General features: G+C 59.5%; 57 protein-coding genes and 3 riboswitches (1 of these 60 running past the window's edge). Of the genes, 28 read left to right on the top strand and 29 right to left on the bottom strand.

The annotated features are described in order from the left end of the window. On the bottom strand, window positions 1-156 hold the beginning of the coding sequence (locus tag VL130_RS18165) for an A/G-specific adenine glycosylase (protein ID WP_325365188.1). 897 nt of this gene lie to the left of the window's left edge; the window shows 156 of its 1,053 coding nt (coding positions 1-156); it begins with the start codon at window positions 154-156; its stop codon lies beyond the left edge, outside the window. Between VL130_RS18165 and VL130_RS18160 the strand changes: the two genes are divergently transcribed. The 10 genes from VL130_RS18160 to VL130_RS18115 all read left to right on the top strand — a co-directional run bounded on the left by VL130_RS18160 (window position 155) and on the right by VL130_RS18115 (window position 9,458). Beyond that, window positions 155-706 (top strand): DUF721 domain-containing protein, encoded by a 552-nt coding sequence (locus VL130_RS18160; RefSeq protein ID WP_325365186.1) that lies wholly within the window; start codon window positions 155-157, stop codon window positions 704-706. The genes VL130_RS18165 and VL130_RS18160 overlap by 2 nt on opposite strands. Window positions 707-821: 115 nt before the next feature. Further along, window positions 822-1,469, top strand: a complete 648-nt coding sequence (locus VL130_RS18155) for a thioredoxin domain-containing protein (protein WP_325365184.1) — start codon at window positions 822-824, stop codon at window positions 1,467-1,469. Between the two features lie 27 nt (window positions 1,470-1,496). Further along, window positions 1,497-2,129 (top strand): DsbA family protein, encoded by a 633-nt coding sequence (locus VL130_RS18150; RefSeq protein WP_325365182.1) that lies wholly within the window; start codon window positions 1,497-1,499, stop codon window positions 2,127-2,129. A 3-nt stretch (window positions 2,130-2,132) separates the two neighbouring features. Beyond that, window positions 2,133-2,783: a DsbA family protein gene (locus tag VL130_RS18145; RefSeq protein ID WP_325365180.1), complete on the top strand. Its 651-nt coding sequence runs from the start codon at window positions 2,133-2,135 to the stop codon at window positions 2,781-2,783. A gap of 113 nt (window positions 2,784-2,896) precedes the next feature. Next, the gene (smc, locus tag VL130_RS18140; RefSeq protein ID WP_325365178.1) at window positions 2,897-6,370 is read left to right on the top strand and encodes a chromosome segregation protein SMC; all 3,474 of its coding nucleotides are present in this window, start codon (window positions 2,897-2,899) and stop codon (window positions 6,368-6,370) included. A gap of 433 nt (window positions 6,371-6,803) precedes the next feature. Continuing rightward, window positions 6,804-7,100 carry an AtpZ/AtpI family protein gene (locus VL130_RS18135; protein WP_325365176.1) on the top strand — a complete coding sequence of 99 codons (297 nt, stop codon included), beginning with the start codon at window positions 6,804-6,806 and terminating at the stop codon, window positions 7,098-7,100. A gap of 60 nt (window positions 7,101-7,160) precedes the next feature. Continuing rightward, a complete protein-coding gene (locus tag VL130_RS18130) occupies window positions 7,161-7,922 on the top strand; it encodes a F0F1 ATP synthase subunit A (protein ID WP_325365652.1) in 762 nt (253 codons plus the stop codon). Window positions 7,923-7,971: 49 nt separating this feature from the next. Next, window positions 7,972-8,229: a F0F1 ATP synthase subunit C gene (locus VL130_RS18125; protein WP_090644350.1), complete on the top strand. Its 258-nt coding sequence runs from the start codon at window positions 7,972-7,974 to the stop codon at window positions 8,227-8,229. A gap of 61 nt (window positions 8,230-8,290) precedes the next feature. After that, window positions 8,291-8,962: a hypothetical protein gene (locus VL130_RS18120; RefSeq protein WP_325365172.1), complete on the top strand. Its 672-nt coding sequence runs from the start codon at window positions 8,291-8,293 to the stop codon at window positions 8,960-8,962. 4 nt (window positions 8,963-8,966) lie between these two features. After that, window positions 8,967-9,458, top strand: a complete 492-nt coding sequence (locus VL130_RS18115) for an ATP F0F1 synthase subunit B (RefSeq protein WP_325365170.1) — start codon at window positions 8,967-8,969, stop codon at window positions 9,456-9,458. Window positions 9,459-9,510: 52 nt separating this feature from the next. Here VL130_RS18115 and VL130_RS18110 read toward each other — a convergent pair whose 3' ends face one another. The 9 genes from VL130_RS18110 to gcvT all read right to left on the bottom strand — a co-directional run bounded on the left by VL130_RS18110 (window position 9,511) and on the right by gcvT (window position 17,223). Further along, a complete protein-coding gene (locus VL130_RS18110) occupies window positions 9,511-10,473 on the bottom strand; it encodes a cation diffusion facilitator family transporter (RefSeq protein WP_325365168.1) in 963 nt (320 codons plus the stop codon). 64 nt (window positions 10,474-10,537) lie between these two features. Next, the gene (locus tag VL130_RS18105; protein ID WP_325365166.1) at window positions 10,538-10,912 is read right to left on the bottom strand and encodes a hypothetical protein; all 375 of its coding nucleotides are present in this window, start codon (window positions 10,910-10,912) and stop codon (window positions 10,538-10,540) included. 118 nt (window positions 10,913-11,030) lie between these two features. Next, window positions 11,031-11,390 (bottom strand): hypothetical protein, encoded by a 360-nt coding sequence (locus tag VL130_RS18100; protein ID WP_325365164.1) that lies wholly within the window; start codon window positions 11,388-11,390, stop codon window positions 11,031-11,033. 254 nt (window positions 11,391-11,644) lie between these two features. Continuing rightward, window positions 11,645-12,028, bottom strand: coding sequence for a hypothetical protein (locus tag VL130_RS18095; RefSeq protein WP_325365161.1), 384 nt, complete (start codon window positions 12,026-12,028; stop codon window positions 11,645-11,647). Between the two features lie 146 nt (window positions 12,029-12,174). Next, window positions 12,175-12,567 carry a hypothetical protein gene (locus tag VL130_RS18090; RefSeq protein ID WP_325365159.1) on the bottom strand — a complete coding sequence of 131 codons (393 nt, stop codon included), beginning with the start codon at window positions 12,565-12,567 and terminating at the stop codon, window positions 12,175-12,177. Window positions 12,568-12,670: 103 nt separating this feature from the next. Continuing rightward, entirely contained in the window at window positions 12,671-14,209 is a 1,539-nt protein-coding gene (gene gcvPB, locus VL130_RS18085; protein WP_325365157.1) for an aminomethyl-transferring glycine dehydrogenase subunit GcvPB, read from the bottom strand. After that, the gene (gcvPA, locus tag VL130_RS18080) at window positions 14,206-15,546 is read right to left on the bottom strand and encodes an aminomethyl-transferring glycine dehydrogenase subunit GcvPA (protein ID WP_325365155.1); all 1,341 of its coding nucleotides are present in this window, start codon (window positions 15,544-15,546) and stop codon (window positions 14,206-14,208) included. The genes gcvPB and gcvPA overlap by 4 nt, the downstream gene beginning before the upstream one ends. A 170-nt stretch (window positions 15,547-15,716) precedes the next feature. Then, the gene (gcvH, locus tag VL130_RS18075; RefSeq protein WP_325365153.1) at window positions 15,717-16,082 is read right to left on the bottom strand and encodes a glycine cleavage system protein GcvH; all 366 of its coding nucleotides are present in this window, start codon (window positions 16,080-16,082) and stop codon (window positions 15,717-15,719) included. Between the two features lie 4 nt (window positions 16,083-16,086). Next, entirely contained in the window at window positions 16,087-17,223 is a 1,137-nt protein-coding gene (gene gcvT, locus VL130_RS18070) for a glycine cleavage system aminomethyltransferase GcvT (protein WP_325365151.1), read from the bottom strand. Window positions 17,224-17,262: 39 nt separating this feature from the next. Beyond that, window positions 17,263-17,357, bottom strand: a riboswitch (glycine riboswitch). Continuing rightward, window positions 17,358-17,449: riboswitch (glycine riboswitch) on the bottom strand. A 198-nt stretch (window positions 17,450-17,647) separates the two neighbouring features. Here gcvT and VL130_RS18065 point away from each other — a divergent pair. Then, entirely contained in the window at window positions 17,648-17,809 is a 162-nt protein-coding gene (locus VL130_RS18065) for a hypothetical protein (protein WP_325365149.1), read from the top strand. Here VL130_RS18065 and VL130_RS18060 read toward each other — a convergent pair. The 4 genes from VL130_RS18060 to VL130_RS18045 all read right to left on the bottom strand — a co-directional run bounded on the left by VL130_RS18060 (window position 17,806) and on the right by VL130_RS18045 (window position 21,764). Further along, a complete protein-coding gene (locus tag VL130_RS18060) occupies window positions 17,806-18,240 on the bottom strand; it encodes a hypothetical protein (protein ID WP_325365147.1) in 435 nt (144 codons plus the stop codon). The genes VL130_RS18065 and VL130_RS18060 overlap by 4 nt on opposite strands. Next, window positions 18,233-18,964 carry an NYN domain-containing protein gene (locus VL130_RS18055; RefSeq protein ID WP_325365145.1) on the bottom strand — a complete coding sequence of 244 codons (732 nt, stop codon included), beginning with the start codon at window positions 18,962-18,964 and terminating at the stop codon, window positions 18,233-18,235. The genes VL130_RS18060 and VL130_RS18055 overlap by 8 nt, the downstream gene beginning before the upstream one ends. A gap of 252 nt (window positions 18,965-19,216) precedes the next feature. Continuing rightward, window positions 19,217-21,010, bottom strand: a complete 1,794-nt coding sequence (argS, locus tag VL130_RS18050) for an arginine--tRNA ligase (RefSeq protein WP_325365143.1) — start codon at window positions 21,008-21,010, stop codon at window positions 19,217-19,219. 64 nt (window positions 21,011-21,074) lie between these two features. Next, window positions 21,075-21,764, bottom strand: coding sequence for a Tat pathway signal sequence domain protein (locus VL130_RS18045; RefSeq protein WP_325365141.1), 690 nt, complete (start codon window positions 21,762-21,764; stop codon window positions 21,075-21,077). A gap of 289 nt (window positions 21,765-22,053) precedes the next feature. Here VL130_RS18045 and ispH point away from each other — a divergent pair, with 289 nt between their 5' ends. The 3 genes from ispH (at window position 22,054) to VL130_RS18030 (ending at window position 24,479) form a co-directional block, all read left to right on the top strand. Beyond that, complete coding sequence (ispH, locus tag VL130_RS18040) at window positions 22,054-23,019, top strand: 4-hydroxy-3-methylbut-2-enyl diphosphate reductase (RefSeq protein ID WP_325365139.1); 966 nt, start codon at window positions 22,054-22,056, stop codon at window positions 23,017-23,019. Between the two features lie 72 nt (window positions 23,020-23,091). Continuing rightward, entirely contained in the window at window positions 23,092-23,544 is a 453-nt protein-coding gene (rnhA, locus tag VL130_RS18035) for a ribonuclease HI (protein ID WP_325365137.1), read from the top strand. Window positions 23,545-23,654: 110 nt separating this feature from the next. After that, window positions 23,655-24,479, top strand: coding sequence for a flagellin (locus VL130_RS18030; RefSeq protein WP_325365135.1), 825 nt, complete (start codon window positions 23,655-23,657; stop codon window positions 24,477-24,479). On the opposite strand, the gene VL130_RS18025 is transcribed toward VL130_RS18030, so the two are convergent. Next, window positions 24,476-24,778: a zf-TFIIB domain-containing protein gene (locus VL130_RS18025; RefSeq protein WP_325365133.1), complete on the bottom strand. Its 303-nt coding sequence runs from the start codon at window positions 24,776-24,778 to the stop codon at window positions 24,476-24,478. The genes VL130_RS18030 and VL130_RS18025 overlap by 4 nt on opposite strands. Before the next feature lie 68 nt (window positions 24,779-24,846). Beyond that, window positions 24,847-25,374, bottom strand: a complete 528-nt coding sequence (locus VL130_RS18020; RefSeq protein ID WP_325365131.1) for a gamma carbonic anhydrase family protein — start codon at window positions 25,372-25,374, stop codon at window positions 24,847-24,849. A 352-nt stretch (window positions 25,375-25,726) separates the two neighbouring features. On the opposite strand from VL130_RS18020, the gene VL130_RS18015 reads away from it, so the two are divergent. Beyond that, on the top strand, window positions 25,727-26,506 hold the full coding sequence (locus tag VL130_RS18015; RefSeq protein ID WP_325365129.1) for a PhoH family protein: 780 nt from the start codon (window positions 25,727-25,729) through the stop codon (window positions 26,504-26,506). A gap of 120 nt (window positions 26,507-26,626) precedes the next feature. Here VL130_RS18015 and VL130_RS18010 read toward each other — a convergent pair whose 3' ends face one another. The 4 genes from VL130_RS18010 to VL130_RS17995 form a co-directional block, all read right to left on the bottom strand. Continuing rightward, window positions 26,627-29,659 carry a TonB-dependent receptor plug domain-containing protein gene (locus tag VL130_RS18010; RefSeq protein WP_325365127.1) on the bottom strand — a complete coding sequence of 1,011 codons (3,033 nt, stop codon included), beginning with the start codon at window positions 29,657-29,659 and terminating at the stop codon, window positions 26,627-26,629. A 204-nt stretch (window positions 29,660-29,863) separates the two neighbouring features. After that, complete coding sequence (locus VL130_RS18005; RefSeq protein ID WP_325365125.1) at window positions 29,864-31,897, bottom strand: alpha/beta hydrolase family protein; 2,034 nt, start codon at window positions 31,895-31,897, stop codon at window positions 29,864-29,866. Window positions 31,898-32,018: 121 nt separating this feature from the next. Then, window positions 32,019-33,650 carry an alpha-amylase family glycosyl hydrolase gene (locus tag VL130_RS18000; RefSeq protein WP_325365123.1) on the bottom strand — a complete coding sequence of 544 codons (1,632 nt, stop codon included), beginning with the start codon at window positions 33,648-33,650 and terminating at the stop codon, window positions 32,019-32,021. A 194-nt stretch (window positions 33,651-33,844) separates the two neighbouring features. Beyond that, entirely contained in the window at window positions 33,845-34,216 is a 372-nt protein-coding gene (locus VL130_RS17995) for a hypothetical protein (protein ID WP_325365121.1), read from the bottom strand. Window positions 34,217-34,415: 199 nt separating this feature from the next. On the opposite strand from VL130_RS17995, the gene VL130_RS17990 reads away from it, so the two are divergent. Next, window positions 34,416-34,880 carry a hemerythrin domain-containing protein gene (locus VL130_RS17990; RefSeq protein ID WP_325365119.1) on the top strand — a complete coding sequence of 155 codons (465 nt, stop codon included), beginning with the start codon at window positions 34,416-34,418 and terminating at the stop codon, window positions 34,878-34,880. Here VL130_RS17990 and VL130_RS17985 read toward each other — a convergent pair whose 3' ends face one another. Next, a complete protein-coding gene (locus VL130_RS17985) occupies window positions 34,881-36,059 on the bottom strand; it encodes a TCR/Tet family MFS transporter (protein WP_325365117.1) in 1,179 nt (392 codons plus the stop codon). Between the two features lie 65 nt (window positions 36,060-36,124). Here VL130_RS17985 and VL130_RS17980 point away from each other — a divergent pair, with 65 nt between their 5' ends. Next, on the top strand, window positions 36,125-36,568 hold the full coding sequence (locus VL130_RS17980) for a VOC family protein (protein WP_325365115.1): 444 nt from the start codon (window positions 36,125-36,127) through the stop codon (window positions 36,566-36,568). Here VL130_RS17980 and cytX read toward each other — a convergent pair. After that, complete coding sequence (cytX, locus tag VL130_RS17975; RefSeq protein ID WP_325365113.1) at window positions 36,519-37,826, bottom strand: putative hydroxymethylpyrimidine transporter CytX; 1,308 nt, start codon at window positions 37,824-37,826, stop codon at window positions 36,519-36,521. The genes VL130_RS17980 and cytX overlap by 50 nt on opposite strands. Window positions 37,827-37,928: 102 nt before the next feature. Between cytX and VL130_RS17970 the strand changes: the two genes are divergently transcribed. After that, window positions 37,929-38,351 (top strand): hypothetical protein, encoded by a 423-nt coding sequence (locus VL130_RS17970; RefSeq protein ID WP_325365111.1) that lies wholly within the window; start codon window positions 37,929-37,931, stop codon window positions 38,349-38,351. A 38-nt stretch (window positions 38,352-38,389) separates the two neighbouring features. Here the strand turns inward: VL130_RS17970 and VL130_RS17965 are convergent, their stop codons facing one another. After that, window positions 38,390-39,223, bottom strand: coding sequence for a TIGR00266 family protein (locus tag VL130_RS17965; protein ID WP_325365109.1), 834 nt, complete (start codon window positions 39,221-39,223; stop codon window positions 38,390-38,392). Between the two features lie 212 nt (window positions 39,224-39,435). Between VL130_RS17965 and VL130_RS17960 the strand changes: the two genes are divergently transcribed. From VL130_RS17960 to VL130_RS17950, 3 genes are all read left to right on the top strand, one after another. Further along, window positions 39,436-41,142 carry a hypothetical protein gene (locus tag VL130_RS17960; RefSeq protein ID WP_325365107.1) on the top strand — a complete coding sequence of 569 codons (1,707 nt, stop codon included), beginning with the start codon at window positions 39,436-39,438 and terminating at the stop codon, window positions 41,140-41,142. Window positions 41,143-41,190: 48 nt separating this feature from the next. After that, window positions 41,191-41,290, top strand: a riboswitch (TPP riboswitch). 67 nt (window positions 41,291-41,357) lie between these two features. Then, a complete protein-coding gene (gene thiC / locus VL130_RS17955) occupies window positions 41,358-43,199 on the top strand; it encodes a phosphomethylpyrimidine synthase ThiC (RefSeq protein ID WP_325365106.1) in 1,842 nt (613 codons plus the stop codon). Between the two features lie 111 nt (window positions 43,200-43,310). Next, window positions 43,311-43,985, top strand: coding sequence for a hypothetical protein (locus tag VL130_RS17950; RefSeq protein WP_325365104.1), 675 nt, complete (start codon window positions 43,311-43,313; stop codon window positions 43,983-43,985). Between the two features lie 64 nt (window positions 43,986-44,049). Here VL130_RS17950 and VL130_RS17945 read toward each other — a convergent pair whose 3' ends face one another. Together VL130_RS17945 and VL130_RS17940 are read right to left on the bottom strand one after the other, a co-directional pair. Beyond that, window positions 44,050-44,520, bottom strand: coding sequence for a hypothetical protein (locus tag VL130_RS17945; RefSeq protein WP_325365102.1), 471 nt, complete (start codon window positions 44,518-44,520; stop codon window positions 44,050-44,052). 133 nt (window positions 44,521-44,653) lie between these two features. Beyond that, window positions 44,654-44,860 (bottom strand): hypothetical protein, encoded by a 207-nt coding sequence (locus VL130_RS17940; RefSeq protein WP_325365100.1) that lies wholly within the window; start codon window positions 44,858-44,860, stop codon window positions 44,654-44,656. Between the two features lie 173 nt (window positions 44,861-45,033). On the opposite strand from VL130_RS17940, the gene VL130_RS17935 reads away from it, so the two are divergent. The 3 genes from VL130_RS17935 (at window position 45,034) to VL130_RS17925 (ending at window position 47,841) form a co-directional block, all read left to right on the top strand. After that, window positions 45,034-45,516, top strand: a complete 483-nt coding sequence (locus VL130_RS17935; protein ID WP_325365098.1) for a polyhydroxyalkanoate granule-associated phasin — start codon at window positions 45,034-45,036, stop codon at window positions 45,514-45,516. A gap of 95 nt (window positions 45,517-45,611) precedes the next feature. Continuing rightward, window positions 45,612-46,871, top strand: coding sequence for a DUF3422 domain-containing protein (locus VL130_RS17930; protein WP_325365096.1), 1,260 nt, complete (start codon window positions 45,612-45,614; stop codon window positions 46,869-46,871). A gap of 73 nt (window positions 46,872-46,944) precedes the next feature. After that, on the top strand, window positions 46,945-47,841 hold the full coding sequence (locus tag VL130_RS17925; protein WP_325365094.1) for a TIGR01459 family HAD-type hydrolase: 897 nt from the start codon (window positions 46,945-46,947) through the stop codon (window positions 47,839-47,841). On the opposite strand, the gene VL130_RS17920 is transcribed toward VL130_RS17925, so the two are convergent. The 3 genes from VL130_RS17920 to VL130_RS17910 all read right to left on the bottom strand — a co-directional run bounded on the left by VL130_RS17920 (window position 47,838) and on the right by VL130_RS17910 (window position 49,828). Then, on the bottom strand, window positions 47,838-48,296 hold the full coding sequence (locus VL130_RS17920; RefSeq protein WP_325365092.1) for a GNAT family N-acetyltransferase: 459 nt from the start codon (window positions 48,294-48,296) through the stop codon (window positions 47,838-47,840). The genes VL130_RS17925 and VL130_RS17920 overlap by 4 nt on opposite strands. A gap of 125 nt (window positions 48,297-48,421) precedes the next feature. Further along, complete coding sequence (locus VL130_RS17915; protein ID WP_325365090.1) at window positions 48,422-49,390, bottom strand: protein phosphatase CheZ; 969 nt, start codon at window positions 49,388-49,390, stop codon at window positions 48,422-48,424. 57 nt (window positions 49,391-49,447) lie between these two features. Beyond that, the gene (locus VL130_RS17910; protein WP_349255491.1) at window positions 49,448-49,828 is read right to left on the bottom strand and encodes a response regulator; all 381 of its coding nucleotides are present in this window, start codon (window positions 49,826-49,828) and stop codon (window positions 49,448-49,450) included. Window positions 49,829-50,092: 264 nt separating this feature from the next. Between VL130_RS17910 and VL130_RS17905 the strand changes: the two genes are divergently transcribed. Next, window positions 50,093-50,518 carry a MaoC family dehydratase gene (locus VL130_RS17905; RefSeq protein ID WP_325365086.1) on the top strand — a complete coding sequence of 142 codons (426 nt, stop codon included), beginning with the start codon at window positions 50,093-50,095 and terminating at the stop codon, window positions 50,516-50,518. Window positions 50,519-50,522: 4 nt separating this feature from the next. Further along, window positions 50,523-51,500 (top strand): riboflavin biosynthesis protein RibF, encoded by a 978-nt coding sequence (gene ribF, locus VL130_RS17900; protein ID WP_325365084.1) that lies wholly within the window; start codon window positions 50,523-50,525, stop codon window positions 51,498-51,500. 106 nt (window positions 51,501-51,606) lie between these two features. Here ribF and VL130_RS17895 read toward each other — a convergent pair whose 3' ends face one another. Next, window positions 51,607-52,182, bottom strand: coding sequence for a lipid-binding SYLF domain-containing protein (locus tag VL130_RS17895; protein WP_325365082.1), 576 nt, complete (start codon window positions 52,180-52,182; stop codon window positions 51,607-51,609). Window positions 52,183-52,408: 226 nt separating this feature from the next. On the opposite strand from VL130_RS17895, the gene VL130_RS17890 reads away from it, so the two are divergent. Both VL130_RS17890 and VL130_RS17885 read left to right on the top strand, forming a co-directional pair. Continuing rightward, window positions 52,409-54,526 (top strand): right-handed parallel beta-helix repeat-containing protein, encoded by a 2,118-nt coding sequence (locus VL130_RS17890; protein ID WP_325365080.1) that lies wholly within the window; start codon window positions 52,409-52,411, stop codon window positions 54,524-54,526. Next, window positions 54,523-56,043, top strand: a complete 1,521-nt coding sequence (locus tag VL130_RS17885) for a rhamnogalacturonidase (RefSeq protein WP_325365078.1) — start codon at window positions 54,523-54,525, stop codon at window positions 56,041-56,043. Before VL130_RS17890 ends, VL130_RS17885 begins: the two co-directional genes overlap by 4 nt. Window positions 56,044-56,086 lie beyond the last annotated feature (43 nt).

Below are 56,086 nucleotides of genomic sequence, written 5' to 3'. Positions count from 1 at the left end.
CGTCTGCTGGAGCATGACTTCGGACAGCCAGACGCGGTAAGGATCACGTGCGCCCTCTCGCCAAGGCAGCTTGCGGCCATGCGCATCGTACCAGGCCAGCAAACCGGCTCTTAAGGACGCGACAACGGCCTCGCTTTTAAGTATAATCCCGTTCATGAAACGCCCGTTGCCATCCCTGGAAGACTCACTCCGCATCCTGCGCACCACGCACACCAAGCGCATGCCCAAGGCGCCGCCGCCCGTCACGCGGCAGGTTCAGCCCTTGTTGAAAAGCCTGCAAGCGCGGTTTGAGCAGATGGATGATGGCTCTGGCAAGCTGAAAAACCGCTGGACCGAGATTGCCGGGGAAAGCCTGGCCAAGCTGTGCGAACCCATCCGCATCATCAAGGGCCGCGTTCATGGCTCAGGCGCGCTCGAAATCCGCGTCATGGGCGCCTATGCCCCGCTGGTCCAGCACCAGTCGGCCACCCTGATCGACCGGATCAATCTGTTTCTTGGCGCGAAAACCATCGACAAGCTGCGCCTCATCCAGGGGCCGCTGACCCAGAAGCCTAAAAAGCCCCAATACGCCCGCCCCAAACCGCTTTCGGCGCAGGAAGAACTGGCGCTCCAGCAGTCACTCAGCGATGTCGAAGACGAGACGCTGAAAAAGTCGCTGTTGCTGCTTGGCCGTTCAGTCCTCAAGCGAGAAAATATGAAGTCTTGAGTGCAATAATCGGCAAAACACAAATGCCATATTTACAGCGCAATCGAACGCTTTAAAAAGGCAAAGACTTTCAAAGGGACGAGTCACCCTTTCCAGACCATTTTCGGGGCTAAACATGCAAAATCCTGTCGGCAAAACCCTTCGTGTGATCGGCGCTACTGCCGCCATGAGCCTGGCCCTGCTGGCCGTTGGTTGCAGCAAGACCAGTTCGACCGGCACGGTCGCCGCTGATGAAATGTCGATGGGCCAGACCACCGCCCCGGTCACTGTCATCGAATACGCATCGGTCGCCTGTCCGATCTGCGGCCACGTCAATGAAACCGTCATGCCGGCATTCAAGGCCAAATACGTCGATACCGGCAAGGTGCGTTACGTTTATCGCCCGATGATGACCGGCAATCCGGCCGTCGCCGCCGCCGGTCACCTGCTGGCCGAATGCGCTGGCAAGGATAAGTATTTCAAGGTTATCGATCAGGTCATGCGCTCCCAGCAAGCGATGGGCGGCGAAGAAACCGGTTACGCCAATGCCCGCCCGGTGCTGTTCAGCATCGGCCAGTCGCTCGGCATGTCGGAAGAAGCCTTTAATAAGTGCATCACGGATGAAAAAGGCCTGACCCGCCTGAACGACCTGAACCAGACATACATGACCAGGGATGGCGTTAACGGCACCCCGACCTTCCTGATCAACGGCAAGAAGCTCGACCGCATTCCGTTGAATATCGGCGATTTCGACACAGCCCTGAAACCCCATCTCGGCAAGTAAGCCGCGCCCTTTTCTGAAAGACTTTCCATGATCAGCCTGCGGAAATCTATCGTCGTGTTTGGCGCCCTCATCGGCGCCGGTCTCCTGCTTGCCGGTTGCGGCAAGTCGATCAAGCCGGTCGAAGGCGATATGAGCCTGGGGGCCGGTGAAAACGCCAAGGTCACGCTCATCGAGTACGCCTCGGTCACCTGCGCCCACTGCGCCGAGTTCAACAAGGACGTCATGCCCGAATTGATGGCGAAATACATCACGCCCGGCAAGATCCGTTATGTCTATCGTGAATTCCTGACCGAACCGCGCGATGTCTCGGCCGCCGGCGCCCTGCTGGCGCGCTGTTCCGGCAAGGAAAACTACTTCAAGGTCATCGACGAAATCATGAAGGCGCAAGGCGAGATGTTCGGCGACGGCACCACCACCAATGCCCTGCCGGTGCTCAAGCGCATCGGCGCTTCGGTCGGCATCGACGATAAGGCGTTCAACACCTGCGTCAGCGATGAAAAAGGCCTGACGCGCATTCAGGATAATGTCGATAAGTACCTGAAAGAAGACGACATCACCGGCACGCCGACCTTCTTCATCAATGGCAAGCGGTTCGAGCGTAAGACCGGCACGATCGCCGACTTCGACGAAGCCTTCGCCCCTCTGCTGGCGGGTAAGTAAAACATGATCCGGCGTATTGCGGCTGCTTTCCTGGCCTTGTCTTTCCTCAGTGCGCCGGTCATGGCCCAGGCGGCGGTAAAAATACCGGCGCTGGTCGTGCCGTCCGATCCCGGCCTGCTGCCCGATATGACGCTCGGCAACCCGAACGCGCCGGTCACGGTGGTCGAATATGCCTCGGCCGCCTGTCCGCACTGCGCCGCGTGGAAGACCGAAAACTGGGCCAATTTCCAGTCGAAATACATCGCCAGCGGCAAGGTGCGTTACGTCTTCCGTGAAGTCCTCACCAGTCCGCAGCAGTACGCCCTGTCGGCCTTCCTGATCGGCCGCTGTGCCGTGGCCCACAGCAAGAACCCAACGGATTCCACGCCTTATTTTACCGTCGTCAACGCCTTCTTCGCCGGTCAGGCGGGCTATTTTCAGAGCCAGCAGATCGGCACCGTCATGGCCGATGTCACCGCCAAAACCGGCATGACCACCCCCGCCATGCAGGCCTGCGTGTCCGATGAAACCGGCTTTAGCGCCTTCATGAAGACCATGCGCGCCCATATGGAAAAGGATGGCGTCACCAGCACCCCGACCTTCCTGGTGAACGGCAAGCGCGTCGATGGCCATGAAATGGCTGCTCTCGATGCGGCGATCGCGTCGGCGAAGTAAGCTCATCCACAGGAATTAACCCTTTTCGAAGCAAAGTTTCTTGACGCCCGCCGTTCTGCTATGAAGGTGGAGGAATCATTGTTGCGCGCCAAAAAGGCGAATTGGGTCCATCCTTGCAGTTTCAGAAGATCAAGCTTTCGGGATTCAAGTCCTTCGTCGATGCGACCGAGTTTCGCATCGATCCGGGCCTGACCGGCATTGTCGGGCCGAACGGCTGCGGCAAGTCGAACCTGCTGGAAGCCCTGCGCTGGGTCATGGGCGCCACCTCCGCCAAGGCCATGCGCGGCGCCGGCATGGATGATGTCATCTTCGCCGGTTCGGACAAGCGCCCGTCGCGCAACTGGGCCGAAGTCACGCTCACTATCGACAATTCCGACCGACTGGCGCCGCAGCCCTTTACCGACCAGCCGATCCTCGATGTCGCCCGCCGCATCGACCGCGGTGCCGGCTCATCCTACAAGATCAACGGCAAGGAGGTCCGCGCCCGCGATGTGCAGCTTCTGTTCGCGGACGCCAGTACCGGCGCTAACTCACCGGCGCTCGTTCGGCAGGGTCAGATTTCCGAACTGATCGCCGCCAAGCCGCAGAACCGCCGCCGCGTACTCGAAGAAGCCGGCGGCGTGTCCGGCCTGCATACCCGCCGCCATGAAGCCGAACTGCGGCTTTCCGCGGCCGAATCAAACCTGTCGCGCCTCGACGATATCGCCCGCGAACTGGACTCAGCCCTCTCCCGCCTCAAGCGCGAAGCCCGTCAGGCCGACAAGTACAAGAAGATTTCCGCCGAAATCCGCGCCCTGCAAAAAGCCATCCTGCATGCCAAGTGGCTGGAGGTGCGCGCCCTGCTCGAAGGCGCCGTCACCGACATGCAGGGCCAGAGCCAGCGTGTCGAGACCACCACCCGCGCCGCCGCCGTGGCGCAAACCGTGGCCTTGAAAGCCGCCGAAAGCATCGCCCCCCTGCGTGAGGAAGAGGCCGTCGCCGCCACGGTCAATCACCGGCTCAATGTCGAAAAAGAACGCCTCGACCTGGAAGAAAAGCAGACGCTAAGCGAGATCGAACGCATGAAGGGCGATATCGCGCGCCTGCGCAGTGATTTCCAGCGCGAAGTCGATCTGTCGGCCGATGGCTCGATGCAGGTCGAGCGCCTGCAATCGGGTCTGGCGCGTGTGCAGGAAGAAATCGCCGCCGCCCCGTCGCGTGAACCGGAACTTAAACGCGCCGTCGAGACCGCCGAGGCCGAACGCGTCAAGGCCGATCAGGCGATCGAAGCCATCGCCGCCGAACAGGCCGCCCAGGTCGAGCGCCAGCGGCTGGAGGCCTCACGGCTAGGCGAAGCGAAATCACGTTTTGATCGCCTGAGCCAGCAATTGCAAACCGCGCAGAATGACCGCAAGGCCTTGGGCGCCTTCGATTACAGCGCGCTCGATGGGTTGAAGGCGCAGGCGACCACCGCCCAGACCGATCTGGAAGCCGCTCGTAAAGTGGCCGAGGAACTGGAAACCGCCCGTCCGGCGCTGGCCAATGCCGAGGCCCAGAGTCGCAAGGCCATGCGCGAGATCGAGGACCAGTTGGGCCGCCTGACCGCCGAAGCGCGTGGCCTGTCGCAGATCCTGACGACGGTGCGCAAGGATGGCGCGCCGGTATTGGATGCCGTTCGTCCGGACAAGGGCTATGAACTTGCCCTCGCGGCTGCCTTGGGCGACGACCTCAACCTCAGCCTGTCGAAAAAGGATGTCCAGACCGCCCTGGCCTTCTGGAGCGAGGACTTCGAGAGCAAGGCCAAAAGTATCGACATAGCCGCGCTCGGTGTCGCGCCTCTGAGCGCTTCGGTGAAAGCGCCGGCTGCGTTGTCCCTGCGCCTCTCCACCATCGGCGTGGTGTCGCGTGAAGATGGCGACCGGCTGCAAAGCCAGCTCCCCATCGGGGCGCGCCTGGTCTCCAGAGAAGGCGACCTGTGGCGCTGGGACGGCCTGATCGTCCGCGCCAAGGCGCCGAAGCCGGCCGCCGTCCGATTGGCCCAGCGCACCCGCCACGATGAGCTGGAAACCGAGATCGACGGCCTGAAGCCGAAACTGGAAGAGGCTCGCAAGGCGCAGGCGGCCACAGCCGAGGCCCAGCGCGGCCACGAAGACAATCTGCGCAACGCCCGTAACCGCCTGCCCGATCTGGAACGCACCCTGCGCAATCGCCAGAACGATCTCGAAGGCCGCCTGCGCGCCCAGACGCAATATGAGGCGCGGCTGGAAGCGCTGGAAGCCACCCTCGCCCGCCTGACCACCGAACACGCCGAGGCGAAAACGGCTTATGATGCCGTATTCGCCAGTCAGTCCGGCGCGCTCGATAATGAGGCCATGCGCGCGCGCCTGAATGACGCCCGCGCGCTTGCCGATACCCACCGCCAGGCCGTCATGCGCGCCCGTGCCGAGCTCGATCAGGACGCCCGCGACCGTCAGGCCAGAGAAGGCCGTGAACGCACCCTGACCCGCGAACTGACCGAATGGGCTAGGCGCACACAAGACTCCGGCGCGCGCCTGCTCAAGCTGGAAAAGGATCAGGCGGCGGCGCAGGCCGCGCTCGAAGCCGCGCAATCCGCGCCCCGTGAATTCGAGAGCAAGCGCATCACCCTGGTCGATTCGCTGCAAACAGCCGAAAAGCGCCTGAATGAAGCCCGCGAAAAGCTCAACACCGCCGAATCCGAGCGCCGCGACGCCGATATCAATGTCCGGATGCTCGAACAGGAAGCCTCCGCCGCCCGCGAAGAACGCGCCGGCGCCACCGCCCGCCTCGAAGCCATCCAGGGCAAGGCGGCCGAGATCGAGGCCGTCATCCTCGACCAAACCCAGGGCACGCCCGACGAACTGGGCAAGCGCCTCAAGGAAGAGGCCATCGCCACGCCGGCCGACGCCTCAGGCGCCGAATCGTTGCTGTCGGGCCTGGAGCGGGAACGCGACCAGTTGGGCGCGGTCAACCTGCGTGCCGAGGAGGAGGCCACTGAATACGAAGGCCGGCTCGACACTCTTTCCAAGGAACGCGCCGACCTGACCACCGCCATCGCCAAGCTGCGCGACGGCATTGACGAACTGAATGCCGAAGGCCGCGAACGCCTGCTGGCCGCCTTCGAGATCATCAACGAGCACTTCAAGACCCTGTTCGTCACCCTGTTCGATGGCGGCTCGGCCGAGCTGCGTCTGGTCGAATCGGATGATCCACTCGAAGCCGGCCTCGAAATCTATGCCTGTCCGCCGGGCAAGCGCCTCTCGACCATGAGCCTGATGTCCGGCGGCGAGCAGGCCCTGACCGCTACCGCCCTGATTTTCGGCGTCTTCCTCGCCAATCCGGCGCCGGTCTGCGTGCTCGATGAAGTCGACGCCCCGCTCGATGACGCCAATGTCGACCGCTATTGCCGCCTGCTGGCCGAGATGCGCGAACGCACCAAGACGCGCTTTATCGCCATCACCCACAATCCGGTCACCATGTCGCGCATGAACCGCCTCTTCGGCGTCACCATGTCCGAGCGCGGCGTCTCGCAACTGGTGAGCGTCGATCTGTCGCAGGCGGAAGCCTTGGTCGCTGAACACGTCGCTTGATATTGAAACGCTTACGGCGGGGCGACCTAAGGCTTCCTCATCTTTCTTGAGGGAAGAGACGCGCAAACGTGCGCGGCGGCCATTTTTACTTTTGAACGGATTGTCGCCCTTGCCAAATTTCATGAAGAAATTTGGAAGTGGTGGCTTTGAATGTGAGCTTATTCAGCGATAACGGCAGCTTAGTATTGCAAAGTTCGTCCCCCGCGTTCTTCCCTGCGCCTTTTGCAACGCGGTATAGACCGCCTGCACAGCCTGTCTTGCCCATTATAAACTTTACTAAATTTACGCCTGACAGCGCTGTTTCTTATTTATTTTCAAACAACTCCACTTTGTGCCGCGCAATTGCTTGACCTTTGGGTGTCTCTTGAGTAGGTTCCGCGCCGTTCTTAGCCGGAATAACGATCCCTGTTATTCCGCCTGCCAGGTGCCAAACGTGACAGATGAACCACCCGATAAGTCCTCGGATCAAGACGAACTCAACGATCTTGATAAGCGGCTGAAAGCGATCGAAGCGCGCAAGCGCAAGACGCACGATGTCAGCGGCGAGGTCGGCGCTAATCAGGGCTACCAGGCCCTGGGAGAGCTGCTTGGGGGGATTCTCGGTGGTTTGGGACTCGGCTGGCTCAGCGATGAGTATCTTCACACCAGACCCTTTGGTGTGATAATCGGCGCTGTTCTGGGCATGATTGTGGCGGTCTATGCGATCGCCCGGTCGAGCCGGAATAAATAGGCTAAGTGTTTTGAATTCGCCCGCAAGGGCATGAAATTGTCTAAAGAGGTTTTGGGGCTTATGGCCGATCCGTTACACCAGTTTAAGATTGAGAAGATCGTCGAATTCCCCGCGTTCAATATCGGTGGCGTGCCGGTGGATCTGTCGATCACCAATTCCGTAATGGCCATGATCATCGCCGTCGGTCTTACCTGTCTGTTCTTCCTGGCAACCACGGCCCGCGCCAGCATCATCCCCGGCCGCGGCCAGGTGATGGCCGAAGGCATTTTCGGCCTGATCGACGACATGACCGATTCGATCATCGGCCACGATGGCAAGCAGTTCCTGCCCTATGTCCTGTCACTGTTCCTCTTCATCCTGAGCTGCAACCTGCTCGGCATGTTCACCTATTTCACCGCCACCTCGCAGATCGCCGTCACCCTGACGCTCGCCGCCATGACCATCCTGCTGGTGCTGACCGTCGGCTTCATCCGCAATGGCTTCGGTTTCTTCAAGATGTTCGTGCCGTCCGGCGTGCCCTGGCCGATCCTGATCGTGCTGGTGCCGATCGAAGTCCTGGCCTTCATCATGCGTCCCGTCACCCTGACGCTGCGGTTGTTCGGCAATATGCTCGGCGGCCACATCGTCATGAAGGTCTTCGCCGGCTTCGTCGTTACCGGCCTGACCCTGGGCGGCCTCGGCGCCGCCATCGGCATTCTGTCGATGGGCACCATCGTCGCCCTGACAACCCTTGAATTCCTGGTCGCCTACCTGCAAGCCTTCGTGTTCGCGGTTCTGACCTGCGTTTATCTCAGTGATGTGGTCAATATCGGCCACCACTAGGTTCTTCTTTCAATCTGTTCCTTATCCAAAACTCGGAGTTAAAAACCCCATGGACGTTCAATCCGCAACCCTCATCGCCGGCGGCCTCAAGTACATCGGCGCTGGCCTGGCGACCCTCGGCATGATCGGCGCCGGTATCGGCCTCGGTATCCTGTTCGGCAACTACTATGTCGGCGCCCTGCGCAATCCTTCGGCTGCCAAGACGCAACAGACCAACCTCTTCATCGGCATGGCGCTGACCGAAGCGCTCGGCATCTTCGCCTTCGTTATCGCGCTGCTGATCCTCTTCAACGCGCCCAGCCTGTAATTGAACGCTTGCTTCTGGCGCGGGATCTTCCGTGCCGGTCACAAGTTTTCAGGAATAAAATATGACAACCGCTCCCTCACCAGAGGCCCCTTTATCTGCTGACGACGCCTCCGGCGCTTCGTTCTCGGCAACGCCGAGCGTAACCACGGTTGCGACTCTGGTGCCGGGTCAGGCCGTTGCCGAAACGCATGAGCTTCACGCCGCGACGACCGAAACGGTCGGCACGGAAGAACATCATGACGCCAAGGAAGGCGGCTTGCCGCAGTTGAATACCGACCATTGGGCCGGCCAGATGATCTGGCTCGTGGTCATCTTCCTTGTCTTCCTGCTGCTGATGTCGAAGCTCTTCGTGCCGCGCCTGCGCAAGGTCATCGACACACGCGGCGCCACCATCGCCGAAGATCTGGCCAATGCCCGCGCCAATCGCGACGAGGCCGAGGCCCAGGCGAAGCAGGCCGCCGCTGAAACCGCCGAAGCCCACGCCGCCGCCCGCAAGCTGGCAGCCGAAGCCCTGGCGCGTTCCAATGCCGAAGTCGCCGCAGCTACTGCCGTGGAAGATGAAAAGCTCGGCAAGCGTCTTGGTGAAGCCGAAACGCGTATCCGCGGTCAACGCGACGAGGCCATGCGCCATGTCAGTGAGATCGCTTCGGAAACGGCGTCGCTTCTGGTCGAAAAGCTGACCGGCAAGGCGGCTACCGCCGCCGCGCTCAAATCAGCGCTCGGAAAGGTTTAGGATCATGGAAATGCTTACCGAAGCCGAATTCTGGGTCCGCGCCGCCCTGGTCATCTTCTTCCTCATCCTGTTCGTCGCCAAGGTGCCCGGCAAGATGTGGACCTCGCTGGGTGATACCGGCAAGGCCGTCCGCGCCGAGCTTGATGAGGCCGTCCGCATCCGTCAGGAAGCGACCGACCTGCTCAACAGCATCAAGGCTCAGCGACTGGCCTCCGAAGCCAAGGCCCGTGAACTGATCGCCTTCGCCGAGGAAGAAGCCGTCCGCATGGCCGCCGATGCCCGCGTCAAGCTGGAAGAGACCATCAAGCGTCGTGAGGCCCTGGCCGAACGCAAGATCGCCCAGGCCGAAGCCAACGCTACGGCCGATGTCAAGTCAGCCGCTGCCGATCTGGCCGCGCAACTGGCCGAGCAGGTTCTGCGCGATCAGGTGGCAAAAGCCAAGACCGACACGCAGATCGACAAGGCCATCGGCCAGCTCGAAGGCCGCTTCAACTAAGGTTTGCAGGGACAAGTCCCTGCGCCCGATACATTAGGGAAGAGGCCCAGGACTACGGTTCCGGGCCTTTTTCTATGCGATCGATGGCGGCCTGGTAGACCTGCGGCGTCTGCGGCTTGACGAACAGCGATGTGATCTCCGGATGCTGCTTGCGGATGGCCGCTTCCATATCCGCCACGATGCGCTCAACCTGCATGATCGTCAGTCCGTCATCGAATTCCAGGCTCAGCGCCGCCACCACCTCTGTCGGCGCCATCTGCGTGGTCAATAGGCCATTGACCCGCAAGACGCCCTCCATGCCCTCGGCGATGCCGATAATGCCCTGCTGCATGGCCGGATCGGCGCGCTCACCGATCAGCAGGTCCTTGCTCTCCTTCGCCAGGAAGATGGCCACCGCCGCCAGCACCACGCCGATCAGCAGCGAACCGACACCATCGAAGCGCGGCTCGTGAAAGGTGACGGACGCCCAGGTGGCAGCCAGGGCGATCACAATGCCGATCAGCGCCGCGCTGTCCTCCAGCAGAACCATGAATTTCGGCGGGTCCTTGCTGCGTGTGATCGCCTGCCAATAGCTCAGGTCGCCCTTGGTCGCGTGCAGAGCCTTGGCGGCCACCCACCACGAGCCGCTCTCGAACAGCAGCGACAGGCCGAGCACGATATAGTTGATGACCGGCCGCTGCATCGGCTCCGGATCCTGCAGGTGGACAATACCTTCATAAAACGACACCCCCGCCCCGACCGCGAAGATCAGCAGGGCGACGATAAAGCTCCAGAAGTACAGTTCACGGCCATAGCCGAGCGGATGCGCCTCGTCCGGCTTCCGCCGCGACCGGTGCATCCCGTAAAGCAGCAGCACCTCGTTGCCGGTATCGACGAAGCTGTGGATCGCCTCCGACAGCATGGCGGACGAACCGGTCATGCTGGCGGCAATCGCCTTGGTGATGGCGACCAGGACATTGCCGATCAAAGCGGCAAGCACGACCTTGTTCGATGCCTTGTTTGAGTCTGGCGCCACACATCACCTCCCTGTCCGGAAAGCGGCGTAATCCTGCCGGTATAAGGATTCAATCGGCGGCCTTTCAGGCGCGTCTTGCGCCGGCATTACCCCATAGGGCGATGCTCCAGATGATCACCCCCAGCATCAGGACGTAAATCACCTCAATCAGTGACGGCAACAACACGCCCAAATGCGTCGCGTGGACCCTCTGGTAAGCCATGAAACTGGTCAGGCCTGTGTAAGCCACGCTAAGCAGGCCCGCTACGACAGCGACTCCGCCCAGCGTAGATAACAAACCGGAATGCGCGCCGCTGGTCAGTTTGCGTATAACTGCTGTTATTAAAACAACAAGTCCCGTGGCCATCATAATCATGACCAGAAGTTTGACCACTATGCTTGCGCTTATGAAGACATTCCCTGGCGTCGCATATGCCAAAGTACCCATAATATAGTTCATTTTCCCCTCCCCCTCGCTCCGCTGGAATACGGTAGCATAAGGCAAGGCTAACACGAAAACCCAGAACAGCAAAAAGCTCTCCGGCAGGGCCAGAGAGCTTTCAACTCATTTGCCGGTCTTAGACCGTGCGCGGTTTGCGGAGAAATCGGCGGCGGATGCCCACCAACTGGCCGCGCCCCCTTAAGATCATGCGCTCGAACTTGAGCACCTGCTGCCAGAAGATCGACACCACCTGCGGATTACGGCGCAGCAGTTTGCGCAGCGGCATGATCCAGTTCGGATGACGGCGCTTGAGATGGATAAACTGACGGCGCGCCCAGAAGGCGTTACGCAGGATCAGGATCAGGCCAACGAGAATCAGGAAATAGTGGCCCGGAATGATAATCAGCAGGAAACCGGCGGCGAGGAAAACAAAGCCGAGCGCAATCATAAGCCAGCCAAGCACCTTCTTCGAGAAGCGCTTTGCGGCGCGCTTCACGGAACGCCAAACCCTGGCGTTGGGCTTTACGGAGACCAATGATTTCTGGGGCGCGGGCGCGCCGTTTTCACTCGACATTTTGCTGACTGGACGCCTTGTCTCGTCCTGGTAACTCTGACTCGGAACTCTGGAATTTTGCACCGCAACATCGGCGCGTAAGCCTCATATGGATAGGCATTGGGGCAATGTAAAGGCGTCTGCTGAATATCCGGTGAATGTGGAGAAAATTTAATTTCCCTAGCGGTATTCGGGCATCAGGCAGCGTCTTCAGTGGCGCGTGACTGGCGGTTCCTGAAAATCGATTTCACGCCCTGTTTTACCCCCTGACGGGAGCTTTGCATGAAGCGGAACCGGCGGGGCATCAACCCGCGTTCGACGCGCAAGCCCTGCAACCACACAAGCGAGACCACCTTGGCGCCGGGCCTCAGCATGGCGCGCAGCGGACGCAACCACCGGGGATGCGCCTTGACCTGCTTCATGAACTGACGCTTGATCCACGTCGAACTGCGCAGCAAAAGGATAAGGCCAAATAGCACGAACGGCACGCCGATCGGCCCCGGCAAGGGCGCCAGAACCACGCCGAAGGCCATCAGGACCATGCCGGCCAGACTCATAAACAGTTTCAGCAGAATAGCCATTATCTCTCGTTCGGGCGCAGCCGCGCCAGCCTTGTTCGTGCCATATATTATTCGACCGCATCCTGTGCGGCCTCGACCTCTATATAGGGAGAGTGGGATCAAGAAACGATGCGGCGTCCTGCCACATATCGTCATTTGGCCATCACTTAATATGACAGCAGTTTGCGCGGCTTGTGAGCGGGCGCTTCCGCGGGCGGCGTTTCCGGTTTCGGCCGGGGCCGGCGATTGCGCAGAATCGCCTTCACATCATGCCGGAAGCGATACATGAACCGGCGATTTTTGGGCAGCAGACGGCGCTCCAGCCGCAGGGCGTGCAGCCACATCATGGCGATGACCTTGGCGCCTGGCCGCAGCAGCGCCCGCACCGGCTTGAGCATTTTCGGATGTGCGATGACCAGTTTCATGAAGCGGCGCTTCACCCACATCGAACTACGCAGCAGGACGATCAGGCCAAGCAGGAAGACGGGCACGCCGAAAGGTCCTGGCAGCGGGGTTATCACCACTCCCACGGCCATCAGGACCACGCCGAGTATGGTCATCAGCATTTTCAAGAACACGGTCATAATATGAAGATGGGATGGACCACATAGGAAGTCCATCCCGATTTCGCCTCATGCGCGATAAAAAGTGGTTAGCGCGGCTTTAAGTATATGACAGGCGGGGCTGACGGGCGGCACGGGTCTCATCGAGGCGCTTGGCCGGGGCCAGATAGGGCGCGCCCTTGAAGCGGGCCACGTCGCCCGATTTCGCGGCCTCAGCCAGGGCACGCAGTACGGCGATGAAGCCGTCCAGTTCGTCCTTGGATTCGGTTTCGGTCGGTTCGATCAGCATGGCGCCATGGACGACCAGCGGGAAGTACATGGTCATCGGGTGGAAGCCCTCGTCGATCATCGCCTTGGCGAAATCGAGCGTGGTCACGTCCGTGCCTTCCAGCCAGGCGTCGTCAAAAAGGGCTTCGTGCATGCACGGCCCCTCAGGGAACGGCACGCTCATCAAATCCTGCAAGGAGGCCTTGATATAGTTAGCGTTGAGCACGGCGTCTTCGGCGACCTGCTTGAGACCATCCGAACCGTGGCTCAGCATGTAGGTGAGCGCGCGGATGAACATGCCCATCTGGCCGTGGAAGGCGCACATACGGCCGAAGTTCTTGGCCGATACACCTTCATCATGCTCGACCAGATCGAACCCCGAACCGTGGGAAACCACCCAGGGCTTGGGCGCGAAAGGTGCCAGAGCTTCAGACAGCACCACCGGACCGGCGCCCGGACCGCCGCCGCCGTGGGGCGTCGAGAAGGTCTTGTGCAGGTTGATGTGCATGGCGTCGACACCAAGATCACCCGGACGAACGCGCCCGACAATGGCGTTGAAGTTGGCGCCGTCGCAGTAGAAATAGGCGCCGGCTTCATGGGTGACGCGGGCGATCTCGACGATATCGCGCTCGAACAGGCCGCAGGTATTGGGATTGGTCACCATGATGGCAGCGACGTCCGGTCCCAGCTTGGAGGCGAGGTCGGCGACATCGACGCGGCCGTCGGTTGTCTGGGCCACTTCCTTGACAGTGTAGCCGACGAAGGCGGCTGTGGCGGGGTTGGTGCCGTGGGCGGAGGTTGGGACCAGCACCGTGCGGCGATGCCCCTGCCCCTTAGCTTCGTGGGCCGCCTTGATGGCCAGCAGGCCGCACAGCTCGCCGTGGGCGCCGGCCTTGGGCGTCATGGCGACGGCCGGCATACCGGTCAGGACTTTCAGCCAATGCGCCAGTGTATCCATCAGCGCCAGTGCGCCCTGCACGGTCGACACCGGTTGCAACGGGTGGATATCGCCGAGGCCCGCCACGCGCGCCATCTTCTCATTAAGGCGCGGATTGTGCTTCATGGTGCACGAGCCGAGCGGATAGAGCGCCAGGTCGATGGCGTGGTTCTTCTGCGACAGGCGCACATAGTGGCGCATGGCTTCCGGCTCGGTCAGGCCGGGTAGAGACAGGTCGTCACGCAGCAAGCCATCGAGGTCGGACGCATCAAGGGCGATGTCGGCGAAATCGACGCCGGTGCGGCTGTAATCGTCTTTTTCAAAGATCAGCTTTTCGGATTGCAACAGGCCCTTGCCGCCGAGCAGCGACTTGAACGAGGTGGCCTCTACGTTGATTTCAGGGGCGCTTGGGCGACCAACGGAATTCATAGTCATTGGGCGACCTCCTTAAGCGTGGCGACAAGGGTAGCGATATCGGCGTCCGAAACAGTTTCGGTGACGGCGATGATCAGGTGGTTCTCAAAACCCGGCTCGTTTTGCAGGCGGGCGAACGGCACGCCGCCCAGCACATTCTTCGCCGCCAGGGCTTCCACCACCGCGACGGCAGGTTTTGCCAGCTTCACCGTGAATTCATTGAAGAAACGCGGTGTGACCACCTCAAAACCAGCGGCAACCAGTTGATCTTTCGCCGCGTGGGCCTTGGCGTAATTGATCCTGGCCACGCGTTGCAGGCCGGTCTGACCGAGCAGGCTCATGTGGATTGAAAACGCCAGCGCGCAAAGACCTGAATTGGTACAGATATTCGAGGTCGCCTTGTCGCGGCGGATATGCTGCTCGCGGGTGGAAAGGGTCAGCACGAAACCGCGTTCGCCATCGGCATCGACGGTCTCGCCGCACAGGCGGCCGGGAAGCTGGCGCAGGTACTTTTCCCTGGCGGCGAAAAGCCCGACATAGGGACCGCCGTAGGACAGCGGCACGCCAATCGACTGGCCTTCGACGGCCACGACATCGGCGCCCATTTCACCGGGCGATTTCAGCAGGCCGAGTGACATGACCTCGGTGACAACCACGATCAGCAGCGCGCCGGCGGCCTGCGCGGCCCTGGCGATCTCGGTGACATCGGTGGCCGTACCGAAAACGTTCGGCGTCTGGACCACGACGCAGGCCGTGTTGGCATCGATATGTTGCAGCACGTCGGCTTCGTTATCGACGGCGACGGCGCAGGCTTCGGTCTCGATACCAACGGCGTGCGCCAGGGTCTCGACCGTTTCACGGTAGTGCGGGTGCAGGCCGCCGGAGAGCACGGCCTTGTTACGCTTGGTCACGCGGGTCGCCATCAGCACGCCTTCGGCGGCGGCGGTCGAACCGTCATACAGCGAGGCATTGGCCACGGGCATCCCGGTCAGGCGGGCCACCTGGCTCTGGAACTCGAACAGCACCTGCAGGGTGCCTTGCGCGATTTCCGGCTGATAGGGCGTATAGCTGGTCAGGAATTCCGAGCGCTGGATGATGTGATCGACCGTCGCCGGGATATGGTGGCGATAGGCGCCGGCGCCGACAAAGAACGGCACCTTGGCCGGGCTGACGTTCTGGGCGGCGAAGGCGTTCAGTTGCGCCTCCACTTCCAGTTCGCCGGCGAACTTCGGCAGATCGACCGTGCCCGAGCGGCGTGCCGATTGCGGCACATCGACGAACAGGGCATCGACGCTGTCGACGCCGATCTTTTCCAGCATGGCGGCGCGGTCGCCGGTACTTAAGGGGAGATATCTCATTGTAAATTCCTACCAAATATACGCTTTGGTCAAGTTTTCCCCCTCGCCCCGTTTACGGGGAGAGGGCTGGGGTGAGGGGCTTTTGCAAGCTTGGCAACCGCCCCTCCTCCGGCCTTGCGGCTACCTTCTCCCCGCAAGAAGCGGGGCGAAGGGAAGAACGGCAAGTTTAATTAAAGAGTCGCCAGATAGGCTTCGTAAGCGGCGCGATCCATCAGGCCATCGAGTTCCGAGGCATCGGCCAGCCTGATCTTGGCGATCCAGCCGCCGGCTTCCGGCACGGCATTGATGGTTTCCGGCGCGCCCGTCAGCTCGGTATTGGCTTCGATTACTTCGCCCGATACCGGTGCATAAACGTCCGACGCCGCCTTGACGCTCTCGACCACAGCGAAGCTGTCGCCCTTTTTCAGCACCTTGCCGACGTCCGGCACTTCGACGAACACGACGTCACCGAGCGCTTCGGCGGCATACAGCGTGATGCCGACAAAGGCTTCGTTGCCGGTGACATTGACCCATTCGTGGTCTTTGGTGAATTTCATGATCTTAACCTTTCGGCTTGCGGTGATAGCCGTTGGCAACGAACGGCAATGAGACGATTTCGGCGGCATAAGGCTTGCCGCGGGTTTCCAGTTTCAGCTTCGTGCCGATAGCCGATGACGCCGGCGGCACATAGCCCATGGCGATTGAATAGCCAAGGCTTGGCGACGGTACGCCGGAGGTGACCACGCCCAGTTCGGCGCCCTCTTCGCTGAGGATCTTGGCGCCTTCACGGGCTGGCGGGCCTTCAAGCACGCGGATAGCGACACGAACGCGTTCCAGCGCGCCGTCGAGTTGGGCTTTCAGGCGGTCGATGCCCTTGATATCGCCGCGCGCCAGACGCGACTTGTTCATAGCGAAGCCGAGATTGGCCTCGGCCAGGGTATAGCCGGCATCCATTTCATGACCATAGAGCGGCATACCGGCTTCCAGGCGCAGGCTGTCGCGCGCCCCCAGACCGATCGGGCGGACATGCGGATTGCTGAGCAGTTCGTCCCATAGGTCGCCGACGCGCGCGGCCGGGAAGCTGATCTCGAACCCATCCTCGCCGGTATAGCCGGAGCGCGAGATATAGGCGACCTCCTCCAGAAGTTGGAAGGTGCCACATTCCATGAAATACATTTCGCAGGCCGCCGGACACAGTTCCATCATCACGTCCTTGGCCTTGGGGCCTTGCAACGCCAGCAGGGCGCGGTCTGTCATGACATGAAATTCGACATCATCGCCGGTTTCATCTTCCGCAATGATATCGCAAATAGTCTCAAAATCCTCTTCCTTACAGGCGGCATTGACCACCAGCATGAAGCCCTCGGCTTCGGGACGCGACACCATCCAGTCGTCAAGGATGCCGCCCTCGTCATCAAGCAGTAGTGAATACTTCTGCTTACCCTGAGCGAGAATAGAAAAGTCAGTAGGTGTGCGGGCTTCCAGCACGGCGACGGCACCTGGACCGCTCAGTCGCGCCTGGCCCATATGCGACACGTCGAACAGGCCGGCCTCGGCGCGGGTCCATTTGTGTTCGGCCAGTACGCCCTCATACTTGACCGGCATATTGTAGCCGGCGAAGGGCACCATCTGGCCGCCGAGCGCAACATGGCGGTCGAATAAGGGCGTGAATTGCAAATTGGAGTCGGAGTCGGACATATGGCTTCACTCAAAACAGGGGTGACGGTTCGGTCGTTCTGCGCCCCCGCTGTCCTTTTGACCTGAGAGATTTAGGCGCTATTTACGCCGTTGCTCCGTCGGTGGGATGTCGAGCATCCACTTTCCAGCGTTTGAGTTATCCTACGGTCCGTGAGCCTGAGCGTTTCCGGGGCGGTTGCGCCTTCGGCGGTGTAACCGAAGCTACACTCTCTCCCGTAGGGGTGTTTCGCTTGTGCGTTAGGCCGGATTAAGAGTCAAGACGTAAGAATACAAACTATCTATCCCCACTTCACTAGCTGTGAATGGCCTTAAGTGGACAGCTGTGTAACTGACAGAATTAGCCCTTGCGCGTTTTATCGAATCGCGCACCTATAACCTTTCTCTCTTCACATGAACTCCTTGATTTTTTAAGCAGGAGTCTGTCATGAATTTGAGTGTTCCCCCTGAAAACGAAAAAAACCATGTAACTATCGGCTTTGGCAGGTGGTTCCAGGGAATGGCTAATGGAAAATACGCGATTAATGCACTGGTTTTGATAGCCGCAATGGCTTTTGGGACCATACTCGTTTGGAAACTGCTCGGCTAATGCAGCCAATGCACCAGCCAGAACACCAACAACGCCGCAATCCCGATTACCAGTCCGGCCAGAACCAGCATCACCGTCAGGCTGGTCAGTTTTTGCGTCAGGGGTATCGGCTCGTAACTATAGGCATCCGCCGGCCAGACCTTGCTTTTCGCCAGCGCCTTCAGTTCGCCGACGGTAAAATCGCGATAAACCAGGCACTTATCCGGCCACAGCCACCAGAACGGCGACACCTTCTGTTCCGCTGGCGGCTTCACGCCGTGGATGGCCAGCAGGGTCATCATGTCGTCGATATAGAAGTCGGTCTCGGCATCGCCATCGAGATCGTCCAGCAGATAGGCGTCATCGCCCTTCGCCTCGAACGCCGCCAGACATTCCGGGCTGAGGCGCGCTTCCAGCAGGTCATGCAGACCTTTCTCGAACGATTTAACCATTATTGACGATCAGCCTCAAATGACCCTTTTCGCGCAGTTCCGGCGGATCGTAAACCTCCGGCCGCGTCACTTTTTCGCTACGGCCGAGGAAACGCTGCTTGTATTTCGCCATTTCCGGCAAGAGCGACGCCTCCAGATGGTGGGTTTGGATTTCGACACAGTGATCGGCGATACGTTCGATCTGGCGATTATGATAGCGCCCCGGCGGCGTGACAAGCACCAGTTTCTTCTTCGGAAAACGTTCCTTGAGATACCGCGCCGTGGCGGCGTGATCGCCATCGGCCGTCACCAGGTAACAGACATCGAACAGGTCATCCTCGGCATCGGCGGCAATGGACAGCGCCAGATTGACATCCCCCTGTTTTTCAACGGAAATATGCCATTTGTGGCCGCAACTATTGCAGCTATCCAGCGAATGGATGAAGTGCCCCATGCGGCAAATCACACCCTGCCCTTCCAGCGCCTTGCGGTAATCCTCGTGGCGTTGCAGCTTCGAGCGGTTGGTCGGCGAGACGGCCGAGCACCACACCACGCGCTTGACCTCCTCGGATTTCGGCGCGATGGCGCGGCCCAGCGCTTTCAGATTCAGCCATTTGAGATAGGGGCGTTTGTAGGCGTCGACGGCGTGGTAAAGGTTGAAGCCGTCATAATAGAAGGCGGCGCGCTTGCGAAAAAACGGCCATGACCACCCGCCTCCCGAACCTGTCTCCCGCCCTTTAGACATACTCAAGCCCACCCATTAACGTCTTGGTAACAATAAACCTCAGTTACGGGCGTTTGTCAGCAGGTTTTGTTATGGCGGGATTTTAAGGAAGTCAGAAACCCCACCACCACGCCTCAAGCGAGGCGCGGTCCCCCTCCCCGGCATAGCCGGGGAGGTATAGGTAGAGCGATACTTTTCTTGTACCTCCCCACCTTTGGTGGGGAGGGGGACCGACGTGCTCTTGCACGTTGGTGGTGGGGTTTCTTTCTTAAATCACATCTGCTCTGGCGCGCTCAGGCCCATCAGGTCAAGGCCCAATTCGAGCTGGCGCAGGGTCAGGCTGACCAGCCCCAGCCGCGACGCCTTCAGCACCGCATCCTCGCCCACGAGCACCGGGCAATTGGCGTAGAACTTCGAGAAGCCTTGCGCCAACCGATAAACGTGATCGGCCAGGATATTTGGCGCGCGCTTGAGGTAGGTTTCCTTCAGCGCATTATCGAAGCCATCGAGCAGCAGCACCAGTTCGCGTTCCGCCGGTTCGGTCACGGTGATCTCACCGGAGGCCAGCCCCTGCTCGCCGGCCTTGCGCAGGATCGATTTCATCCGCACCGCCTGATAGAGCAGGTACGGCCCGGTCTTGCCCTCAAAGCTCATGAAGCGATCGAGATCGAAAATGTAGTTAGTCAGGCGGTGATTGCTCAGTTCGGCGAATTTAAGCGCCGCCACGGCCACCTTATGTGCGGTATCGGCAAAGGCGGCTTCCGAAAGTCCCTCGCCTAAGCCCGCCTCATGCAGGCGCGCATTGGCCTTCTCGACCGCTTGCGAGATCAGGTCATGCAGCTTGAGTGTACCGCCGTCGCGGGTCTTGAACGGCTTGCCATCGGCGCCGTTGACCGTGCCGTTGGCGGCGTGTTCGAGGTGGCCTTCTTCGGCATAGCCCGCCAGATAGGCGGCGCGGAAGACCTGCTCGAAATGGTCGGACTGGCGCTGATCGACAATATAGAGCGTCAAATCGGGCTGATATTCGGTCTTCCGCTGAACGATGGTCGCCAGGTCGGTCGTGCCGTACATCGACGAGCCTTCGGAGGACACGACCAGCAAAGGCGGCACGTCCTTCTTGTCATCGTCCCTGGCCACGCGAACAATCTGCGCGCCCTGGTCGGCTTCGAGCAGCCCCTTGGTTTTCAGGTCGGCAATCATGCCCTCGATATAGGGATCGGCATCGCTTTCGCCCTTCCACCAATCGAAGGTCACGCCAAGTGCGCCGTAATCGCGGATCAGGGCTTCGCGGCTGACCTTGACGAAATGCGACCACAGGGCGCGATAGCCTTTTCGGCCTTGCTGGAGTTCGCGGGTGGCGGCCTTGGCGCGGTTGCGATAGGCTTCATCCTCCTTGCCCTTGTTGGAGGCATAGGGGTAAAGCCGCTCCAGGTCTTCCAGCGTGACCGGCGCTGTCGTCGGATAGTCGCCGGTGAAGGCGTCGTCGAAATAGGGCAAGCCCGGCTGTTCATCGGAAACCGCCGTGATGAGCAGGCCCATCTGGTAGCCCCAGTCGCCGAAATGGGCGTCGCCCATCACCTCGTCGCCCAGAAAACGCAAGATGCGCTTGAGCGATTCGCCGATTACCGCCGTGCGCAGGTGGCCGACGTGCATCGGCTTGGCGACATTCGGCCCGCCAAAATCGATGATCACCTTACGAGCGTCCGCCACTTTCGGCGCACCCAAGCGCGTATCGGCCATCAGTGCATTGGCGCGACCGCTCAGGGCTTTTTCGGCCAGCACGAAATTGAGAAAGCCGGGACCGGCGATTTCCACCCCCTTCAGGCGGGCATCATCGGCAAAATACGAAACAATCTTGCCGGCCACTTCACGCGGATTGGCCTTGGCGGCCTTGGCCACAGCCAGCGCGCCATTGCACTGGAAATCGGCCAAATCCGGGCGGTCCGAAGCATTCACACGGCCGGCCGAGGCATCGAAGCCTTCCGCCACAAAGGCAGAGGCCGCGCTGTTGCTCAGTTGAGTCTTGAAGTCGTGGGAATCGATGAAGGATTCGGTAAAGGCAGGCATGGGATTATCCGGGAGGTAAATTCACCGCCCTCTTAAGCCACATGTCCCTTGCAAGACAAGAACCTTATTCGGCCGGCTTCTTCTCAACAGGCGAGACATAGCGGAAATGCTTGCCCTCGCGGTTGAACTCGGCCATTTTCGGCGTCACATCAAAGCCGATCAGGACTTCGAAATTCGAGCCGGAAACCGTGATGTCCTTGCGCGGAATATAGATGCCTTCCAGGCGCGTATTGACGTCGATCTTCTGCTGCCCTTCGGCAAAAGTTACCGGCAGTTCGAATTCCTGCTTGGCCAGTACGGTCTTGTCGCGCTCGGTGACGGCGATCCAATAGTGGTAAACGTTGGTCTGGCCTTCCGCCTGCGGTCCGCGACCGAGCGAGAAGCTGACATCCATACCGACCTGGATCGGATCGGTGCCGGTATAGGCGCATTCTGACTGGATGCCATTGATTTCGCCGGTCCACATGGCGGCGGCGGTCGTCTGAACGTCATTCTTGAACTGGTGATAGCGCGCCGCGTCGTAAAGCACCTTCACATAAGGGCACGGCCCTTCGGCCTTGAGCTTCTTGAGGTTCAGCGAGCGGTTGCCCCATTCCTCGTCCTTCTTTTCACGGTCGGCCGCCGTCTGCTGGTCGTCTCCCTGGTCCTGACCACCCCGGCCACGGCTCTGCGCCGAGGCAAGGCTCGCCAGACCGGCACTCAGGAACACACCCAGGCAAACCCCGGCCAGAATACGGCGCATAACAACTGACATAGGCGTGAAGATCCCCAATAACGAATACATGGTGTGCGAGGCGGCATCAGGCGAAGCGCATCGTTTGAGGATGTGTAGCGCCTTGATATCACTTTTCAAAGGGTTTTATGGAGCACTTGCGGCCAAAGTGCGGCGGAAGACCTTCGCGCGTGTTATCTCTATTTTGCCCTCAAGCCGGGCGGGCTTCCCCGCATCAGGCTCGGGCGGGCGCTTGCCCTTGCCAACGATTGCTCTGCAATAGTTGGAGAGACGTATTCCCAAATCCGCCGAAAATGCTTATGTGAAGGCCATGAACGCCCCTCTCCCCCCTTTGGCCCTGCCCCTAAAGGTCTATCTCGCCACGCCGCGCGGCTTTTGCGCCGGCGTCGATCGCGCCATCCAGATCGTCGAACGCGCCATCGAGCGTTATGGCGCCCCGGTCTATGTCCGCCACGAGATCGTGCACAACAAGCATGTGGTGGATCGCCTGAAAGGCCTGGGCGCGGTGTTCGTCAAGGAACTGGATCAGTGCCCGCCGGATCGCCCGGTGGTTTTCTCGGCGCACGGCGTGCCAAAATCGGTGCCAGCCGATGCGCAGAACCGGCAGATGTTCTACCTCGACGCCACCTGTCCGCTCGTTTCCAAGGTCCACGTCGAGGCCGAGCGTCACCATAGTGAAGGCCGCGAAATCATCCTGATCGGCCATGCCGGTCATCCGGAAGTCATCGGCACAATGGGCCAGTTGCCCGCAGGGGCCGTAAAGCTGATCGAAACCGTCGAACAGGCGCGCGCATTTATCCCCGTCGATCCCGACAATCTCGCCTTCGTCACCCAGACCACGCTTTCGGTTGACGATACGGCGGAGATCGTCGGCGCCCTGCAAGCCCGTTTCCCGTCCATCGCCGTGCCGCACAAGGAAGACATCTGCTACGCCACCACCAATCGCCAGGATGCCGTCAAGCAGGTGTCGGCCGATTGCGACCTGGTGCTGGTGATCGGTTCGGCCAAGTCATCCAATTCGCAGCGTCTGGTCGAGGTCGCCCTGCGCGCCGGGGCGAAAGCCGCTTATCTGGTCGATGACGCCAGCCACGTCGATTGGGCATGGTTCGATGAGGTGAAGGTGCTGGGCATTTCCGCCGGGGCCTCGGCGCCGGAAGACCTGATCAGTGGTTTGGTCGCGGCGGTGGCGGCGCGTTTCGATGCCGAAATCATCGAGAACAACGGCATCAGGGAAACGGTCACATTCAAGCTACCCAAGGCTTTGACAGACGCCTGAGCGGGGGCACAGCCCCTGCACCCATAACTCGACAGCGCTTGTCTATTCCACCCGACTCGCCGATAAGCCCTTATGACCGAACGCACCCACGTCATTCTCTACACAGACGGCGCCTGCAAGGGCAATCCCGGCCCCGGGGGCTGGGGCTGCATCCTGATGTCGGGCCTGCACGAGAAAGAACTCTACGGCTACGATCCGCAGACCACCAACAACCGCATGGAACTGATGGCGGCCATCGCCGGCCTCGAAGCGCTGAAAAAGCCTTGCGACGTCAAGCTCTATATCGACAGCCAGTACGTGCTGAAGGGCATGACCGAGTGGATCAGGGGTTGGAAGGCCCGCGGCTGGAAAACCGCCGACAAGAAGCCGGTGAAGAACGACGACCTGTGGATGCGCCTCGATACCGCCTGCCAGCCACACAAGATCAAGTGGATCTGGGTCAAGGGTCACGCCGGCAATGAAATGAACGAGCGCGCCGACCAACTCGCCAACAAGGGCATCGAAGAAGCCCGTGCACGGATTTAGGGCCGATCTGGTCAGGTCAACTATATTTTCCATTCTTTAACCTCCGTTAGCCCTGCCGTGACATAATCCCCGACGACAGAATGTCGCCGTGAGCAAACGGAGGTTCAGGAATGAACTCCATAAACACCAATATCGGGGCCATGATCGCCCTGCAAAATCTGAACGCCATAAACGCCGAGCTTCAGACGACGCAGAACCGTATCTCCACGGGCCTGAAGGTCGCCAGCGCCAAGGATGACGGCGCCACCTGGGCCATCGCCCAACAGCAACGCTCAACCGTTTCCTCGCTCGACGCCGTAAAGCAATCCCTGTCACGCAATTCATCGGTGATCGATGTCGCTCTGACAGCTGGGGAATCCGTGTCCGACCTGCTCACACAACTTCGGGAACGCGCCCTGGAGGCTTCTGACACCTCGCTCGATTCCACGGCCCGCAGCGCCCTGAATGACGACTTCATCGCCATCCGCAACCAGATCACCAAGACCCTGGCCAATGCCGGCTTCAACGGCATCAACCTGCTCAATGGCTCCAAATCGTCGATCGCCGCCCTGGCCAATGCGGAAGGCACCAGCCGTCTCACCGTGGACGCGCAGAACATGTCGCTCGGCGGCACGATCATAACCTTGAGCGCAAGCGCCGCCCTCTCGACAGCCACCGCGGCGGCAAGCCTGCTCTCCACGCTCGACGACTCGATCAACAATGTGTCCATCGCCCTGGGCCGGCTCGGCACCTCGTCGAAGTCCCTGGACACGCATCTGACCTTCATCGGCAAGCTTCAGGACACGATCACCGCCGGTATTGGCAACCTGGTCGATGCCGATCTGGCGAAAGAGAGCGCCAGGCTCCAGGCCCTTCAGGTCAGGCAACAACTCGCCATTCAGATGCTGTCCATCACCACACAGTCCCAATCGTGGGTTCTCAGCCTCTTCCGCTAATCGCCGAAATCGAAGATATCGCCGAAGTCGAAACCCTTCTTTTTCTTTTTGTGGCCATGCGCGAAATCACGTCCTTCATAACGATGATCGTCATCATCCCGCCGGTAGGCCGGCGCGCGCGGTTGAGATGGCGGCGGCAAGGGAATTTCCCGGTCTTCCTTCGATAAGGCGATCAGCTTTTCCAGTTCGCCGCGATCCAGCCACACGCCCTGACACTGCGTACAGATATCGATCAGGATGCCTTCACGGATGACTTCACGGAATGATCCCTTGCAAACAGGACAGATCAAGGCGGACATGGGCGCTCCTTCCAATTACACAATCCTCCTGACATGGAACTGTGAAAAGCAAAGTCAATAGATGCGCCTTAGATCGCCTTCATATCTCGTTTGAAACGCCGCCAGTTGCGGACATAATGCGCCGCCGAATGGGTCAGTTTGCCAATCTGCTCCGGCGTCAGTTCTCGCGCCACTCGCGCCGGCTGGCCGATTAACAATACGCCGTCGGGATATTCTTTCCCCTCCGGCACCAATGCTCCCGCGCCAACGATGGTGTTCTTGCCGATCTTCGCCCGCGCCAGAATAACCGCGCCGATGCCGATCAGGCTGTTGTCGCCGATCTCGCAACTGTGAATCATCGCCTTGTGGCCGACCGTCACGTCATTGCCAATGGTCAGCGGCAGGCCGTTGTCGGAATGCAGCACGGCCCCGTCCTGGATATTGCTGCGGGCGCCGATGGTGACAGGATCGTTGTCGCCACGCACCACCGCGCAAAACCACACGCTGGCGTCCTCGCCCAGGGTCACATCACCGATGATATCGGCCGACGGCGCGATCCAGCAACGGTCTTCCGCCGGCAGTTTCGGTGCTTTTTCACCTAATTTGTACAGGGCCATGAACGCCTCCGCTTCCAATTGTTGATTATGACGCATTTGCGAAATTATTGAAAGTGAACGACGCCATTAAGATATCGCTAACCATCCTCAGCGAATCTGATAGCGTCGGTTACAGGTAAGGGAATCAGTGCTCCCTTTTCCCACAATCGGCATCACACTTAAGGTTCTAGCCTTAGAGGTAATACGTGGCAATCCGGGTAGCGTTCTCGTCCCTTGCTTCTCCACCGCCCCCAAATGGCGATGGCGCTTCTTCTGGCTGCTGCCGAATGTCCTCCCCCAGCGCGTATCCCGTACACAAAGGCGAGCCTCTTTTGGCGTCGCCTTTTTTCATGTTCTTTTTTAAGGAGCCATCATGACCAAGCGAGCCGCAAAACGTTTCCTGCGCGAAGGCAATCTGGATGCGGAGCAATTCGCCCCCGACACGAAAGTGCGTCGGCTGAATGTTCATGGCGCCGGCATCAACGGCGGCTGGTCTCCCAATGGCTCCGCCAACGAAGACCGCGACCAGTCCTATGTCAAAACCATCAAGCCGAAATCCGAAGGCCAGGCCGCGCTGATGGCCGCCATCGATGAGAAAAACCTCGTCCTGGCGCTTGGGCCAGCAGGCACGGGCAAGACCTACCTCGCCATCGCCAAGGCCGTCGAGGCGCTGGAAGCCGGCAAGGTCGGCCGCATCGTTCTCTCGCGTCCGGCCGTCGAAGCCGGGGAATCGATCGGCTTCCTGCCTGGCGACATGGAGGACAAGCTGGCGCCTTATCTGCGCCCGCTTTACGACGCCCTCACCGACCGGATCAGCATGAAGCGCGTCAAGGCGCTGATGGCGGAAGGCCTGATCGAGATCGCGCCGGTCGGCTACATGCGCGGCCGTACGCTCAACAATGCCTTCGTGGTTATCGACGAGGCCCAGAACTGCACCTATGTCCAGCTCAAGATGCTGCTGACCCGCCTCGGCTGGAATTCGACCATGGTCGTGACCGGCGATCCGGCGCAGAGCGACCTTCTTCCCGGTATTTCCGGCCTGGGCGATGTCGCGGATCGTTTCGAGGCGGTCGAGACCATCAAGGTGGTCCGCCTGAAGGACAAGGATATCGTGCGTCACCCCCTCGTGGCGCAGATGCTGGGCGTGCTGTAGGCGCAGAAACGACGCTCAAACGCGAAACGGCGGGTCTCACGGCCCGCCGTTTTTATGCACGACATGAAACAAGCGGCGAGGTCACCCTCGCCGCTTCCCTCATAGTCAATCCGTCAGAACTTAGAAATCCTTCGAGATGTTCAGGTAGAACTGACGGCCGATCAGGCCGCTGTAGTATTGGCTGGAGAACGGATAGTTGCCGAGTCGGCTGGCAGAACCCGAATAAAGGCCGTCACCAATTTCCGGCGCGTTCTCGTCAAGCACATTGTTGACGCCAATAATGAACTCATAAGTCTTGGCGCGATAACGGAATTCCAGATCATGCGTCACAAACGGAGGGGTCGCGGCGGCGTAAGTATATGTCTGAGTCGCATTGGTTCCGGTTTCACCATAGAAGCCCAGATTGCTTGAGGCGCCTGTATAGTTAAACGTCCATGCCACAGTCCAGTCCTTATGGGTGAACTTGGTCTGGACATTACCAACCCAACTTGGATTGCCGATTGTTCCCACATAATCAATGATCGTGGCGCCGGCATATGACTGGCTCTTGTAGTACTTGTACCAGCTAAATTGCGCATCCGAAGTCAGCTTGCCGAAGTTGAACTCATGCTCATAGCTGGCAGTGAAGTCGATGCCTGCGGTCGATTCGGTCGGAATGTTACGATAGCTGCCGTCGATATCGAGGATCGCATTAAAGGTCGTGGAAGCCGGGTCCAGATCGCGCGTGAAATTATCACAATAACCAGGTTGCGAACGGAATTCCGGACTGTTGTAACAGGCGCCGATAACAGCCACGCCATTGGAGGCGATTTCGTCGCTGATTTTGGTCTTCCACACGTCCATGGCAAACTTGAAGCCTGTATTCGGCGGCGTCAGCACAAAGCCGAGCGTCGTCGCGTAAGAGGTTTCAGGCTTGAGGTCGAGACCGCCACCGGTTGTGATGACAGCCGATCCATAAGTCGGATAATAATCCCCCTCGACGCCATCAGCGAGACAGTTGGCGCGAACCGTGGAATTGACCTTATACTCGCCGTCAGCGCCCTTATCATCATAGCGGATACAGGGGTCGACACTGGTTTGAGACAGGTAACCGGTCTGGTCATTCAGGTATAGCTCATAGAGCGCCGGTGCACGGAAGGATGTGCCGGCCGTGCCGCGGACACGGAAGATATTATCGACCGCCCAGTTGAAACCGGCCTTATAGGTCGTGGCGTCGCCGACACTCTTATAATCACTGTAACGGCCGGAAAGGCTGAGCGTCAGGTCTTCAAAGAGGAACTTGCCACGCACGATCGGCACTTCCAGTTCGCCGTAGACTTCGGACAGGCGATCCGTGCCCTTGGTAATACCCGAAGACGAGCGGTTGTATGAATTACCGCTGCGCGACAACTCACCCGGCACGTCATTGATCCTGTCTTCGCGGAAGCTGATGCCGAAAGCGCCGCCGAGCGCGCCGGCCGGCAGTTGCATGATATCGCCTGTCGCCGTGGCTTCCGCCGTCAACTGACTGTAATCCGTCCGGCCGTGATCAACCGTGAAGTAATAAGCATTTTCCGCGTCGGTCAGCTTGCCTTCGAGCAAGGCTTCCGGCGTAAACAGATTAAGCGGCACGCAACCCGCCGGCGCACCGGCGCCGCATTCATCTATGAATTCAAAGGTATTCTGATCAAAACCGGTGCCCCAGTTTACACGGTCCGCATAGGTCGCAGACTCGTCATACTTGCCGACACTTTTTGAATAGGACACGTAGGCGTCCCAGTTCCACGAAGACAATGTGCCGCGAACGCCGCCGAGTGCACGACCAAGATTGACTTCCTGCGATGAGAAGTTTTCATGTAGGGCGATAGGCTGGAGATAAGGGATGCCCAGCGGATTGACGCTCGACGCATAAGAATAATACGGGAAGAGCTGACCCCAGGCAATCTGGGAGGACTCACGACGGCCGAACATCAGTTCCGTGTAGAGTTCAGCGCCGCCTAACCAGTCAGGACGATACTGGCCCTGCGCAAAAAGCGACATACGCTTCACCGGCGAAATAGCGGTAGCCGTCAACGCCGCCGGCGGATTGTCATGCTCATAGACCACGGTCGCCCCTGTGCCGTCATAGGTTATGTAGTCCGGAATGTCGAAATGCTGGCCGAGCGGATCTGTCGGATCATAAACAGCGCCGGGATTGGCGCCCTTGTGATAGAAATAGATTCCCTGGAATTCAGCCGTCTGGTTGCCATCATTATCAAAAATGGGGCTGTTAACAAAGTAGTTGTCATAGATCGAACCGCCAAAAACACCTTTGGCGTTGTAGCACTTGATCTGACCGGTATCCGGATCAATGCGGTCGGCGCGCGAACCGTCTGCCTTATAGCGTAACAATTGCGGACAGGACAGACCGGGGCGATCCGCCAGCGTCAACGCTTTCTGCTCGTAATATTCACCCGAAATCAGAATGCTGCCCTTATCGAACGTTTTGCCATACATGGCCGAGGCGGCATAGCTGTCCGCCCCCTTCTCTTCGGACTTCAGGCCTGAGACTTCCATATGAAAGCCGTCATAGTTCTTCATCGTAATGACGTTTACGACACCGGCCACGGCGTCAGACCCGTAAATCGATGACGCGCCGTCCTTCAGGATTTCATAGCGCGCCACCATCGACTGCGGAATGAAGTTCAGGTCGACCGGACCTACTGTGCCGCCAACGCCGGCCGGCGGCATCCGGCGGCCGTTGATCAAAACGAGTGAGCGCTGTGCGCCAAGTCCACGCAATGACAGGGTATTGATACCATCGCCACCATCGACGATATAGCCGGTGAACGTATTGTTGACCTGGCCGGAACCGGCTGCGATCGACGAGCTTTGCAGAATTTGAGCGGCATTGATCATGCCGGACAGGCTGGATTTTTCAGCCGTGATGACCTGAACGGGGGCTGCCGAATTGAATTCCGACTTGCGGATGCGCGAGCCGGTCACGACGATTTCAGTGGTGGTGTCATCAGCCGGGGCCGCTTCAGGCGCGACTTCGGACGCGACGGGCGTCGCCGTAGAACCGTCAGTAGGCGGCGTGGTTTCCTGGGCGATGGCCGGCAGGCCCACTGCTAAGGTGGTCAGAATAGTGCCAGTCAGCAACCATTTGCGCGTCAAATTCGTCGATTTCGACATGAAAAACTCCATTGTGAAAGGACCTTCCGGGCCTGACTTGACACTATCTCGTCACAATTTCGACGCAATGCTAAAATGGTTTCATCCCAAACTTAAAACCGGTGTGTGATCACTTTGTCGCACCCGCACAAACGTAAGGCCCCGCAACGCATTGCGGGGCCTTACTTCATTACAATAAGTTAATATTATGCGGTTGCTATATACCTAATTGATTAATCCGCACTTCGGACTTTTCAGGAAAGCCTCCATCAACCCCAGAGTTTGCTCCTGCCATTCCGTATGCCACGGCAGGGTGTGCCACATGCCCTTGATTTCGGTATATTGGGCATCTTTTCCGGCCGACTTCATCGCCGCATAGAACATGCGGGAGTGGTCGGTATCGGCCTGCCGGTCGTGGTCGCCGTGGAAAAGCAGGATCGGTATATTGGCCTTGTCGACATTCTTGAGCGGGTCCATGCCATCGACCGTGTGGCCCTGGATGTCGCGCTGGACGTGGCTGCCGCCCCACAGATTGCCGATGCGTTGCAGGCTGGAAACCCCTGCCCCGGCAATGGCGCACTTGTACGGGCTGTTCGGACGGACACTGGCGGCTATGGCCGCGAAACCACCATATGAATAGCCCATGATCGCCATGCGTTTCGGATCAGCGACACCGCGTGACACGAGATAGGCCGCCGCGTCGTCGTTGTCATCCGACATCTTCTTCCCCCACTCATTGTCGCCCGCCTTCCAAAGCTTGTCGCCCCAGCCTTCGGAACCGCGATACTGCGGTTGAATGACGGCGATGCCGCGTGTGGCGAAGAATTGCGGCCAGCCAGTCATGTCCCAGGTTTGCTCGTCACGCGCCCAGGGGCCACCGTGCGGCAAGACGATCAGCGGCACCGCCCCCTGGTCAGGAGTCCAGCCCGCCGGATAGGTAATAAAGGCCGGGATATCCAGGCCGTCGCGCGCTGTATAGGTCACAAATTCCGGCTTGCCGAGCGTCTTCGGATCAATCCACGGCTTGGCGCCACCAAGCGGTTGCAGCTTATTGTCTTTATAAAGAAAATATTGCGGTGGGAAATCCGGCGCATCCACCTCGACGACCGCCGTTTGATAGGTATCACGGTTGACGGTCAGATGAACATTCTTGCCGGGGAAACTGGCTTCAATCGATTTTTGCGCCGCCGCCCATTTGGGATCGAGATAGCTGACAATCGTATCGGGCCCCTCGATAGACACGGCGAAGATATCGGTTTTCTTGTTGGCGCGGTCGATGGCGAAGCTGACCCGGTTGATATCGTACTTGGCGTTAGCGAACAAAGGCTCGGCCGAGAATTTTTGCGCCTTGATGTCATAGTCATAGATGGCGCTTTTATCACCGTTGATATTGGTGGAAATCACCAGTTGGTTCGGGTCAGTATCAAAGCCAAGGATCGTGATATTCTTGCGTTCAGCCACCTTGTAGCTCAGCGGCGCATGATAGACCCACTGGCCCGAAGCCTTGTCCTTGATATAGACCTTGTACCAGAACTCGCCGCCCACCGTGTCAAGCTGCTCCTTGATGAGCGGTTCGCCGGTATTAAGATCGACCCCGGCCGCCACATAGTTGAATTCTGTTGACCCCAGGGCCACGGTGCGTGTCTTGCCGGTCCTGGTGTCGAGTTCAAAGATTTTCTGGGCGAAATCGTCAGGGTTAACCGTTTCCATGAGTATCTTGGTGTCGTCATACAGATTGCGGTTAAAAATGGTGGCCGAGATACCGCGCTCCATCGAATCGCGCACATCCTTGTTTAGGGTGCCGGTCATCTTGAACGGCTCCTCGATTTTGCGGCCTTCGAGATCGGAATAGTAGAGCTTGTTGGTGAAAGTAGGCTTGCCGTCGCCGCCGGTAATCGCCTGCTCAGTGACAAAATAGATTTTGTCGTTGCTGAAGAAATCAACCGCAACAATGCGCTGGGTCTTGGAGGGTATCCACACCGGCTTCTTGCTGAGATCGTCGGCGTCCCAGATCGATATAACCTGCCACTGCTGGTCCTTCACGGCGATCAGGGCGGCGATATGCTTGCCGTCCGGTGAAATAGTAACGCCCGTCAGTTCGTCATAGCGCGCCAGGTCGTCGATCGACAGCGGCTTGGCCGGCGGCGTATAGGCGGCGTGGGCGATGCCGATACCGCCCGCCAGCAGCCCGATCGACAAAGCGGCGACGGCGGTGGATTTCATCAGGGTTTTAAGGGGATTGAATGATCCGCGCGTCATGAGACAGCCCTCCGGTAAAATTTGCAACAAAGTGGCCATGACGCAAGGCCGCCGTCAACCCGTTTGTGGCGGATTGACGGCTGTTTTGCGACGCCTTACCAATTTGTAATGCAGGCGGCGCTTATCTGGCTCTTGTAAAAACCCAGGTCGTTTTGGCGGGCACCAAAATACCGAGCTTGCCGCTTTCGCTGGCGACCGGCGCCGTCTGGGCCTCGCCTACCACATGCAAGGACTGGACAAATGTGCCTTCCCCGACGGTCGCGCTCAGGCGCTGGGGCACGTCGCAAAGATTGACCAGCACCGCCACTTCGTCGTCAGCCCCCGTCCGCGTGAATACCAGCGCCGGATCGCCGGCATTGGACTGCACCATCATTTCGCCCGTACCGAAAACCGGATGCTCACGCCTGAGCGTATAGAGCGCGCGATAATATTCGAGCAGCGAATTGGGGTCGCCCGCCTCAATGGCTACGTTCTGGCTGGCGACATTGATCGCCACGTCGCGGTAAGGTGTACCCGTGGTGAAGCCGGCCGTGCGCGGATAGCCGGTCCAACTCATCGGCGAACGGATGCCGGGATCGTTGAATACGCCGCCATTGCTCATGCCGATTTCCTCGCCATAATAGGCAAAGGGCGTCGATGAGGCCAGGATCGAAATCGCCGCCGCCAGTTTGTAATCGGCCGGATCGTTGACGCCGAACTGGTTCATCAGCCGGTCGCCGACATAGGAATCATGGCTTTGCAGGGCCAGCGGCATGACGTTGGCATGAGGATTGCCGAGTTGCTTAAGCAGCGGCGCCTGGAGCGTACCCTTTTTCGCGCTGTCGATAATCGATCCCTGCACGCTATAGGCAAAGGCGCTGCACGCTTTCACATACATATCCGCGCCTTCGGAGGCTTCGCAGATCATGTAGCGGTTATCATATTCATCGAGCGTTTCCCGCAGCTTCGCCACGATGCCGGGGTTTTTTGGATTGTTGAAATAGGCTTTCGGGCCGTCCTCGATCAGCATGGTGACCGCATCGAGCCGAAAACCATCGACGCCCTTATTCATCCAGAAACGCATCGTGTCCTGGAGATAGCTGATCACCTTCGGGTTCTTCAGGTTCATGTCCGGCATGGAGTCGGAGAAGACGCCGTAATAGAGGCCGACTCCGCCCGGCACGGTTTTCGATACCGGCTTCCACGGATCGTTATAAAAGGCGCCGCTGACCCCGCGCATCTTCTCATTGTACCAGCCGGGGTTCTTGTCGGCGAAGACATACCAGTCGCGGTAAGGACTCGCTTTCGAGACGGCCGCAGCCTGGAAAATGGCATTGCCGCTACCCGAATGATTGACCACGTAGTCGAGGATGACGCCGATGCCGCGCTTGTGGGCCTCCTGCACGAACCGCTCGAAATCGGCCATGGTGCCGTAGTCGGGATTGACGGCGCGATAGTCATTCACCGCATAGCCGTGGTCGCCATCCTCGGAGGGCATCATCGGCATCAGCCAGATGCCGGTGACGCCGAGATCGTGCAGGTAGTCGAGCTGCGAGGTCAGGCCGTTAAAGTCCCCTACCCCGTCGCCATCGCTGTCCTTGTAGGAGCGAACAAAGATTTCCATGAAGGCGGCATTGCGGTTCCAGTCCTTTGGCAGGGCGCTGGCCCTGGCCGTCACGGCCACCGGAGAGACATCAATCTCAGCATGAGCAATTGGGGTGGTCAAAGCCAGAACGGACACTGCGGCGCAAAGCGCCAGACGCTTGAAAGACATGATCAGCTCCCTGTATTTTATCTTGTGCGGCAAAGGGTGGCACCTCGATCGCCGCTTGGGAAGCTGAATACGTATGCGGAAGCTGAGCCGCAATCTGATTGATCAGATCACTGCTCAGCATTTTTTGTTATCCGCGCTTTTTAATCCGAAAACCTGGCCGCCGGTGCGGTGCGTCACACTTTACGCAAAGCGCTTTAGCGCTCCATGATCCGCACGTCGTGCCAGTTCGGCTGGAACGACCAGACCCTGGCGCCGCGAGCGGTAATCACCAGATGGCGCTCGTCATGCCATTTGACCGTTAGCTTTACAGGCTTGTCGGCATTCGACGCATCGAACACCGCCACGGCGGTCCGGCCGCTCATCAGGCCTTGCGTGCGGCGCAGCAGCACCTCCTGCACCGGCGAGGTGCCCACGCAATCCTTATTGACGATCTCAGCCTGATAGCGGCTCGTCGGGGACTCTATCACCTCAATATGATCTTCCGTACATAGTCCCATGCGGTTGCAGCCCGGCAGGATCAGCCCACAGGCCGCGATGATGACAAGCTTTGACGTCCCGGTGCACATGGCTTTGCGCGCGTCGCCCTCCTGCACGGAAAAACTTACCGCATAGGTAAACTTACGTCGCAAGGGTTAATAATTTTCCACATATGTGGAAAAGTGCACCCGGCGCGTTTTTACACACCCCTTATACTCAGTGCGGAAACCCGTATTTCTTCGCAATTCGCTCCGCCGCATCCTTTCGTAAGTCAAAAAGGAGCGTGTCATGGATATCTATACCTATATCGTCCGCGATCACCGCAAGCTGGCCGGCCTGATGGACGACCTGATGTCGATCCGGCTGCCCGCCGTCCGCCAGACCTTGTTCGACCAGATAAGGGCCGAGCTTTCCGCGCATAGCGATTCCGAGGAGCGCACCTTCTACGCCGCCCTGGAACGCGCCACGCAAACCCAGGAAATGAACGACAAGCTCGAACATTCCGAGCACGAGCACCATGAAATCAAGTCCCTGCTGCATGTGCTTGGCCGTTTGTCGATCAGCACCGAGGAATGGATGGAGAAGTTTGGCGAGTTGAAATTCGCCATCGAGCACCACGTCGCCAAGGAGGAAGGCGAAATCTTTCCCCGCGCCAAGGACATTATCTCCCCGCTTGATGCCCACCGCCTCGCCTTGCAGATGGACGCGCTGAAACAGCAGATCCTCACCGGCCACACGGTTGCGGCGGGATAGCTATCTGTAGACCGACCGCCTGAGAACGACCGGCAGGCACAACACATACAGTCCTGCGCCGATGATCCAGACCAGGCCGGGCACCTGATCGCGCGACAGGAAATAGACGTTCAGCATCAACACCGGCGCGATGATCGCCGCCAGGCTTTGCAGGCTGGTCATTACGCCTTGAAGCTGCCCTTGCCGGTCCTCGTCGACCTGCTTGGAAATCACCGCCGTCAGAATACTCATTCCCATACCGCCCACGCACAACAGGGGGATCAGCAACCAGATAAAGTTGCCGTTGCAGATCAGGCCGAGGCCTATGTAGGACGTCATATCCGCCCCGATCGCCACTAACAGCCCGCCCCGTTCACCGAGACGTTTCGTTATCGGGCCGATCAGGAAGGCCTGTGCCAGGGCATGAAACAGACCGAACAGGGTGAGCGACAGCCCAACCGTTATGCCTTCCCAGCCATAGCGATGGTGGACGTAAAACACCCAGACGCTGCCGCCGATTTCCCCGATGATGCCGAACAGGCCCACGACCAGCAACAGCGCGACAATCACCCTGAAGGCGCCGATATCCCTGAGCGGCGCCAGCGGATTTATCTTTTCGGTGGACACGGATTTCGCGCGTGATTCCGGCAGGACCAGCAGGCACATGACAAGATTGAACACCGTCAGGATCGCCGCAGCGACGAACGGCCACATCAGGCCGATTTCCCGCAGCATCCCCCCCGCCGCCGGGCCGAGAATGAACCCGATCCCGACGCAGGCACTCAGTTGCCCGAAACGTTTCGCCCGCTCATCCGGCGATGAGATATCCGTCAGGTAGGCCGAGGCCACCGACATATTGGCGCCCGTGATACCGGCGACAGCGCGCGCCACGAACAGCACCCACAAGGGCGGCAGCAAGGCCATAACGCCATAGTTGACCGCCGCGCCGATAAGCGAGACGACCAGCACCGGCTTGCGGCCGATCCGCTCGCTCCAGCCGCCGAGCAGGGGCGCGAAGACAAACTGCATCAGGGCGTAGAGCGACAGGAACAGCCCATAAGCCATGCCGGTCGTGCTGCCCGTCGTATTGGCGCCGAACAGATCGGGCATGACGGGCAGCACCAAGCCTATCCCCGCCATGTCGAGAATGACGGTTAAAAAGATCGTGATAAGTGGCAGTTTTGATGTGGCTTTGCGCATGGGAGGCGAGCAGCTATCACATCCACCACCTTGATAACAGCGTGTTCTCACGCCATGTGTCTTCCATGATCCAGATACAAAACATCGACCATGTTGTCTTTCGCGTGACCGATCTTGATCGGATGGTCCGGTTTTATACCGAGGTGCTGGGTGCGCAGTTCGAGCAATACCAGCCCCATGTCGATCTCTATCAACTGCGGGTCGGCGACTCGCTGATCGACCTGGTTCCTGTCACGGGCAAGCTGGGGAAAACGGGCGGCGCCGCGCCCGGCAAGGAAGGTCACAATGTCGATCACGTCTGTTTTCGCGTGTCGCCGTGGAATGAAGCGGAAATACTGGCGCATCTGGCCGCTCACGGTATTCACGGAGAGGTCGAAAGCCGCTACGGCGCCGACGGTGAAGGGCCGTCGATCTATCTCACAGATCCCGAATGCAACAGGCTGGAACTGAAAGGACCGGCTACATCTCCGCCGGTTTCGCAAACAGCTTCGCCAGCGCCCAATAGCTGAAAGCAGCGACGAAGAACGCCGGCAGGGTGGCGCCGACAGCCGGCAGGAAACTGAGGAAACCGTAATAGGTCGCCACGCCCGCCGCCCAGGCCGCGAAGGCGCTGATATGGACGCCGCAGGTGAAGCCATAGACGCCGGCAATGCGGATGATGTCGGTCGCCACGACCTGGCGCTTGCGGATCACGAAATGATCGACCAGCAGGACGCCGTACAGCGGCGTGAAAACCGAGCCGATCATGTAGAGAAAGTTCATAAATTCGGCCATCGGCACGAACAGGGCAATCAGCGTGCACAGAACGCCGAAACCGATCACCAGATGGCGGATGCGGAAATGCAGCAGGCTGCCGAGCGATGTCGCCGCCGAAAAGATATCGGCGAACACATTGTCGGTCTCGTCGATCAGAATGAGCAACAGGGCCAGCCCGCCGCCGGTGGTCGCCAGCGCCGACAGCAGCAATTGATCGGGATTGCCGGCCGCCATCAGGGCATAGGCGGCGCCCAGCGAAAAGAACCAGATATTGGCCAGCAGATAGCCGAGGGTCGAACCCTTGAACACGGCGCCGGGCGACTTGCCGAAGCGCGCATAATCGGCGATCAGCGGCAGCCATGACAGCGGCATGGCGATGACCAGATCGATGCCGCCGCCAAGCGACAGCGAACCATCGCCCTTGCGCGCGAAGGCTTCGGCGAGGTTGTGGTCGGCCAGCAGGGCGTATGTCATCCAGGCCGCCCCGGCCAGCAGCAGCCAGATGCCCCAGTGACGCAGGAAGCGGCGGATAAAGCTGAGCGGTCCCAGAAAAGCCAGTCCGGTCGCCGCCGCGCCGAAGACCAGCGTCCACAGGATCGGCCAGGTGAAATGGAAGGTGTTGGTCGAGAGGGTATTGGCGGCGTCACGCATGGCGATGATCTCGAACGCGCCCCAGCCGACCAACTGGATGACATTGAGGATCGCCGCCACCGACGCGCCGCGGATGCCGAGCGCCGGCCGAAGCGCCCCCATAGTCGACAGGCCGGTATCGGCCCCGACCACGCCGGCCAGTCCCAGCAATACCGCCCCGGCCACGCTGCCGATGACGATGGCCAGCAGGCCTTCGGTCAGTGACAGGCCGGGCACGAGATATGCCCCCGCCTGGAGGACCAGCAGACCGATCCCCAGCGAAAACCACAAGGAGAAGGAGTCGCGCAGGGTCAGGGTGCGCTTTTCCGCCGGCACCGGCGCGAGCGGGTCATAGGCGTCCTGGTCGGAAATATCGGTCATGGATAAGGCTTCTGGAATCAGGGAAAGCCCAACCCATAGCAGACTTGCCGTCGCAGGAAAGGCACTTATCCCCGCTCTGTAAAATGCCCCCATCATTTCCGGATGGACATTCTCGAAGACATCACCGGCGGCCTGTCACCGCTCGAACAGCGGCGGGCGCGGTTGCGCGCCTTTGCCGACCGTGTGCTGGAGGCCGTCGAAGCCCTGCCCATGCCCAAAACCGCCGCCGACGCCGAGCGCACCCTGCGTACCGTCACGGCCGCCGACCGGATGCTGGTTCAGTTGTACAAAAGAATTACGCCTTTACAGCAGATTGATCCCGTCCCGGTCAGCCGATCATCATATGCGCCGCACGCACCAAATCCGCCCAAACCCACGCCAGAATCGGAGGCCGAACCGCTTTCGCCAGAGGCCAGTGCCGCACTCGATCTCGAACAGCGCGCCAATGACATCTTCGCTCAATATCTCAAAGCGATCGCGGAAGACGCCGAAACGGCCGCCCCACAAACTACCGGACCGCCCTGAAACTCCTCCCCATTTCTCACATGGGGAGGAGAAAAAACCTACCTGTTGCCGCCGATCAGGTCACCCAGACCACCCAGCACAGACCCTTCCCCCCGATTGGGCCCTGCGCCGCCGATCGCCGCACCGATGCGTCCGGCCAGACGGGCGAACGGCAGCGACTGTATCCACACCTTGCCCGGACCGGTCAGTTGCGCGAAGAACACCCCTTCCCCGCCAAACACCATCGACTTGACGCCGCCGGCCTGGATCAGGTCGAAATCGACCGTATCCGTAAAGGCCGCCACGCAGCCCGTATCAACGTGAAGCTGCTCGCCGGCCTTGAGTTCGCGCTCGATGACCATGCCGCCGAACTGGACGAACACCCAGCCATCGCCTTCAAGCTTCTGCATGATGAAGCCCTCGCCGCCGAACAGGCCGGTCATGATGCGCTTCTGGAAGGCGATGCCGAGCGAAACGCCCTTGGCCGCGGCCAGGAAGGCGTCCTTCTGGCAGATCAGCCGGCCGCCGACATCCGACAGCTTGATCGGCACGATGGCGCCCGGCACCGGCGCCGAAAAAGCGACACGCGCCTTGCCGTGCCCATTGTGCGTGAACACCGTGGTGAACAGGCTCTCGCCGGTGATCAGCCGCTTGCCGGCGCCGAGCAGCGCGCCCATGAATCCGCCGCCCTGCTGGCCGGAGCCATCGCCGAATACCGTGGTCATGCCGACGCTTGCGTCTTTCCACACCATGCCGCCGGCCTCGGCGATGGCGCTCTCGCCCGGATCAAGCTCGATCTCGACAAACTGCAATTCCTGGCCTTTGATTTCGAAATCGATATCGTCGGCGATGCCGGACTGGCGGTGATGGGTGACGGGAACAGACGGCAGCATGGATATCCTCACTGGTGATTGTTCCAGAAGATGTAGCGACGCCGGAGGCGATGTGAAGGGACTTTGGAAAAGGAAGTGCGCATAAAACCGTAATCCTTGCCGAAACGCCGCCCTTGAGGTACGTTTTTCCTGAGCGTTCAGGGACATATGCCTTTCGGGGCATTTATGTCATTTTCGGATCGGTGCGTCCGGCGGCCGGGGAAGCAATGCCAATGATTTCGAGTTCCAGATTTGGTCTGGTCCTGCTTATGCTGTCGCTTGCGTGCATGTCCCTGTCGGCTTGCGGCAATACCCACAGCCCGCCGGAAGACGTGGCGCGCAATCCCGTATCGGGAACGGCCTTCGCGCGCGCCACCCTCAGAAAAATGCCCGACGCCGCCCGCCAGGCCTTCAAGGACAAGCTTAAAACCGAAAGCTTGCGACTCGACGCCGAACTGAAGGCGATCCTGACCTCTGGCCCGACATCAGACCAGCCCGGCCAACTCGCCCGCCTGGCGGCCTATGTTCAGGCCCGCAAAGCCAATCTACAGGAATTGAAACGCCGGATAACGCTTGAAAATAATCTCCTGGCGCAGGTCGACCCGGAACATATCGATTTCAGCGGCACCGATGGCAACAGCGCCCTGACACATGCTCAGGAGATCACCACGCACCGCAGCGTCATCGCCCAGGCCATATTGATGGCCGGCGTCGAGCAAAGATCCCTGCGCCGGGCGCTCTCCACCAGCCCGGCCCTGACCGAGGCCAGCCGGCGTCAGGATGATGCGGCGGACTCAGGCAGCCCCGGCACCATTCCCGACTATATCGAAGAAATGAAGAAGGAGCCGTGCCTCTTCATTTCGCCCGAAGCTGCGCCAGCCGCTCCCATTTCCCTGCGCGGCGTCGAACTTGGCATGAACCGGCGCAAGGTACTTGATACTTTGTGCGCCTCGGAAAACGGCGAGGTCCGCATTCGGGCGCAGGCCCTTGCCCAGACCTATAGCCCCGACAGCGTAAAGACCGGCGCCCGTCTGCTGGCCTGGGACGCCTATCAGAAGGGAACAGCCGCCTACAGCCCGGATTTCGCCGGCGTCAACGCCTGGCTGACCAATCCGGAAAACGCCGCCGAAATCACTTCGCTGGCCAGGCCCTATATCAAGTATACGCGTTTCTGCCTGCATTGCACCGGCGCCGGCCACGGCGATAATACCCTCAGCGTTGAATTCGCTCCCGAAGGCACGGTGGTCGCCATCAAACGCTTCCAGCGCTTCACCGACACCGCCGCCGTGGATTCCACTGGCCGCCCCCTGCTGGTGAGCCGTACAAGCCCGCAACCGCTGAATGTCGTGCTTGATCCCTTGCGCAACCAGTTCGGCCCCCCGTCCTTCGTTTTCAGGAATATGGTGGCGTGGGTCTATCCCGATGGCGAAACCGCCCTGCCACCGGAAGTCTGGTCCGTGCAACCTTCGCTGGATGGCCTGTCGACACAGATCAAATTCAATACGTCCCGCTTTGATGCCGCCGCCCCCCTCGACGCTGGCGCAACAGCCTTCATGGCGCTCTACAAGTCCCTGTCGGCGCAACCAACGCCAGCGACCTACTGCGTGTCGAAATATGCCTATGACGGCCTGGACGACAACTGGCCCTTGAAGGCGATCTATGCTGATCGCTTCGGCGCCCGCCCCTATGATCATTCAGCCGCCGCGCCGGGCGAAACCGACCGCTGCGGCGTGATCGTCTACGCCGTGATGGATGTGACCGCCGAGGGCGGCCACGCAACCTATATCAATGATGCAACGCCGGTTTACAGCCTTACCGTCTCGATCCTCAATGTCGGGCGGCTGTCGAACCTGCACAAACGCGAAGCCCAGACCGTCATCGACCGGATGAACGCCCTGGCGAGACAACCAAATACGCCGCCGGTGGCCTTGCGGCGATAAACTTCAGGCTTGTCCGCGCCAGACGATCAGCCTATGCTGGCCGTCAGTTTGAGTTCACCGGGGTGTCCTGTTCGCGCAGGGCTGAGATTATGACCCGTCGAACCTGATCCGGATCATGCCGGCGAAGGGAAGTGGATGTTCGTTTGAGGGCGTGAAAACCCGCAAGCCTCCCGTCTTTTGACGCGTGATCCTTCATTCAAAGTGGAGGAACACACATGAATAAGCCCATTATCGCCAAGCCGATAAAAGTAGAAAATTCACCGATCCCCGGCTCGCGCAAGGTCTATGAACCCGGCGTCCGCTTCCCCGATATTCGTGTGCCCTTCCGCGAGGTGCCGCTGCACGAAAGCGCCAACGAACCGCCGGTGACGATCTACGATTCCTCCGGCCCCTATACCGACGCCAACTTCACGCCCGACATCGCCAAAGGCCTGCCCCGCCTGCGCGAACAGTGGATCGTGGACCGCGGCGATGTCGAATATATCGAAGCCCGCGAAGTGAAGCCGGAAGACAACGGCAATGTCTCCGAAGGCGCGCTGGCCCCGCAATTCCCCAACCTGCCCAAGGTGTTGCGCGCCAAAGACGGCAAGTCGGTCACGCAATACGAATACGCCCGCCAGGGCATCATCACGCCGGAGATGGAATATATCGCCATCCGGGAAAATCTGCGCCGGAAAGAACAGGCCGAGACAATCCGCGACGGCGAAGACTTTGGGGCCTCGATCCCCGATTACGTCACGCCGGAATTCGTCCGCGATGAAGTGGCGCGCGGCCGGGCCATCATCCCCGCCAACATCAACCACCCTGAGGTCGAGCCGATGATCATCGGCCGCAACTTCCTGGTCAAGATCAACGCCAATATTGGCAATTCGGCGGTCACCTCGTCGATGGAAGAGGAAGTCGAAAAGATGGTCTGGGCCATCCGCTGGGGCGCCGATAACGTCATGGACCTGTCGACCGGCCGCAATATCCACAATATCCGCGAGTGGATCATCCGCAATTCCCCCGCCCCCATCGGCACCGTGCCGATCTATCAGGCGCTGGAAAAGGTCAATGGCGTGGCCGAAGACCTGACCTGGGAGGTCTATCGCGACACCCTGATCGAGCAGGCACAGCAGGGCGTCGATTACTTCACCATCCATGCCGGCGTGCGTCTGGCCTATGTCCACCTGACCGCCAAGCGCGTGACCGGCATCGTGTCGCGCGGCGGCTCGATCATGGCCAAGTGGTGCCTGGCGCACCACAAGGAGAACTTCCTCTACACGCATTTCGAGGAAATCTGCGACATCATGCGCGCCTATGACGTGTCGTTTAGCTTAGGTGACGGCCTGCGTCCCGGATCGATCGCCGACGCCAATGACGCCGCGCAGTTCGCCGAACTGGACACGCTCGGTGAACTGACCAAGATCGCCTGGGCCAGGGGCGTTCAGGTGATGATCGAAGGCCCTGGCCATGTGCCGATGCATAAGATCAAGGCCAATATGGATAAGCAACTCAAGGTCTGCGGCGAAGCGCCTTTCTATACCTTAGGGCCACTCACGACCGATATCGCACCGGGCTATGACCACATCACCTCAGGGATAGGCGCAGCCATGATCGGCTGGTTCGGCACCTCGATGCTGTGCTACGTCACGCCGAAGGAACACCTCGGTTTGCCTAACCGCGACGATGTGAAAACCGGCGTGATCACCTACAAGATCTCGGCCCATGCCGCCGACCTCGCCAAGGGCCATCCGGGGGCCCAGATGTGGGACGACGCCATGAGCCGCGCCCGCTTCGAGTTCCGCTGGCAGGACCAGTTCAACCTGGCGCTCGATCCGGAAACCGCCCGCGCCTTCCACGACGAAACCCTGCCGAAGGAAGCCCACAAGACGGCGCACTTCTGTTCGATGTGCGGGCCGAAGTTCTGCTCGATGAAGATCAGTCAGGAGGTGCGGGATTACTCCGCCGCGATGACCGATAACGAACGGGCGGATATTGAGAATGGTATGGCAGATATGAGCCAGAAATTCCGCGCCCTCGGCTCGGAGATCGATATAGCCGTAGCAAAGGGATAGCGGAGCGAAGGCACAGTTTCACTTTTGCCGTCAAGTGGAACTGTGCCTAATGAACCAACCTTGTCAGTGCTATTTATCGACGATATGGTCGGAGAATAATTTGGGGGAAATATGACAATCATCAAAGCCAGCATGTCCTTGTTATGGGCAATTACATCATTAGCCCTTACATCGACGGCCCACGCCCAGCCTGACTTTGATCCTCAGACAGAGGTCAAAACCATTACCGAAGCTTATCTTATGCCTGCCGGCAAGGATGCTCAGGACGCCATTAATCTGGCAACCAGCGACCCTAAAAAAGCCTGCGACCTGGCAAAACAGGCTTCGCTTTCAGTAGCTACGGCCGATCAGAAACTTGCAAGCCTTCATGAAAAGCTGATCCAGAACGACTACGATCCGTCCACTCTGCAACCCATCCAGGATAAGGTGAAGGCCAGTATCCAGCAAATGACGGCACTCTCGCAAGCCATATGCAGCGGCGAGATAGCGAAGGTGCAATCCGCCCCCGGTACACGGGATATGACACAAAAGATCGGGGGCTATATGAGCGCATATACGGATGATGTCTCTGCCATTTTAAAAGCTCAAGAGGCAAATGATACAACAACAATCTGCGCTCGCGCTCACGACGGCGACACTCAATTGCGAGATCTCAGCGCGTATCTGGTCGATTTACGCAAGACAACATCTTTCTCTCAAGCAGATCTTACGGCTTTGGACAGCCTGAACGAAAAAATCGCGGGCTTCAAAGCGCAGAACGATGCACGACTTATGAAGTGTCAATAGAGTATGCAAGGGCACTCGACGCCACATAGTTGCGCAGGCAACTTGTAATTTCGCCTGACAGGGTTTATATAACTTCCATCAACGCCGATATCTCCGGCGGCGCTTCGGCTTTACGACCCCGCGCCCGGATGAGTTTTCTCACATTATCCCCGTCGATCGCCGCAGATTTATAAGCGGTGCATCCGGCTATTGAATTTCCAATTGCCCTAACAAGAACTGACCGCCGGAAACGTCCAATGGATGAAACCGCCGGCAAAGGATTATTATGTATACCCAAACCAAAATCCAGACGGCGCATATGCGCCCTGACCTGCGCCTGGTCGCCCGTAAGGTTGACCGCATCGCCCTGCCCGTTGGCTTCAGCCGCCGTGAATTGCAGCGCCTTGTCGCCGACATGATCGACTAAAAAACACCCCGCGATCTTTCGGTCGCGGGGTGTTCTGTTGGGGTGGTGCGCCAACACCAGCCCCGCTTTACGCCCAGCCTGCGGCAACCCGGAGAGGAAGCCCAACCGGACGAAACCGTACGGCTCCATAGAACGCGCCCTCGCTCATCACAATGAAATTAGTATAAAATATTCTATTTTACGGTATTGAGTTACATTAATACGTCAGGTCGCAGCCGATACGCATACCGCCGCCAGACCGTGACAGTAGCGTATTGGAAAATCAGGCGCGGCGGCGGCCGTGGCTACGCGGATGCAGAATCATCAATATGCGCGGGGCTTCGGGATTATGCGCCAGGGGCGTGCCACATTCGTCATAGAGCCACTCGCCTACAGCAAAAATGAGCGGTTTCAGGCGTTTGCGAATGACCAGTTGCGGACGCAGGTCTCCCTCCAGTTCCACCCAACAGCAATCGATCAATCTATCCATACTCAAACTCACCGGGGCAGGCGCTTCTCCGGCCGGCCCACGTACAAAACCCGCCTTCTGGTGAGTTGGTCATTATTGTTCAATGTTTGTTCTGAAATGCCGCTGAGTGTCAATTCACAAATTTGGAACGTTCAGCATGGCTTTCTTATGTCGCGGTGCGCTTTGTTGAGATCATGACACGCAAATCATCCTATCTGAACCCCTTCGCCCTGTGGACCGATCTCGCCATGCAGACCACCGGCATGATGCTGGCCTCGGCGGAGGTCATCGGCCACCGCACGACGCGCATGGCGCAATCGTCTTTTCCGCCCAGCGCGCACGACACCGCGGAGTTTACCCTGATGGGGCAGGAGAAGATGGAGGCTGTCACCGAATCGATGCAGGCCGCCACCCTGGCGATGATGGCCTTCAGTCCGTTCGCGGCGATGAAGATGTTCAACGAGATGGCGGCCGTCCAGACCGATCTGTTCCACCTCGCCACCAGTTCGAGCCTGCCGATGGCGATGTCCCGCCAGCAGAAGCTTGGCCGGTCAATGCGCCGGGCCGCCAACAGCGTGGCCACCCTGTCGGATCAGACCGCCAATGGCGCGCTTGATACGCTCAAGCCGATCCATTCGCGCGCCACAGCCAACGCCAAACGCTTGGGTAAGCGCTAATCCCATGTGTTGCGATTGGAAGCCGGAATTGATGACTCCCGATCGAAGAACCTTGCTATGCTGGCCGCAACCATAACATATGCCACGGCCCTGACATGAAATCCCCGCTCGACCACGACCTGAGGCAGCCCCTCAGCGACCTGATGCACGAACGCACCCTGCCGATCTACAAGACGCCCGTCGCCGTGCGGAGTTGGGTCTATCTGGTTAGCGACGACCAGCGGGCGGCCGAGACGGACTGGATAAACAGTCTGGAAGCGGGTGATGCGGATCGCTGGCGGCTGGCGACCTCCGGCGCGACAAGCGGCCAAATCTGGGAGCGCCACGGCGAATTCTCAACCTGGCTGAAATACGATGCCGACATTTCGCTGTCCGCCGCCACCAGGGCCGATCTCGGCTTCTGCAAGATCCGCACAGCCGATTTCGACTGGCTCACCGGCGCGCCGGGCGAGGTCTTCCGCAGCGTCGAAATCTCCGTGTTGCCTTATGAACCCAAGCCGGCGCAGCTACAAAAGGTCATCGACCTGACTCAGGCGGTGTGCTGCGATGTGTTTGATGGCGCCGCGCGTATCTGGTCGGATTTCCGGATGCACGAGGGCGGCGCCGGTCGCATCTATGTGCAGGACAAGGGGCTGGAGAACGACGAGACCTCGCGCCTGCTGCAAACCCTAATCGAGATCGGCCATTACCGCAAGCTGGCCCTGCTGGGCTTTCCGGTGGCGCGCAATCTGATGGGCTGGCTCAAGGAGGCCGAGGCGCGGCTGGCGGCCCTGACCTCGGACATGGCCAGCCAGAGCGCTTCGCAGGAGCAACTCCTCGAACGCCTGATGGCCCTTTCCGCCGAAGTCGAGGCGCGCGTCAACGCCGTCCGCTTCCGCCAGGGCGCCACCGACGCTTATGCCCGCCTGACCGAGGACCGGCTGGTCTCCCTGCGCGAAACCCGCGTCGCCGGCTTTTCGACCATGCAGGAATTCATCGAACGCCGGCTGCAACCGGCCATGCGAACCTGCGAGGCGGCTGCCCGGCGGCTGGATGACATTTCCGCGCGCATCGGCCGGGTCAGCGACCTGCTGCGGGCGCGGATATCCATCTCGCTGGAGGTGCAGAACCAGAGCCTGCTCAAGAGCATGAACGTCCGCTCCCGCTTGCAGATGAAGCTGTCGGCGCTTGTGGAAGGGCTGTCGATCTTCGCTGTCGGCTATTACATCTTCAGCCTGGTCAAATACATGATCGATCCCTTGCTCGATCCCCATCTGGCGCATCTGCTCTATGGGCCGATCATCGCCGTGATCCTAGGCCTGGCCTGGCTGTTCATTCACCAGCGCAAGAAAAGCATCGGCCATTCGGACGGGTAGACTTTCGGGCTTCCCCTCCCCGTCGGTTGCCGATATGGAAGGCGGAACCTCCCGCGTAAGAAAATGTGAGTCGATGTCCCATCCTGAACTTCTGAACGGTCCAACTCTTCTGACTGGATTGTCTGATATTGCCGGTCAATATGACGCTGTTTTCTGCGATATCTGGGGGGTCATCCACAATGGCCGCCAGCATTTCCCCACCGCTTACGAAGCCCTGCGTGAGTTCAAAGCCAAGCATGGCCCGGTGATCCTGATCTCCAATTCGCCGCGCCCGCGTGACAGCCTGATCGAACAACTGGCCAGCCTAGGTATTCTTTCGGATGGATTCTCCGACGTTATTTCGTCGGGCGACGCCACCCGCGAATATCTGAAGAAATTCGCCTCGCAGGGACCGGCGTGGAAGGTCGGTCCTGAGCGCGACGGCGTTATCTATGAGGGCATCGATATCGACCTCAGCGGTACGCCCGAAACGGCGGCTTTCATCTCCTGCACCGGCCCGTTCGACGATGAAAACGATGTTCTGGAACAGTACCAGCACGCTTTCACCATCGCCGCCAGGCGCAATATCGTCATGATCTGCGCCAATCCGGACAAGGTGGTGCAGCGCGGTGACAAGATCATCATGTGCGCCGGTTCGCTGGCTGATCTCTATGCTTCCCTCGGCGGTCCGGTGATCATGGCTGGCAAGCCCTACGCGCCGATCTATGAGTTGTGTTATCAGTCGCTCGAAAAGATCACCGGCAAGCCGCACGACAAGTCACGCATCGTCGCCATCGGTGATGGCCTGCCGACCGATGTTCTGGGCGCCAATGGCCAGGGCCTTGATCTGATCTTCATTGCCGCCGGCATCCATGCCGCAGAAGCGACCGACGACGCTGGCAAGCTCGATCCGTTACTGTTGAAAGCCGTGCTGGATACGCAAATGGCCAACGCCAAATATGTAGCCGACGCCCTGCGCTGGAAGGCCTAAAGCACCTTCCGGTAAACGATAAAACCCGAACGCTGGGCCACTTTGTCATACAGTTTTTGCGCCGTGCGATTGGTCTCATGTGTGTGCCAATAGACCCGCGCCGTACCGGCCTGTTTCGCCGCGTCATAAACGGCTTCGATCAGCCGGCGCGCGATCCCCTTCCCCCGGTACGCTTCCAGAGTGAAGAGGTCTTGCAGGTAGCAGCTCATCTCGATCGCCGAGGTCGAGCGGTGAAACAGACAGTGCGCCAGCCCGGCGATCTCTCCATCCTTGACAGCCACGTGAGCAAACACCGGCTCAGCCGGATCGAGGAAGCGTCCCCACGTCGTCTGCGTAACGATATCCGGCAAGGCGGTAGCGCCGGAACGGCCATAAAAAGCGTTATAGGCCAGCCATAGGGGCAGCCATTGCGCATAGTCTTCCGGCGTCACCGGGCGGATCAGGAAATCGGACATGGCCTGTCATAACACCCTCTGCTGAAAAGCAAAACGCCCGACAGCCATCCGGCCATCGAGCGTTTTCACCATCACAAATGTCTTGCCATCAGCGTCTTGTCGCGCTTCGTGGCCGCTTTGCTTATCTAGTCGAACAGGGCGTCGATATCGTCCTGCGAATTGGTTTTACCCATGTCTTCCGCAGGGATATCGAACATCGAGTCGATATCCGCCTGGGAATTGCTTTCGGCCTCTTTGGCAACCACTGGCGCCGCAGCCTGTGGGACCGGCGCAGGCACTGGCTTGGGAGCCGGGGCCGCTGCTACAGGGGCTGGTTTCGGGGCCGGCGCGGGGGCCGGTTTGGGTTCGGGGGCCTTGGCGACCGGCGCGGCCGCTGCGGGGGCCTTCGCGGCCAGGGCGTCAGGCTTTACGGGCGCTTCGTAAGCCGGGGCTGCGTCGAACCCGGTCTCAAACATGGCGTCGATGGCGTCCTGCTTGGTTTCCGGACCACCGATGGCGGGACCGTTGAGCAGCAGGTCGTGACGACGCTTTTCTTCGGCGGTCATTGCCTGCGGCGTCGAATCCTCGACACCCAGGGTATTGGCTAGTTTGCCGACGCGTTCCTCGATCTGCTTGAGCACATTGACGACCTTCGACACGCGCTGGCCGGTAATGTCCTGGAAGGAACAGGCCTCGAAAATCTTCATGACCTCATCGTCAACCGCGCTCTTGTAGGCGCTGGCGTCGCCGCCGAACTGGCCGATCGAGAAACCCATCATGGCTTCGGCGCAGTTCATGATCGTGTGGGTGGCGTTTTCGGTGTCGCGGGTAATGGCTTCGAGTTCGGCGCCGGCTGTCGGGATGCGTTCCTGCGAAATGTCGTGAGGGCGCATTTCGCGGATTTCTTCTTTCGCCTTGGCGATATAGCCGGCGATGATGCTGAACTCTTCCGAACGCCGCTTGTCCAGTTGCTGGAAAAAGCCACGCATCAGGGCCACGAGCGCCTCGGATTGCTGCATCAGGTTGATGAGCTTAGGCTCAAGTTCGCCGATCATGGCGGGATCGAACCCGTCCGGCGCGTAACCTTCGTCTGATTTTGATGCTGGCAGAGCCATGATAATCCTACTTATTAGACGAGACGTGTCTTTGGGAGACGGTTTGCACGCGCAGGCTTAGAAGTCACCCAGAACGGCAGTGATCTTTTGTTTCAGAGTCGCCGCATTGAAAGGTTTAACAATGTAATTGTTAACACCGGCTTTCTTGGCCGCAATAACGTTTTCCGTTTTGCTTTCGGCGGTGACCATGATGAACGGTGTGCGCTTGAGGCCATCATCGGCGCGAACCTTGAGCAGCAGTTCGTAGCCCGTCATCGGTTCCATATTCCAGTCGGAGATGACCAGGCCATAGGAACTCTTCTTCATCTTGTCGAGCGCTTCGGTGCCGTCCGACGCTTCCTCAACATTTACAAATCCCAACTGCTTCAGCAGATTGGAAATGATCCGCAGCATGGTCTTGTAATCATCAACTACCAAGACCGGCATGGACATATCGATGGCCATGTAACGCCCCACTTTTTCTAAGCGAGCCTTGCAATGTGCAGGCCCTTCCTTCTGTACGGGATCAGAATAGGAGTGAGACGATAAAATCAGGTTAAGAGCGTTTGCAAATTTTATTGATATATTTCAACGATATATCCTATATTAACCACGATTTATGGTGAAAATTCTGCCCTGGTTTTGTTTTCTCGTCCCGCTTCGGCACGTTTTTCGGGCGGAAAAGGCCTTGGCAGCCCTGCCGGCGTGAACTAGAGCAGTTACATGACTAATGCCTTTTATCTTGATGAACTTTCGCTGGAACAAACCGCCTCGCGCGTCTTTACCGTCGATGACGCCGCCATCCGCGCCTTCGCCGATGTCTCGACCGACCATAATCCGGTCCATGTCGACGAGGATTTCGCCGCGAAGTCGCCGTTCAAGGGCCGAATCGCCCACGGCATGTTGCTCGGCGCCTATATATCAGCGACATTGGCCGGCGATCTCCCCGGCCGTGGCTCGATCTATGTGTCGCAAACGCTCGACTTCAAACGCGCCGTCCGTCCCGGTGATGAAGCGACCGTCGAGGTCACCATCAAGGCAATCGACCTGAAATCCGGCCATGTCACGCTGTCTACCCTTGTCAAGGTGCGAAACAAGACCATGTTGAGCGGGACCGCCGTGGTTATCGCTCCAAAGAGACCTGCATAAGTCTGTGACACCCCTCCTGCCCCGCTCCATCAAGGTTATTACGCTCGGCGTGGACGCAAACCACGGGTTGCTGGCCGATGCGCCCCTGCCTCAAGGCGCCAGCGCGGCCATCGGCAGCTTCGATGGCGTTCATGTTGGCCATCAGCATGTCATCGAATCGGCCATTGCCGCAGCCAGGGCGAAAGGCGTTCCGTCGGCGGTGATCTGTTTCGATCCGCATCCGCAGAGCTTTTTTCATAAGGACGGCAAGCCTTTCCGGCTGATGCAGCTTTCACAGCAGTTGCACGCTTTTGAAGCGCTGGGTGTCGATTATGCTTTTGTACTGAGCTTCGATGCGATTTTGTCGGCGCTGACAGCGGAAGATTTCGCCCGGCTGATCCTGCGCGACTATCTCAAACTGTCGCACGTCTCGGCCGGGTTCGATTTCCAGTTTGGCAAGCGCGGCGGCGGCCATGCCAAGGATCTGGTGGAATTCGGTGAGCAACTGGGTTTCACTACCGATATCCTGCCCTGCCAGACCGACGCCGAAGGCCACAAGCTGTCGTCCTCGGCCGTGCGTGAGGCCCTTCTCGCCGGCGACGCCAGGCTGGCGGCGGAGGTTCTCGGTCGTCCGCAGGCCTATCTCGGCGAAGTCATCCACGGCGCCAAGCAGGGCCGCACCATCGACTTTCCGACGCTCAACCTGACGTTGGGCGATTACCAGCGCCCGCGCTACGGCATCTACATCACCCAAACCACCCTGTCCAACAGACGGGTGGTCAATGGTGTCAGCAATATCGGCATCCGCCCGACGGTGGGCGGCGATGTCGAACTGCTGGAGACCTACCTCTTCGATTTCAGTGAAGAGATATACGGCCAGGTGGTCGAAACCGCCCTGCTCGACTTTATCCGTCCGGAGGCCAGGTTCGCCTCATTCGACGAGATGAAGTTGGAAATCCAGAACGACGCCGCCAAGGCGCGGAATTACTTTCTGAAAAAGTAAGGTGCTCCACAGATACTTATGTGGATGCGTCTTCTGTCAAAAAAAGAGTCCTCTGACCAGGGAGAAATCAGAGGACTCATAACAAGATCAGATAGCCAGGGGTATGCTATTGCTTGATCTTGGATATCTTGGTGCCTTCAATGGAAACACCGGCCATCAGGCCTTTCTGGTCGAAGATAAAGGCGTAGGCGTCGTCTTTCAGGGTCGAGGTCGAGAGGTTGCGGGCCACGCCCTCATCGACCACGACCACGGTCGGGCCGACGCCGATTTCAATGCCCGAACTGTCATGCAGGTATTTAACGGCGCTGTCGGTCATCAGGAAGACCGCATAGCCGTAAGACTGCGCGCCGGCCTGCAAGCCCCATGAGCCGGAAAAGGAGTTGTAATAATTCTCGACACGGCCATCGGCCAGCAATTCACCCTCCCCATAGGCGCCACCAAAGACCAGTCCGGCCTTGACGATACTGGGGAAGATCAGGATGGCCTTGGCGCGGCTGCCGATCAGCTTGGCGGTCGGGTTGCCGGCATAGAGCGAATTGAGGGCGGCCTGGGAATCAGCGTTGATATCGGCCTTTGAGGCGGCCTCGGCGACCTGTGGCACGATGGCGGGGATCATCGCCGTGGTGGTCAGGGCCAACGCCAGAGCGAAACCGGATGTGGTCAGGGTGCGGAGTTTGAACATGAACGGTATCCTCGGATGGGTTATGGCCTCAAGGTGAAACCGGCTGACCATCGTTATATCCAGCTTTCTCGTAGTGTTGCCATGCGAAGGGGGCCGGTAAAAAGTCAGGATCATGTAAGCTTTCGTTAACAGACCGAAGACTTGACATATGATGTATTATGTTTGATGTGGTTAGCATACCGATGCGGGGCACCGACCACCGCTTCACATAAAGTGGGAGATGATAATGCCAGCCGACCGTTACCTTACCCTCGCAGCCATACTGGCTTTCGCCGTAGTTCTGCCCGCGCAGGCCCAGACCAAATGGACGCATCCACACAGCGATATCTATGTGTCGCCAAGCGGTGACGACACCGCGGACGGTTCGGGGGCGCATCCTTTCAAGACCCTGCCGCGTGCGCAGAAAGCCGTCCGGGCGGCAAATGCCGGCGGCGACATCACCGTTATCCTGGCCGATGGCGTCTATCCGTTGACCGCGCCACTGATCTTCACCCAGGCCGATGGCGGCCAGAAGGGTTTCAGTGTCGTCTGGAAGGCGGCGCCGCAAGCCCGCCCGGTGCTCTCCGGCGGCGTAGGCGTCACCGGCTGGAAAGTTCATGACGCCGCCAAGCACATCTATGTCGCCGATGTGCCGAAGGGCACGGACAGCCGCCAGCTCTGGGTCAATGATAAACTGGCCGAACGCGCCCAGATAGAGATTTCGCGCGATACCGTGACCTTCACCGAAACGGGCATGGTCCTCAAAGATGCCAGCCTGAATCTGGCCGCCCTGCCCGACCAGCACCGTATCGAGGTCGAGAGCCAGGGCTTCTTCACCTCGCGTTTTTCGCCGGTCGAGAAAATCACCGGCAATACGATCACCATGCAGCAACCCGCCTGGTCGAATAACATCTGGGGCTATGACAGCATCCCCTACCCGTTCCATCCTGAATTATCGCACCTGCTGCTGCAAAACAGCCTGGCTTTCCTGACGAAAGCGAACCAGTGGTATATCGATCCGGCCGCCGGAAAGCTCTATTACAAGCCGGCCGATGGCGCCGACATGCGCACGGCCAAAGTCGTCCTGCCGCGTCTTGAGGTGCTGGTCAGCGCCGCCGGCACACCCGATGCGCCGATTTCCGACCTGAGCTTCACCGGCCTGCAATTCTCCTACACATCCTGGATGGGACCGTCGTCGCCGGAAGGCTTCGCCAGCCAGCAGAGCGGCTCCTTCCTGACCGGCAGGGCCGCCGCCTTCCCCAAGAACGTGCTGGAGGTCTGCAAGACCGGATGCCCGGAATTCGAGACGGTGCGCAATACCTGGCACCAGACCCCGGCCGCCGTGCAGTTCGCCGCCGCCGAACATATCGTACTCGACGGCAATGTCTTCGCTCATCTCGGCCAGTATGCGCTCGGCATCGGCAATGACAAGAACGCCAACCTCTCCGGGCAAGGGCTGGCCACGGCCGATATCGTGGTGTCGCGCAATGTCTTCACCGACCTGGCCGGCGGGGCGATTTTGTCGGGCGGCGTCCTGCCCGATGCCCACCATCCGTCCGATCCAAAACTGACCAACCGGCAACTGGTGATCGAAAACAACCTGATCCAGAACATCAGCCAGGACTACAAGGACAATTCGGCCATCCTCTCCACCTATGTGTGGAACACGGTCATCATCCATAACGACATTTCCGGCGCGCCCTATGACGCCATCGATGTCGGCTACGGCTGGGGCTATGTCGATGCCGGCGGCAACCCGAATTACCGCACCCGCCAGCGCGGCTACGGCACGGTGGCCCAGGGCGGCGGCGGCAATCCGGTTTACGACACCCCGACCACGCACAAGGATGTCTTCGTCGGCTTCAACCGCGTCTACAAGGTCAAGCAGCTCTTCGCGGACGGCGGGGCGATCTACAATCTCGGCGCCTGCCCGGATTGTGTCTTCGCCGAAAACCATGTCTTCGATATCGGCGATCGCATCGCTCTCTATTTCGACGAAGGCTCGCGCGGCATTCTGGCGCGCAACAATGTGGTTGAGGACGCCAGCCAGTGGCTGAACATCAACACCGCCCGTTCCGCCCTGCCGCTGCGCACCTCAACCAACAATACCGCCCGTGGCAACTGGCACAACACCACCAAGACCGGGGGCATCTGGAGCGCCTATCAGGAAGATCTGATCGTCGATGACCACCTGATCACCGACGGCAAATGGCCGGACGAAGCGAAGCAGGTCATGGCCAATGCCGGCATCATGCCCGAAGCCGGCCCGGTCGAATTCGGCGACGTCAAGCCGCGCGCCAAGCCGGTTGACTGGCCGAAGCCGGACGGCTCGCCAGTGGCTGAAAAGATCAGGAAGCCGCAATGATCCGGCGCGCTCTCCTGACCGGCGCGGCGGCTTTATTCGCCCTGCCGGCTTTAGCCGCCCACGGCCTTTTCGATGTCCGTGATTTCGGTGCGCGCGGCGACGGGCTAACGCTTGATACCGCCGCCATCAATACAGCGATCGCAGCCGCCAGCAAGGCCGGCGGTGGTACGGTGCTTTTGCCGGCAGGGCATTACCTCAGCTTTTCCATCCGCCTGCTTGACAAGATTACACTTTTGCTCGCCGAAGGCTGCGTGCTGGAAGCCGCCGATCCGGTGCTCAACAAGGGCGGCTATGACCTTGCCGAAGCCGACTTGCCCGAACAGTTCCAGGATTTCGGCATCACCCAGTTCCATTGCAGCCTGATCTATGCCGACGGCGCCAGTGATGTGTCGATCATCGGGCGCGGGATGATCTTCGGCAAGGGACTGGTGCGCGAGGATTCCGGCGCGCGCTGGCATGGCGTCAGCGGCTGGATCGCGCCACGTTCGGCAGATCCCAAGGAAATCGCCATGCAGGGCAAGGGCATCCGCGCCATTGGCCTGAAGAATTGCCGCAATGTGCTGGTCCGCGATGTCACCATCCTGCAGGGCGGGCACTTCGCCTGCCATCTGCTCGGCTGCACCAACGCCACCATCGACAATATCACGGTCGATACCAACCGCGACGGCATCGATATTGATTGCTGCCGCGATGTGCGCGTCACCAACTGCCGGGTCAATGCCCCGCACGACGACGGCATTGTGGTCAAGGCCAGTTATGCGCTCGGCCGTAAGGTGACTTGTGAGAATATCAGCATAACCAATTGCCATACCTCAGGTTTTGAGACCGGATCGGTGCTCGACGGCAGCTACCGCCTGTCGGACTACCGCTCAGTCGATGACATGGGCGTGCTCGGCCGCATCAAGCTCGGCACCGAGAGCAATGGCGGCTTTCGCAATATCCAGATCAGCGATTGCAGTTGCGAGAATACGCGCGGCATTCTGGTCGGCGTGGTCGATGGCGGTGTGCTGGAAGATGTCGTCGTCTCCAACATCATCCTGCGTAATCCGGTCAATCACCCGCTGTTTGTCAGGCAGGCGGCGCGTTTGCGGGCGCCTGCCGGCACGACGGTCGGCGCCTGCCGGCGGGTGCGGTTCGACAATATTCAGGTTTCCGGCGCCGATGGCCGCTATCCGTGCGGCGTCCAGGGTATTCCCGATGCGCCGGTGATGGATGTCAGCTTCTCAGACGTGCACGTGCTCAGCTCCGGTGGCGGCACGGCGGAAGACGCGGCGCGGACGCCAAAGGAAAAGCGCGAATCCAGCCTTGAGGTCAGCTTCATGGGCACCCTGCCCGCCTATGGTTTCTACGGGCGCAATGCACGCGGCCTGAGCCTCAGGGACTGCACGTTCGATGTCGAAAAACCCGATGCCCGCCCGGCGATCGTGCTGGATGACGTAAAAGGTGGCCGAATCAGCGGTTTCGCTGCGAACACTGTTGTCCAAAAGAATGGTTCGGAGACAACTCTCCTCCCTTGATTTATCTGGGGAGGTGTCAGCGCGAGGCTCGAAGAGCCGATGT

The sequence above is a fragment of the Asticcacaulis sp. genome, from assembly GCF_035497195.1.
Taxonomy (GTDB): domain Bacteria; phylum Pseudomonadota; class Alphaproteobacteria; order Caulobacterales; family Caulobacteraceae; genus Asticcacaulis.
This window is presented reverse-complemented; position numbering and strand designations above follow the sequence as displayed.

Bases quoted from the DNA above. Each gene is read 5' to 3' on its own strand.
- VL130_RS18010 (WP_325365127.1), bottom strand. From the start codon at position 29,659: ATGTCGAAATCGACGAATTTGACGCGCAAATGGTTGCTGACTGGCACT.
- VL130_RS18030 (WP_325365135.1), top strand. From the start codon at position 23,655: ATGAACTCCATAAACACCAATATCGGGGCCATGATCGCCCTGCAAAAT.
- rnhA (WP_325365137.1), top strand. From the start codon at position 23,092: ATGACCGAACGCACCCACGTCATTCTCTACACAGACGGCGCCTGCAAG.
- VL130_RS17960 (WP_325365107.1), top strand. From the start codon at position 39,436: ATGATTTCGAGTTCCAGATTTGGTCTGGTCCTGCTTATGCTGTCGCTT.
- VL130_RS18025 (WP_325365133.1), bottom strand. From the start codon at position 24,778: ATGTCCGCCTTGATCTGTCCTGTTTGCAAGGGATCATTCCGTGAAGTC.
- VL130_RS17925 (WP_325365094.1), top strand. From the start codon at position 46,945: ATGTCCCATCCTGAACTTCTGAACGGTCCAACTCTTCTGACTGGATTG.
- VL130_RS18160 (WP_325365186.1), top strand. From the start codon at position 155: ATGAAACGCCCGTTGCCATCCCTGGAAGACTCACTCCGCATCCTGCGC.
- VL130_RS17915 (WP_325365090.1), bottom strand. From the start codon at position 49,390: ATGGCTCTGCCAGCATCAAAATCAGACGAAGGTTACGCGCCGGACGGG.
- VL130_RS18090 (WP_325365159.1), bottom strand. From the start codon at position 12,567: ATGACCATACTCGGCGTGGTCCTGATGGCCGTGGGAGTGGTGATAACC.
- VL130_RS17930 (WP_325365096.1), top strand. From the start codon at position 45,612: ATGAAATCCCCGCTCGACCACGACCTGAGGCAGCCCCTCAGCGACCTG.
- VL130_RS17905 (WP_325365086.1), top strand. From the start codon at position 50,093: ATGACTAATGCCTTTTATCTTGATGAACTTTCGCTGGAACAAACCGCC.
- VL130_RS17920 (WP_325365092.1), bottom strand. From the start codon at position 48,296: ATGTCCGATTTCCTGATCCGCCCGGTGACGCCGGAAGACTATGCGCAA.
- VL130_RS17965 (WP_325365109.1), bottom strand. From the start codon at position 39,223: ATGCTGCCGTCTGTTCCCGTCACCCATCACCGCCAGTCCGGCATCGCC.
- VL130_RS18045 (WP_325365141.1), bottom strand. From the start codon at position 21,764: ATGTCAGTTGTTATGCGCCGTATTCTGGCCGGGGTTTGCCTGGGTGTG.
- VL130_RS18055 (WP_325365145.1), bottom strand. From the start codon at position 18,964: ATGTCTAAAGGGCGGGAGACAGGTTCGGGAGGCGGGTGGTCATGGCCG.
- VL130_RS18065 (WP_325365149.1), top strand. From the start codon at position 17,648: ATGAATTTGAGTGTTCCCCCTGAAAACGAAAAAAACCATGTAACTATC.
- VL130_RS18005 (WP_325365125.1), bottom strand. From the start codon at position 31,897: ATGACGCGCGGATCATTCAATCCCCTTAAAACCCTGATGAAATCCACC.
- VL130_RS18015 (WP_325365129.1), top strand. From the start codon at position 25,727: ATGACCAAGCGAGCCGCAAAACGTTTCCTGCGCGAAGGCAATCTGGAT.
- gcvPA (WP_325365155.1), bottom strand. From the start codon at position 15,546: ATGAGATATCTCCCCTTAAGTACCGGCGACCGCGCCGCCATGCTGGAA.
- VL130_RS18020 (WP_325365131.1), bottom strand. From the start codon at position 25,374: ATGGCCCTGTACAAATTAGGTGAAAAAGCACCGAAACTGCCGGCGGAA.
- VL130_RS18130 (WP_325365652.1), top strand. From the start codon at position 7,161: ATGGCCGATCCGTTACACCAGTTTAAGATTGAGAAGATCGTCGAATTC.
- VL130_RS18095 (WP_325365161.1), bottom strand. From the start codon at position 12,028: ATGGCTATTCTGCTGAAACTGTTTATGAGTCTGGCCGGCATGGTCCTG.
- gcvPB (WP_325365157.1), bottom strand. From the start codon at position 14,209: ATGACTATGAATTCCGTTGGTCGCCCAAGCGCCCCTGAAATCAACGTA.
- VL130_RS18060 (WP_325365147.1), bottom strand. From the start codon at position 18,240: ATGGTTAAATCGTTCGAGAAAGGTCTGCATGACCTGCTGGAAGCGCGC.
- VL130_RS18000 (WP_325365123.1), bottom strand. From the start codon at position 33,650: ATGTCTTTCAAGCGTCTGGCGCTTTGCGCCGCAGTGTCCGTTCTGGCT.
- ispH (WP_325365139.1), top strand. From the start codon at position 22,054: ATGAACGCCCCTCTCCCCCCTTTGGCCCTGCCCCTAAAGGTCTATCTC.
- VL130_RS17970 (WP_325365111.1), top strand. From the start codon at position 37,929: ATGGACATTCTCGAAGACATCACCGGCGGCCTGTCACCGCTCGAACAG.
- VL130_RS18120 (WP_325365172.1), top strand. From the start codon at position 8,291: ATGACAACCGCTCCCTCACCAGAGGCCCCTTTATCTGCTGACGACGCC.
- argS (WP_325365143.1), bottom strand. From the start codon at position 21,010: ATGCCTGCCTTTACCGAATCCTTCATCGATTCCCACGACTTCAAGACT.
- VL130_RS17980 (WP_325365115.1), top strand. From the start codon at position 36,125: ATGATCCAGATACAAAACATCGACCATGTTGTCTTTCGCGTGACCGAT.
- VL130_RS17995 (WP_325365121.1), bottom strand. From the start codon at position 34,216: ATGTGCACCGGGACGTCAAAGCTTGTCATCATCGCGGCCTGTGGGCTG.
- VL130_RS17935 (WP_325365098.1), top strand. From the start codon at position 45,034: ATGACACGCAAATCATCCTATCTGAACCCCTTCGCCCTGTGGACCGAT.
- VL130_RS17990 (WP_325365119.1), top strand. From the start codon at position 34,416: ATGGATATCTATACCTATATCGTCCGCGATCACCGCAAGCTGGCCGGC.
- VL130_RS17985 (WP_325365117.1), bottom strand. From the start codon at position 36,059: ATGCGCAAAGCCACATCAAAACTGCCACTTATCACGATCTTTTTAACC.
- VL130_RS17940 (WP_325365100.1), bottom strand. From the start codon at position 44,860: ATGGATAGATTGATCGATTGCTGTTGGGTGGAACTGGAGGGAGACCTG.
- thiC (WP_325365106.1), top strand. From the start codon at position 41,358: ATGAATAAGCCCATTATCGCCAAGCCGATAAAAGTAGAAAATTCACCG.
- VL130_RS17890 (WP_325365080.1), top strand. From the start codon at position 52,409: ATGCCAGCCGACCGTTACCTTACCCTCGCAGCCATACTGGCTTTCGCC.
- gcvT (WP_325365151.1), bottom strand. From the start codon at position 17,223: ATGTCCGACTCCGACTCCAATTTGCAATTCACGCCCTTATTCGACCGC.
- VL130_RS17945 (WP_325365102.1), bottom strand. From the start codon at position 44,520: ATGGAGCCGTACGGTTTCGTCCGGTTGGGCTTCCTCTCCGGGTTGCCG.
- VL130_RS17885 (WP_325365078.1), top strand. From the start codon at position 54,523: ATGATCCGGCGCGCTCTCCTGACCGGCGCGGCGGCTTTATTCGCCCTG.
- VL130_RS18125 (WP_090644350.1), top strand. From the start codon at position 7,972: ATGGACGTTCAATCCGCAACCCTCATCGCCGGCGGCCTCAAGTACATC.
- VL130_RS17895 (WP_325365082.1), bottom strand. From the start codon at position 52,182: ATGTTCAAACTCCGCACCCTGACCACATCCGGTTTCGCTCTGGCGTTG.
- VL130_RS18150 (WP_325365182.1), top strand. From the start codon at position 1,497: ATGATCAGCCTGCGGAAATCTATCGTCGTGTTTGGCGCCCTCATCGGC.
- VL130_RS18115 (WP_325365170.1), top strand. From the start codon at position 8,967: ATGGAAATGCTTACCGAAGCCGAATTCTGGGTCCGCGCCGCCCTGGTC.
- cytX (WP_325365113.1), bottom strand. From the start codon at position 37,826: ATGACCGATATTTCCGACCAGGACGCCTATGACCCGCTCGCGCCGGTG.
- gcvH (WP_325365153.1), bottom strand. From the start codon at position 16,082: ATGAAATTCACCAAAGACCACGAATGGGTCAATGTCACCGGCAACGAA.
- VL130_RS18145 (WP_325365180.1), top strand. From the start codon at position 2,133: ATGATCCGGCGTATTGCGGCTGCTTTCCTGGCCTTGTCTTTCCTCAGT.
- VL130_RS18155 (WP_325365184.1), top strand. From the start codon at position 822: ATGCAAAATCCTGTCGGCAAAACCCTTCGTGTGATCGGCGCTACTGCC.
- VL130_RS18105 (WP_325365166.1), bottom strand. From the start codon at position 10,912: ATGAACTATATTATGGGTACTTTGGCATATGCGACGCCAGGGAATGTC.
- VL130_RS17950 (WP_325365104.1), top strand. From the start codon at position 43,311: ATGACAATCATCAAAGCCAGCATGTCCTTGTTATGGGCAATTACATCA.